Here is a 56,100-nt window from a genome sequence, read left to right on the forward strand (position 1 = left end):
GGCAGGGCGGGCTGGAGCACGCCCCAGCGCTGCGCGGTCGGGACCAGCGCGGGGTCCTCGCCGCCGACCGAGGCGGTGCGCCCCGCCTTGAACAGGTGCAGGACGCCGTTCGGGTCGGTGAAGGCCGCCTCGACGCCGCTCTCGAACTGCGCCGGCACGTCCTGGATGGTGCGCGGGTAGCCCTCGTCGACGCGGACGCCGCCGTTCTCGATGCTGTCGGAGTAGCGCACCACCTGGCCGCCCGAGAACAGGTGGACGGCGCGGTCGCCGGAGTAGGCCGCGTCGATCCGGTCCAGGTTCTCGAAGTCGCTGCGCACCCGGCCCCAGCCGGCCGCGCCGGTGAGCACGTGGATCGTGCCGTCCGGTGCCTGGAACGCGTCGAGCGGTCCGGGCAGGGTCGCGCCGATCCCTTCGCGTTCCCGCCATTCCGCGACGGGACGCGGGTAGCCCTCGTCGACGACCGTGTAGTCGCCGCGGCTGTAGCGGAGGTACTGGTCGCCGCTGAACAGGTAGGTGCGGCCGTCGCGGTCGGCGAACGCGCCGTCGATCCGTGCCGGGTCGGTGAAGTTGTTCCTGACCTTGCCCCAGACCTGGTCCCGCGGCGCCCACCGGGTGCCGCCGGGCAGCCGGGTGAAGGCCTTCGAGGTGCCGTCCGCGGTGTGGCCGACGAGCCACTCGACACCCGACGGCAGGGTGAAGGCGGCGTCGATCCCGGTCAGGCGCGCGTCGGCGAACCTGGCCGACAGTTCGGCGAGCGGGGTCGGAGCGGGCTGGGTGAGGGTGAGCGTGTCGGCCGCGTAGGTCCAGCAGTCCGTGCCGGCGAACAGGTGGACCTTGCCGTCGTGGCTCTCGAGCAGGGCGTCGAACCGCCGGACGCCCGGCGGAAGCGTGAGGTTCTCCGGGAACTTGCCGACCAGGTCCTGGTCGGTGAAGACCGCGGCGACCTCCGTCGGGTCGAGGCCGAGCTTGGCGGCCAGCAGGGCGAACCGCCTGATCCTGCGGTGGGCGAGCCCCAGGCGCGGGTCGGCGGGCGGTCTCTCGGTGTCGAGGACGGGCGCGACCAGGGTGTCGACGGCCTGCTCCGGTCCGCCGGTCACGGCTTCCGCGATGGCGGCGGCCGTGGCCGCCGGCAGGCCGAGGGCGTCGCCGAGCGCGGTGTCGAAGGCCTGCTTCTGCCGTCCGGCGAGGGCGACGAGCGCGTCGACGACCTCGGTCACCGCAGCGGCCAGTTCGACCGCGACGGTGTGCAGCAGGAAGAAGACATCCGTGGCGAAGTCCGCGATCCCGGGCAGCGTGAACCCGTGGACGTTGTCGACGTCGCGGAAGTACGGCAGCCATTCCTCGGTCACCGTGAGGCCGTCGGTCAGGATGCCCGAGTCGACGAGGTAGGCCAGCACGCGGTCGCGTTGCTCGGGATCGAACCCGAGCCCGGACAGCGCGGCCGGGTCCAGCCAGTAGGGCTTCTCGTCCTCCAGGACCACCCGGATCTGGCCGAAGACGATCGCCTCCTCCGCGGTGGTGAACGCGTCGCCGAGGTCCAGCTTGCCGGACGGGTCGGCGAACAGTTCGTCGTCCAGCACCCGGCCGTCGGTGAGGTAGTCACCGTCCAGTGCCCTGACCACCCGGTGGCCGACCACCTCGTCGGCGAGTTCGGCGAAGTCGGCGACGGTGAGGGTGTGCCACTCGGCCTGGCATGCGCGGAGCTGGCCCTGGACGGCGTCCAGGATCGCCCTGCGCCGCGGGTAGAACTCCAGCGCGAGGCCGAAGTCCTTGAGGTCGAGGTCGAGGAGGCACGCCTTGTCGCGGTAGACGCCGTTCTCGTCGAGGTAGCCGTTGAACGTCAGGCTCTCGGTCAGCGCGGCCAGCTGGGGCCCGGACAACCGCAGCTCGGCGAAGATCGCCGGGTCGAGCGCCAGCGGGTCACCGGCGAAACCCGCGAGCCGCTCGTCGATGCGGGCCCGGACCGCCTCGGTGGCGTCCGCCAGGTCCGCGTTGGGCTCGAAGAGCTCCGCGTTGCCGGCGTCGGTGAAGAACCCGGGGTCGGTGAGGTCGCCGCCCTCGTCGAGGTAGCCGTTGTAGCCCAGGTTGTCGTACAGCTCGGCCACCCGGTCCGGCGTGAGGTCGACCAGCGCGGCCAGGTCGGACGGGAAGAACGCCGCGGTGCCGTTGACCACCGCGCCGATCGTCTTGAAGAGCACCTCGCGGTAGGCGCTGAAGTCGGTCTGCAGGAACACCTCCGCACTGTCCTCGACGGCCAGGGTGCCGTCCGCGCTCAGGTGTCCTCTGTGGACGAGGTTGCTGAAGATCTTCGCCTGCAGGCGTTCGCCGAGGCCGAGGCCCAGGAAGTCCTCCGGGACGAGCACGCCGAGGTCGGTCACGCCGTCGTACGCGGCGGTGGCGGCCTTCGCCGGGTCGACCCGCAGCAGCCGGTCGTCGGCAGGGGAGACGACGCCGTCGTCGTAGGCGGTCAGCACGTCGCGCACGACCTTGGTCGCGCGCGCGCCGAACCGGTCGAGCACGAGGTTGGCCGGCTCGAACGCGACCTGGTCGAAGGCCGTCCGGATGCCCTCGGTCACCGCGGTGAGGGAGTCGTCCGAGGTCTCCGGGCGGCCGCCGAGCACCTCGGTCAGCTCCCGGCCGCTGAACCCGGCGGCCTGCGTCCAGGTGACCACCGCGAACAGGGTCTGCGCCAGCCACAGTGTCTCCGCGGGCTCGCCGGCGGCGAGGATCGCGAAGCAGTCCCGGGCGGGCGTGGCGTCGCCGAGCACGTCGAAGGTCGAGTACCGGTGCAGCGACGGGTCGGTGTCCAGGGCGACCAGCACGTCGAACAGCTCGTCGGCGGCGATGCCGAGGGCGGCGGCGAGGCGGCCCGCGCGGTGCAGCAGCCCGATCTCGGGCAGGCCGATGTCGCCCTGGTCGAACGGGCTGGGGTCCTTCGCGGCGTAGTGCTCGCGGTAACGCCGGACCACGGTGACGATGTCGTTCTCGGCGACCTCGATCCAGCCCGCCAGCCGGAACCGGTAGTCCCGGTTGCGATCGGCGAGGATGTCACCCGAGCAGCCCTGTACCTCGTCGTCCTCGATGGGGACGGACAGCCGGCAGATCTCGGTGACGGTCAGGTCGTGCTCGCGGTGCAGCTTCAGGGCGATGGCGAGGGTCCGCAGTGCCGCCGTGTCGATCCGGCCGGCGCAGAAGGTGTCGAGCGCCAGGCCGAGGTCGGTGAGGCTCAGGCCGGTCATCGTGGCCAGCCGGACGAACCGGTGGGCCACGTCGAGCCAGCCGGTGGGCACGGCGTCGCCCCACAGCAGCGTCAGTCCGTCCGTGCTGAGGGTGACGGTTCCGAGCAGCGGGACCAGCTCCCGCAGCTGGGTGCCGGACAGGCCGGTCGCCTCGGCGAACCGCTTGGCCTCGCCCAGGTCGGCGAGCGTCTCGTGGTCGGCCAGACCGAAGAGCTCGGCGAGCTCGGCCTCGGTCGCGGCGGCGGTCGTGACCACGGCGACGTCCTCCGGCGACATCGCCAGGAACTCCCGGGCGACGATGTCCTGGTCGGGGCGGGGGGCGAACAGCCGGTACAGCTCCAGCGGCGTCACGCCCAGGTAGTGCAGGTACCTGTCGAGTTGCTCGGCGCGCAGCGAGAACGGCAGGTTGAACGGGTGCTTGCGGGTGCGGAGCTCCTCGTACGGCGCGTCGCCGGCGAGCCGCTCCAGCACCTTGTTGACGATGTCGAGGTACGGCGTCTCGGTGAACGTGTTGTCGGCGTCCAGCGGCACCTGCTTCAGGTCCGGCCGTCGTTCGAGCAGTGCTGGGCGGTCGAAGTTGCCTTCCAGCAGTGCCAACAGGTCGACGAAGTAGGCCGCCGGCGAGTACACCGACCTGGCGTCGTCGTCGGCACTGAAGTCCAACTCGCCGAAGAGCTGCTCATAACTGGGAGACGAGTCGTCTCTAAGCACGGATCCTCCACTGGAGTAACAGAAAAACCACGCGCCGGTGCCCGAACGGAAGCCGCTCGGCTTCGTTCGCCACGCGCGTTGACGATCGAATTCGGCCCGGTCACGGGCCGAGGTGATTGAGGTTCGCGTCCCAGATGGACGGTGCCTAGCAGATCCAGTTCGCCGAAGAGGGGTTGTAGCTGTGGGACGACTGGTCCTGTCGCACTGGTCCTCCGCGGGACGTCGCAAAGTGGGCTCCCGGAAATGGAGCCCGTACCCCACGAGGCAGATACATGAAAATGTGAAAACTTTGAGTTCGCGGGAATTTACCTGCCGTCACTCTTTCGGCCTATTTACGGGACCGTGCCCACGGTGCATGGGCAGCCGGCCCGACTAGAGGTATTCGCGGGCGGCGTCGACCAGCCAGTCCGCGAGGTACCGGGCGAACGAGTCGCGCACCAGCAGGTGGTACGCGTCGGTCCGCTGCCACAGGATGACCTGCGACCTGGCCAGCACGGTCTGTGCGCAGTGGCCCGCGGCGAACGTCCTGGGGTGCAGGTCGAGTGTGCAGCCCTTCTCGAGGATGTCGCGGGCGTGTGGGCCGGTCACCTCGACCGTCGTCCGGTTCGCCGAGACGTCCACGCCGCCCGGGAGGTCGATCGGGTCACCGTCCACCACGAGCCACTCCGCCGGGCCCAGCCACAGCACGGACCGCTCGCCCCAGGCCAGCACCCGACCCGGTGCCGGGGTGGGGAAGCCCGCGGTGCCCTGCACGTTCACGGCCGTGCGGAACGGGATCTCCCGCAGCCCCGGCGCGAGTGGATGGCCGGCGAGCGGGCTGCGGCGCGGCGGCACGGTGTCCGCTCGCGGGCTCGGTGACGCCGTCGGCCGGCGCGCGGTGTCCACGGGTGGCGCCGTCGGCTCCGCGACCGGACCGTCGCGGCGGGCGCCTTCCTTGTCGTAGAACACCGGCTCGGTGATCGTCGCCTCGACGAGACGGTCGCCGAGCGGGGCGACCACCGTCTCGCCGAGCCGGTCCCGGCCGCCCTTGACCAGGGCGAGGGCGAAACTCCTTGCCAGCGCGGCACTTCGGTAGCTGGACGTGACGTGTCCGAGCATGGGCACCGGTGGGTTCAGTGGCGTGTCCGGTGCGACCAGCTGTGCGCCCTCGGGCAGCACCACCTCCGGATCGGTGGGCAGCAGGCCGACCAGGTGCTTGCGGTCGGGCCGAACGGCGTCCGGGCGGCGCAGGGATCGCCTGCCGACGAAGTCCTTCCGCGTCGACACGAGCCATGACATGCCGAGATCGTGTGGTGTCACCGTGCCGTCGGTGTCCTGCCCGACGATCGGGAAACCCTTCTCCGCACGCAGGACGTGCATGGTCTCCGTGCCGTACGGGGTGATGCCGGGATCGGTGGCCAGCACGGCCTCCCACACCGCCAACCCGTACCAGGACGCGACATTGACCTCGTACGCCAGCTCGCCGGAGAACGAGATCCGCGCGATCCGGGCCGGGATCCCGTTGTGCAGCACGGTGTCGCGGAAGGTCATGAAGCCGAACGCCTCGGCCGAGACGTCCAGCGACGGCGCGAGCCGGGCGATCACCGCGCGCGAGTCGGGGCCCACCACGGCGACCGTCGACCACTGCTCGGTCACCGAGGTGAACCGCACGTCCAGCGAAGGCCATTCGGTCTGCGCCCACTCCTCGAACCAGTCGAGCACCTTCGCCGCGCCGCCGGTCGTCGTGGTGACGTAGTACCGGTCTTCGGCCAGCCGCATGGTCACGCCGTCGTCGAGGACCATCCCGTCCGCGCCGCACATCATCCCGTACCGGCAGGAACCGACCGCCAGCTTCTTGAAGGCGTTGGTGTAAATGCGGTTCAGGAACTCGCCCGCGTCCGCGCCGACCACCTCGATCTTGCCGAGCGTCGACGCGTCCTGCATGCCGACGCCGGTCCGGGCGGCACGGCACTCGCGCAGCACGGCGGCCTCCATGTCCTCGCCAGCGCGTGGGTAGAACCGGGGCCGCCGCCACTGCCCGACATCCTCGAACACCGCGCCCGCCGCGGCGTGCCACGGCTGGATCGGCGTGGTCCGCACCGGATCGTGCAACGCGCCCCGGTTCCGTCCCGCCATCAGGGCGAAGGACACCGGCGCGTACGGCGCGCGGAAGGTCGTCGTGCCGAGCTCGCCCGGCGAGGACAGGCCCAGCGCGGCGGCCATCACCCCGAGCGCCGGCACGTTCGACGTCCGGCCCTGGTCCGCGCCGGTCCCGATCGTGGTGTACCGCTTGACGTGCTCCGGCGACCGCATCCCGGCGCCGGTCGCCAGCAACACGTCCGCCACGGTCGCATCCCGTTGCAGGTCCACGAAACAACGGTCGGGCTCCGGCGGCACCCGCCACACCGGACGCGGCGGAGTGGCCGTCCTGGACTCGACCACCGGGAGTTCCGGCGCCGTGCCGGGGTGGCCGACGAGCGCCGCGGCCTCCACACCGGCCGCGAGGCCCTCCGCCAGGACCTCCGCGAGCCCGTACACTCCGTTCGCCGCCCCGGCGACACGGTTGGCCTGCACGGCGGTGCCGGGTACGAACGCCGCCAGCGTGTCGTCCCACCGCAGGGTCCCGCGCGACTGGCTGAACAGGTGCACCACCGGACTCCACCCGCCGGACACCGCCAGGAGGTCACACGGCAGCCGGCCGTCCTCGGTGGACACACCGGTCACCCGATCCGAGCCCAGAGCGCGCTGTACCAACCGGTCGGCACGCACCTCGATGCCCAGCGACCCGGCCGTGGCCACCAGATCGGCGGGCGGCTCGACCCGGGTGTCGAGCACCACCACCCGCGCACCCACGGCCGCGAGATCGAAGGCCGTCTCGTACGCGCCGTCGTTCGTGCTCTGCACGACGACGTCGCGGCCCGGCAGCACCGCGTACCGGTTGACATACGTCCGCACGGCCGCCGCCGACATGATCCCCGGCAGGTCGTTGTCGGCGAACACCAGCGGCCGTTCGTGCGCCCCGGTCGCCAGTACCACCCGCCGTGCCCGAACGTGCCAGAGCCGGCGCCGCTGGGCCACCAGGACGTAGTTCGCGTCGTAGTAACCGAAAGCGGTCGCCCGCGTCAGCACCCGCACCTCGGGCCGGTCCGCCAGCGCCGCCACCGACGAGGAAACCCAGGGCAGGACAACGGGATCGGCCAGCAGGCCGCCACCGGGCGAGGGCTGGTCGTCCACGAGCATGACCCGTGCCCCACCGGCCGACGCGGCCAGTGCGGCCGCCAGCCCGGCCGGCCCGCCGCCGACCACCAGCACGTCGGTGTGCACGTACTTCTTGTCGTGTAACGTTTTCTTGTCGTGCACCGCGTCGTCGCGGGGCTCCAGCCGGCCGACCCCGCTGAGCAGCGTGGCGGAGAGGCCGTCCACCAGCTCGACCGTGGTCGCGGTCAACGACGGCTCGCCGTCGACCTGCGCCAGCGCGTTGGGCTCGTCGATCCCCGCGGTCACGATCCCGCGTGGCCGCCGCCGGTACTGCGACGGCCCGACCGTGCGCACCCCGTCGGCGAGCATGGCCGAGGCCAGCGTGTCCCCCGCGAACCCGGTCCGCCCGACACCGTCGAGTGTGTACCGCAACGGGCGACCGCGGTCGACGAGACCTCCGGTGGGCAGTCTCATCGGCCCTCCACGAACTCGGACGTGGCCGTGTCCCGCACGGCATCGAACCACCGGCGGCAGCCGTGCGCGTGCACCCACCGCTCGGCGAACGCGCCCTTGGGGTTGTCCCGGAAGAACAGGTACTCCGCCCATTCCTCGTCGGACAGGGCCTCCGGATCCGCTGGGTAGGCGACGCCCGCCTGACCGCCGTAGCGGAACTCGGTCTCCTCGCGCTCACCGCACCATGGGCATCTGATCAGTAGCATGTTCGTCCTCAGTGGGCGACGGCGGCGGCGCCGTGCTCGTCGATCAACGCGCCGGTGGTGAAGCGCTCGAGGGTGAACGCCTCGTTCAACGGGTGTGGCGTCCCGGTCGCGATCGTGTGGGCGAACACCCAGCCGACTCCCGGCGTGGCCTTGAACCCGCCGGTGCCCCACCCGCAGTTGACGAACAGGTTCTCCAGCGGGGTGAGCCCGACGATGGGGGAGGCGTCCGGGGTGACATCCACGATCCCGCCCCACGAGCGGATCAGGTGCGCACCCGCGAAGATCGGGAACAGCTCCAGCGCGGCGGCCATCTGGTCCTCGATGACGTGCACGGAACCGCGCTGCCCGTAGGAGTTGTAGGAGTCGATGCCCGCGCCCATGACCAGCTCGCCCTTGTGCGCCTGGCTGATGTACACGTGCACGTGGTTCGACATCACGACCGTCGGGTGGATGGGCTCCAGCAACTCGGAGACCAGCGCCTGCAGGGGATGGCTCTGCACCGGCAGCCGCAGTCCCACGGTGTCGGCCAGCACGCTGGAGTGCCCGGCCGCGGCCAGCCCCACCCGGCCGGCGCGGATCGGGCCCCGGCTCGTGTCGACGCCGACGACCCGGTCGCCGTCGCGCAGGAAGCCGGTGACCTCGCAGTGCTGGATCAGGTCGATCCCGTACGCGTCGGCCTTCCTGGCGAAGGCCCAGGCCACGTGGTCGTGCTTGGCGATCCCGGCACGGGGCTGCCAGGTGCCGCCGAGCACCGGGTAGCGGGTGTCGGGGGAGACGTCGAGGATCGGGCAGACCTTCGCGACCTCGTCGGGCGTCAGCCACTCCCCGTCGACGCCGTTGAGCTTGTTGGCGTGCACGCGCCGGACGGAGTCGCGGACGTCCTGGAGCGTGTGGGCGAGGTTGAGCACCCCGCGCTGGCTGAACAGGATGTCGTAGTCGAGGTCCTCGGACAGGGTCTCCCAGAGCTGGAGCGCGTGCTCGTAGATGGCGGCGCTCTCGTCCCAGAGGTAGTTGGACCGGATGATGGTGGTGTTGCGCGCCATGTTGCCGCCCGCGAGCCACCCCTTCTCGAGCACGGCGACGTTGGTGATGCCGTGGTTGCGCGCGAGGTAGTAGGCGGTGGCGAGCCCGTGCCCGCCGGCACCGACGACGATCACGTCGTAGGACGGCTTGGGGTCCGGGTTGCGCCAGAGGTGGTCCGGGTGCTGGCTCATCCGCGCAACCTCGTCATGGCCGGGTCGAAGAGCGGTTCCTCGGCGACCGTGGCCGGGATGCGGCGGTCGAAGTATCCGATGTGGACGGTGCGGCCCGGGGTGACGAGCTCGGCGGGCAGCCAGGCGTAGGCGATCCCGGTGCCGACGGTGTAGCCGTAGGCGGCGCTGGTGACGTAGCCGACGGGGTCGTCGCCGTCGTAGACCGGTTCCCTGCCGAGGACGTGGGCGTCGAGCACGAGGCAGGCGAGCTTTCGCTTGCCCTGCCTGGTGGCTTCCTTGCCGAGGAAGTCCGGCTTGGCCTTCCTGACCGCGAAGCCGAGCCCGGCCTCGTCCGGCGAGTGCTCGTAGGTCATGTCGACGCCGAACGCGCGGTAGCCCTTCTCCAGGCGAAGGCTGTTGAAGGCGCCGCGCCCGGCGGCGATCACGCCGTGGTGCCGGCCGGCCGCGAAGAGGGTGTCCCAGAGCTTGAGCCCCATGTCGGCGGTGGTGTACAGCTCCCAGCCGAGCTCGCCGACATAGGACAGCCGAAGCGCGGTGACCGGGACGTTGCCGACGTGGCCCGTGGCGCCGCGGAAGTACCTGAGCCCGGTGAGGTCCAGGTCGGTCAGCGGCTGGACGAGGTCGCGGGCGCGGGGCCCCCACACGCCGACGCAGCAGGTGCCGGCGGTGCTGTCGCGGACCTGGACGGTGCCGTCGTCGGGCAGGTGGCGGGCGAGCCAGTCGAGGTCGAGGGCGCCGTTCACCCCGACCTGGTAGGCATGCCGGCCGAGCCGGGCGACGGTCACGTCCGAGCGGACACCGCCGTCATGGTCGAGGAGCAGGCAGTACGTGACCGAGCCGACGGACTTGTCGACGTCACCGGTGACCATCCGCTGGAGGAACGCGGCCGCCCCCGGTCCGGTCACGTCGAGGCGTTTCAGCGCGGTCATGTCGTAGAGCGCGACGGCCTCGCGGGTGACCTGCGCCTCGGCGGCGATGATGGGTGACCAGTAGCGGGCGGCCCAGTCGTCGGGCCGCGGGATGTCCCGGCCGGCGACGAGACCGGCGTTCGCCTCGTACCACTGTGGCCGCTCCCACCCGTTGGCCTCGAGGAAGAACGCGCCCAGCTCCTGCTGCCGGGGCCGGAAGGGGCTGGTCCTGAGTGGACGCGGATCCGCCATGGGCTGCAGGGGATGCTTGATGTCGTAGACCTCGACGAAGTTCTGGCAGGCACGTTGCCGCACGTACTCGGGCGCGAGCTGGTGGGCCTCGAACCGGTTGACGTCGCACTCGTGGAGGTCGAACGACGAGCAGTACCCGTCCGCGATCCACTCCGCCATCGCCCGCCCGACCCCGGCGGAGTGGGTGACCCAGACGGCCTCGGCCACCCAGAAGCCCTCGACGTCACGCGACGGCCCGAGCAGTGGCATGTCGTCGGTGGTGAAGGAGAACAGCCCGTTGATACCCTCCTCGATCCTGGCGTCGCGGGTGGCGGGGAGGAGGTCGCGGGTCGCCCGCCAGGCCTCGGCGAAGTCGTCCTCGGTGAACGGCCGCACCGACGGCATGACGTCGGCGGCGTCGACGCCGGGGATGTCGTCGACGGACACGGGCATGGGGCGGTGCCCGTAGTAGCCGACGCCGAGGGTGTCGAACCGCTCCCGGTAGTAGAGGTCGGCCTCCTGGTGGCGGAGGATGGGCCGGCGGATCTCGTTCTGTTGTCCCGCAAGGGCTCCGACGCGCCCGGTCCAGGCGAGCTGATGGGCCAGGGGGACGAGGGGCAGCGTCATGCCGACCATCCCCGCGACCCGCGGTCCCCAGATCCCCGCACAGCAGACGACGATGTCGGCGGCCAGCTCGCCGTCGCCGGTGACGACCCCGGCGACCCGGCCGCCGTTCGTGCGGACGGCCAGCACCTCGGTCCGGTCGAGGACGGTCACGCCCCGCGCCCGAGCCCGCTGCACCTGGGCGGCGACGGCGCGCACCGCCTTCGCCACGCCGTCGGTGGGGGTGTGCAGGCCGCCGAGCACCCGGTCCCGGTCGAGCATGGGGAACAGCTCGAGGCAGCGTTCCGGCCCGACGACGGTCGCGTCGATGCCCCAGGAGGTGGCCCAGCCCTGCCGCCGGTGCAGGTCGGCGAGGCGTTGGGGCGTGGTGGCCACCTCGAGCCCGCCGACCTGGAGAAAACAGGGCTGCCCGTCGTGGCCGAGCCCGTTGAGCTTCCCGACGGTGTAGCGGGCCATCTCGGCCATGGCCTTGCTGGGGTTGGTCTGGAACACCAGGCCGGGCGCGTGCGAGGACGACCCGCCGGGCGCCGGCAACGGCCCCTGGTCGACGAGGGTGATGTCGTCCCACCCCCGAGCGGACAGCTCGTCGACGAGCGCGGCTCCCACGACACCCGCCCCGACCACCACGACCCGGGGTCCAGCCATCCCGACCTCCATGATGCACGATTCGCAACAGCATGCGGGTTACGCAACTCAGCGTCGTTCCCGGTCGGGCCGTTGTCAAGAGCGACGAAGGACGCCTTCCGCACCGGGGAAGGCGTCCTTCGTCGCGGGAGGGCCGTCAGGACTTCGGCAGCCAGGCCTTGACCTTGTCCTGGTGGGCGTCGACCCACTTCTTCGCCGCAGCGTCCGGGGACAGCTTGTCCTCGGCGATCGACTTCGCCACCTCGTTCTGGTCGTCGTTCGTCCACTGGAAGTTCTTCACCAGCTGGTAGGCCGGGCCGTTGGCGTCCGCGAACTTCTTGCTGACGATCTTGTCCAGGTCGTAGTCGGGGTAGTCACAGGCGATCTTCTCGGGGTCCGCGTCGCACCCGGCCGTGTACTTCGGCAGGTCCACCTTCACCAGCTTGATCTCCGCGAACAGCCACTGCGGCGAGTAGAAGTACCCGATCACCGGCGTCTTGTTCTTCTCCGCCTGCCGGAACGCCTGGATCAGCGCCGTCTCGCTGCCGCCGTACACGACCTTGAACTTCAGGTTCAGGTTCTTCACCAGTGCCTCGTCGTTGGTCACGAACGACGGGTCGCCGTCGAGCAGTTGCCCCTGGGTGCCGGACTCCGAGGTCCGGAACATGTCGGCGTACTTGTTCAGGTTGTTCCAGTCGGTGATGTCCGGGTACTTCTTGGCCAGCCACGGCGGCACGTACCAGCCGATCTGTCCCTCCACACCGGTGGAGCCGGCCGACACCGCCGTCTTCTCGCCGTCGATGTACTTCTTCTTCAGGTCGTCGTGGCCCCAGTTCTCCACCACCGCGTCGACCGAGCCGGCGCCGAAGCCCTGCCAGGCCAGCTCCTCCTTCAGGTCCTTCTTGGTCACCTCGCAGCCGAGGTCCTTCTCGGCCACGTACGCCAGCACCGCCGCGTTCGCCTCGTAACCCACCCACGGGTTGACGGCGATGTTGAACTGGCCGCAGTCGCCGGAGCCGCCGCCTGACGACGAGTCGCCGATCTTCGCGCCGCCGCAGCCGGCCAGCAACAACGCCGCCAGCACCGAGACCCAGGTCTTCCGCATAACTCCCTCGTTTCTGAAAGATGTCACCGGGAGCGTTGTGCCGCCGCCTTGGTGAGGCGGTCCAACATCACGCCAAGCAGGACGATCGCGACCCCGGCCGCGAGACCCTTCCCGTACAGCTGTCCCTGCGCGAAACCGGCGACGACGTCGTAGCCGAGCGCGCCCGCACCCACGAGCCCACCCACCACGACCATCGACAGCACGTAGATGAGCCCCTGGTTCGTGGCCAGGGTCAACGCATGCCGGGACATCGGCAGCTGCACCTTGGTGATCAGCTGCCACGTGCTCGACCCGGCCGCCGTCGCCGCCTCGACCGTCGTGGCGGACACCGACCGGATCCCGTCGGCCACGACCTTGATCGCCACCGGCGCCGCGAAGACGACCGCGGCCACGATCGCGGTGAACCGGCTCGCGCCGAACAGGGCCAGGAACGGGACCAGGTAGACGAACGCGGGCATCGTCTGGCCTGCGTCGAGCAGCGGCCGCAGCACCCGGTCCACCATCCGGCTGCGGCCCATCCACACGCCCAGCACCACGCCCAGCACCATCACGATCAACGTCGCGACCACGGTGGACGCCAGCGTCGCCATCGCGTCCGACCAGACTCCCGTGCCCCACAGCAGAAGCACGCACCCGGCGGACACGGCCGCCGCCCGGACCGAGCCCACCAGCACCGACACCGCCACGATCAACGCACCCAGCAGCCACCACGGCGACTCGGTCAGCAGTGTCTGCAACGGGTCGATCAGGACCAGCGTGAAGAAGTCCTTGAAGCCGTTGGTGACCGGCGACAGGTTGTTCTGCACCCAGTTCGTCACGTCGGTCGCCGCCTGCGCGATGGCCGGACCGAACGACGCGTCCGGCGGGAACTCCGACGCCCACACGTACGTCGCCGACAGGTAGACGGCGAGGATCGTCAGCACGCCGCCGGCCACCAGCGCGACCCGCCGCGCCACGACGGCACCACGTCGCGGGCGTCGCCTTCGCCCGGCCCGCTGCCCGGCCGTGCTGGTGACGCGGTCCAGCACGATGGCCATCACGACGATCGCGAGGCCCGCGTTGAACGCCGTGCCGACATCCAGTGTCTGCAACGCCTTCACGACCGTCTGGCCCAGCCCGGGCGCGTCGATCAGCGCGGCGATCGTGACCATCGACAGCGCCGCCATGATCGTCTGGTTGATGCCGAGCACGATCGTCCGCTTGGCCGCCGGCAGCAGCACCTTGACCAGCGTCTGTCCCGTCGTCGCGCCGAGGGACTCGCTGGCCTCGACCGTCTCGCGCGGCGCGTCGCGGATGCCGTGCGCGGTGAACCGGATCGCCGGGGGAGCGGCGTAGATGAGCGTCGCGATGGTGGCCGACGCCGGGCCGATGAGGAAGATCAGCGTCAGCGGCGCGAGGTACACGAACGTCGGCATGGTCTGCATGAGGTCCAGCACCGGCGTCAACAACCGGTTGACCCGGTCCGACAGCCCGGCCCAGATCCCCAGCGGTATCGCGAAGACCAGCGCGATGATCACCGCCGCCAGCGTGAGCGCCAGGGTGTCCATGCTCTCCTGCCACAGCCCCTGGAGCCCGAGGAACGCGAACCCGCCGGTGGCCGGCAGCGCGACCTTCCAGGACGCGACCGCGTAGGAGATGTACCCGACCAGTGCCACCACGCCGAGCCAGCCGACCAGCGGCACCGGCCGGCCGAACGACGGCTGCGCGAGCAAACCCTGCAGGAACGTGGTGAACTCGTCGACGACGAGCCGGATCTCGTTGAAGAAGTACAGGAAGACCGGGTTCGAGTTGCGGCTCGCGCCGAGCGCGTCGTTGAAGTCGTTGATGGCGCGGTGCAACGAGGTCAGGTCCGCGGCGCCGAGGGCGAGCGTGTGCGTGCCACGCAGGACCGTCCACAGAGCCAGGAACAGGACCAGCACGGCCAGGAGCAACACGCCACGACCGGGCCTGCGCAGCGAGATCCGGTTGGTGAGTGCGAGCTGCGCCATCACTCACCTGCCACGGTGGCCAGGATTTCCTCGTGATCCACCACGCCGAGCAGCTCGCCGTCCCGGACGACCTTCACCGGCCGGTCGGACTCCAGCACCGTCCGCACGGCCGCGCGCACCACCACGTCCGGCGCCAGCTCCGGGCCGTCCAGCACGTCGTTCGCCGTCGGTGGCCGCATGACCCACTTCAGTGTCAGCACGTCCGCCCTCGGCACGTCGTGCACGAAGTCCGCGACGTAGTCGTCGGCGGGCGCGCCGACCAGCTCCTCACCGGTCCCGCACTGCACCGCCTTGCCGTCCCGCATGATCAGGATCCGGTCGCCCAGCTTCAGCGCCTCGGACAGGTCGTGGGTGATGAACACCATCGTCTTGCCGACCTCGTGGTGCAGCCGGACGACCTCGTTCTGCATGTCCCGGCGGATCAACGGGTCCAGCGCCGAGAACGGCTCGTCGAAGAACAGCACGTCCGGGTCGCCGGCCAGCGCCCGGGCCAGGCCCACCCGCTGCTGCATGCCGCCGGACAGCTGGTCGGGGTAGGACCGCTCGTTCCCGCCGAGGCCGACCAGGTCGATGACCTCCTGTGCCCGCGCCCACCGGGCGGCCCTGCGTGCCCCGCGGACCTCCAGCCCGTACGCCACGTTGTCGATCACCCGCCGGTGCGGCAGCAGGCCGAAGTGCTGGAACACCATGGAGAACTTGTCGCGCCGCAGGGTCCGCAGCCGTCTGCGGTCCGCGGCCAGGATGTCCTCGCCCTCGAACACGACCTCGCCCGCCGTCGGCTCCACGAGCCTGGTCAGGCAGCGCACCAGCGTCGACTTGCCGGAGCCGGACAGTCCCATCACGACGAACACCTCGCCGGGCGCCACCGCGAAGTCGATCCCGCACACGGCGGCCACGCATCCCGTGGCGGCCATCAGGTCCCGGCGCGACAGCGCGGCCAGCGACGGGTCGGCGGGCACTCTCTCGGGCCGGGCGCCGAAGACCTTCCACAGTCCTCGAACGGCGATCACGGGGTCGGCCTGGACTGATGTGGGTGCGGTGAGTTCGGTCGGTGCGGCCACGGTTCACCTGCCTGCCGTGTTGCGTATGGCGCACTATGTGCCTGTTAATGGAACACAATTGCCCCTGACCGGGGGACCGTCAAGGGCGCGGAACGTTTCGGCGTGTTTCAGGACGGTTTCGGCAGCCCGTGCCAGCCGAGCCGGCGGGAGATCTGCCGCGCGGCGTCGACCACCTTCGCGGCGACCTCCGGCACGCGCTCGGCGGGGATGCGGAACGTCGGCCCTGACGCGCTGACCGACCCCGCGACCTCCCCGTCCGGCCCGGCGATCGGCGCGGCGACGGCGGTCAGCCCGATCTCCAGCTCGTCGGCCGCGACCGCGTAGCCGTCCCGGCGCACGGCCTCGACCTCGGCACGCAACCTGCGCGCGTCGGTCAACGTGCGGTCGGTGAACCGGTGCAGTGGCGCGGCGGTCAGCTCCGCGAACCGGTCCGCGGAGACGTGCGCGAGGTGCACCTTGCCGTTGGACGTGGCGTGCAGCGGGATCCGCCGGCCGACCCAGTTGTGCCCCTGCAACGCGGCGGTGCCCGACGCCTGGTCGAGGTACAGGGCGTCGTGTCCGGAAAGGACGGTGATGTTCACCGTCTCGCCCAGCTCGTCGGCGAGCCTGCGGGTCACTGCCCTGCTGCGCTGGACGATGTCGAGGCGCGCGGTGATGGCGCCGGCGAGCTGAAGCACGCCGACGCCCAGCCGGTACTTGCCGCGGTCGGCGTGCTGCTCGGCCAGTTCGTGCCGCTCCAGCGTGCTGACCAGCCGGAACGCCGTGGACTTGTGTACCGCCAGCAGTGCCGCGATCTCCGTGACACCCAGCTCGCCGTGCTTGGCGAGCAGCGCGAGCACCGTGAGCGCCCGGTCGACGGACTGGATCGTGCTCGCACCGTCGGTCATCTCGTGTCCGCGTGCCGGTAGTACGGGGTGCCGGCCGGCGCGAGTGGCGTGTTGCCGAGGATGAGGTCGGCCGCCTTCTCGGCCACCATCATCACCGGCGCGTAGATGTTGCCGTTCGTGACGTACGGCAGCACCGACGCGTCGACGACCCGGAGCCCGTCGACGCCGTGCACCCGCATTGAGGCCGGGTCCACGACGGACAGCTCGTCGACGCCCATCCGTGCCGTGCACGACGGGTGGTACGCGGTCTCGCCGTCGCGGGCCACCCAGTCCAGGATCTCCTCGTCGGTCCGGACGGCCGGCCCCGGTGACAGCTCACCGCCGCTGAACCCGGCGAACGCCGGCTGCGCCAGGATCCGGCGCGCCACGTGGATCGCCTCGACCCACTCGCGTCTGTCCTGTTCCGTGGACAGGTAGTTGAACCTGATCGCCGGATGCCGTCGCGGGTCGCGGGACGCGACCTTCACGCTGCCGCGGGCGTCGGAGTACATCGGTCCGATGTGGACCTGGTATCCGTGCTCGGCGCCCACCGGCGTCCCGTCGTAGCGGACCGCGATGGGCAGGAAGTGGAACATCAGGTTCGGGTACGCGACATCGTCGTTGCCACGCACGAAACCGCCCGCCTCGAAGTGGTTGGTCGCCGCGGGGCCGCTCCTGCGCAGCAGCCACCGCAGGCCGATCCGGGGGCGGTTGTGGAGCTTCAGCGCGGGGTTGAACGAGATCGGCTTCGTGCAGGCGTGTTGGACGTAGACCTCGAGATGGTCCTGGAGGTTCTCGCCGACGCCGCGGAGCGCCGCCACCGGCTCGATGCCGAGTGGACCGAGGTGGTCCGGGTCGCCGATGCCGGAGAGCTGTAGCAGCTGCGGTGTGTTGATGGCGCCGCCGCACAGGATGACCTCGCCGGCGTGGACCCGGTGCGTGCGGCCGGCGCGGCCGTACTCGACGCCGACCGCGCGCCTGCCCTCGAACAGCACGCGGTGCACGAGCGAGAAGCACCTGACGGTCAGGTTCGGCCGCCGCTTGACCGGGTGCAGGTACGCCCGCGCGGCGGACCACCGCCTGCCGTCGCGGATGTTCCGGTCGAACCGGGCGAAGCCCTCCTGCCGGAAGCCGTTGACGTCCGGCGTGAGCGGGTAGCCGGCCTGCTGGACGGCCTCGAAGAACGCGTCGAAGAGCGGGTTCGCCGCCGGCCCGCGTTCCAGGTGCAGCGGGCCGTGGTCGCCGCGCCACTCGTCACCGCCGGCGCGGCAGTTCTCCATGCGCCTGAAGTACGGCAGGCAGTGCGCGTAGTCCCATGTGGACATTCCGGGGTCGGTGGCCCAGCGCTCGTAGTCCATCGGGTTGCCGCGCTGGAAGATCATGCCGTTGATCGAGCTGGACCCGCCGAGCACCTTGCCGCGTCCCTGCGTGATCCGCCGGCCGTGCATGAACGGCTCCGGCTCCGAGACGTACTTCCAGTCGTAGAAGCGGTTGCCGATGACCATGGTCAGCGCGGCTGGCATGTGGATGAACAGGTCCCAGCGCCAGTCCGGCCGGCCGGCCTCCAGGACCAGGACCTTCGTCGCGGGATCGGCGGACAGCCGGTTGGCGAGCGCGCAGCCGGCCGAGCCGCCACCGACGATGATGTAGTCGTAGCGCTGGTCCATCGTTGCATAATGCGGCTAGAGTGCCGGATAGTGCAACACCAGCGGCCATCCGTCGGGAGGAGGGGCATGCGCGAGATCATCAACCCGTTCAACCAGGCGGTCATCGCGAAGCTCGCCGACGCCACCCCCGCCGAGGCGCGGGCCGCCGTGCGTGCCGCGCGGGTCGCGTTCGACTCCGGCGAGTGGCCACAGTGGACTCCCGAGGAACGTGCCGCGTTGCTCACCCGGGTGGCCGACCTGCTGGTGCACGACAGGTCCGACCTCGCCCGCTGGGAGACGGTCGACACCGGCAAGACCCTGGCGGAGAGCGAGATCGACGTCGACGACGTGGTCTCGGTGTTCCGGTACTACGCCGGCCTGGCGGTGCGGGACCACACCCGCGCGGTCGACGCCGGTCCGGGCGTGGTCAGCAGGGTCGTGTACGAGCCGGTCGGGGTGTGCGTGCTGATCACGCCGTGGAACTACCCGCTGCTGCAGGCGTCGTGGAAGATCGCCCCGGCACTGGCGGCCGGCAACACGGTCGTGGTCAAGCCGAGCGAGGTCACACCGCTGACCACGGTCAGGCTGGTGGAGCTGATCGAGCGGGCGGGCGTGCCGGCCGGAGTGGTGAACCTGGTCCTGGGCGCGGGGCCGGAGGTGGGCCCGGTGCTGACGAGTGCCCCGGAGGTCGACCTGGTGTCGTTCACGGGCGGCCTGGCGACGGGCAGGGCGATCATGCGGTCGGCGGCCGACACGGTGAAGAAGATCGCGTTGGAGCTGGGCGGCAAGAACCCGAACATCGTGTTCCCGGACGCGGACTTCGAGGCCGCCGTGGATCACGCGCTGACCGGCGTGTTCCTGCACGCCGGCCAGGTGTGCTCGGCCGGTACGAGACTGATCGTGCACGCCGACCTGCACGACGAGTTCGTGGCGGAGCTGGTGCGGCGGGCGGAGAAGATCCGTCTGGGCAACGGCCTGGCTCCGGACAGCCGAAGCGGGCCCCTGGTGTCCGCGGAACACCGCGCGAAGGTGGAGCGGCACGTGGCGGCCGGGATCGCCGAGGGCGCGACGCTGCTGACCGGCGGCCGGCGCCCCGACGCGCCGGAACTCCGGGCCGGGTTCTTCTACCTGCCGACGATCTTCGACGACTGCCGGCGCGACATGAGCATCGTGCGGGAGGAGACGTTCGGCCCCATCCTGACGGTCGAGACCTTCACGACCGAGGACGAGGCCGTGGAGCTGGGGAACGACACCGAGTACGGGTTGGCAGGCGCGGTGTGGACCGGTGACCGGGCGCGGGCGCGGCGGGTCGCGAGCCGGCTGCGGCACGGGACGGTGTGGATCAACGACTTCGGCCCGTACCTGCCGCAGGCCGAGTGGGGTGGCTTCAAGCACTCGGGCACCGGCCGGGAGCTGGGCCCGACGGGCCTCGCCGAGTACCAGGAGGCGAAGCACATCTACGAGAACACCGCACCGCGCCCGGAGAACTGGTTCGCCACGGAGGACGACCCGTCAGGGCCGGAGAGCTAGACAGGCCGGCCGCCGGTAGTGGGTCCGGCGGCGTTGCGGGAAAGCCCGAACACCGCGGTCAGTCCCCGAAGTAGCCGATCCGGCTCGAGATCTCCTCCGCGCCCGCGCGGAGCTTCTTCGTCACCGACTCGAACGAGTCGGCCGTCAGGCGGTACGCCGGGCCCGACACGCTCACCGCCGCCACCACCGTGCCCTCGGCACCGCGGATCGGCGCCGCCACGGCGTTGAGGCCGATCTCCAGCTCCTCGTTCGTGGCGGCCCAGCCGCGCTCACGGGTCCGCTTCAGCTCGGCCAACAGCTTCGAGCGGCTCGTGATCGTGTTGGGGGTGAACCGCTCCAAAGTGTCCAGTGCGTCCTCCAGGATCTTGCCTTCCGCCCACGCCAGGAGGACCTTGCCGCTGGACGTGGCGTGCAGTGGCGTGCGCTGCCCGATCCAGTTGCGGGTGGTCACGGCCGCGGAACCATACGACTGGGTGATGTTCGTCGCCGCGCCGGTGTCCAGAATGGCCACGTTCACCGTCTCGTCCAGCTCCTCCGCCAGGCGCTCGCACACCGGCTGCCCCTCGCGCGAGAGGTCGAGGGACGCGGTGGTCGCGCCGGCCAGGCGGATGATGCCGAAGCCGAGCCGGTACTTCCCCCGGTCGCTGACCTGCTCGACGAGCTGACGGTTCTCCAGCGCGCCGACCAGCCGGAACGCGGTCGACTTGTGCACGTCGAGCTCGGCGGCGATCTCGGTCACACCGGCCTCGCCGCGGCGGGCGAGCAGGTCGAGAATCGCCAGCGCACGGTCGACAGACTGCACCTGTACGGCCGGCTGTTCGTTGCTCATGCCGCAACTTTACCCAGCCGTCACGTTTTCCCCTGGTAGGCCTCTTGACGCGTCCCCGGGCAAGCCTCACAGTTGTTGCGCATAGCAGTGGCTGTTGTGGATCACGCAACGGAGGGTAGATGATCCCGGTATGCGCGGTTGGCGACCTGCCGGACGGTGAGGCCGTAAGAGTCGAGGCCGAGGTCCCGATAGCCGTATTCAACGTCGAGGGCGCCTTCTACGCCATCGACGACACCTGCACCCACCAGGACGCGTCGCTGGCGGACGGCTGGCTGGAGGGCCGCACGGTCGAGTGCCCGCTGCACGCCAGCTGCTTCGACCTGCGAACCGGCGAACCGGCCGGCCCACCCGCGAAGAAACCGGTCCGCACCCACAAGGTCGTGGTCGAGGACGGCCAGGTGTACGTCTGCGTGTCAGCGGCAGTGGCCTGATGCGCTCGGTGACGATCGTCGGCGCGTCACTCGCCGGCCTCTCCGCCGCACGCGCACTACGCGCCGAGTCCTTCGACGGCCGGATCACCGTCGTCGGCGACGAACGGCACGAGCCCTACGACCGGCCGCCCCTGTCGAAGGAGTTCCTGGCCGGAAAGGCAGGCCTGGCCGACATCGCACTGTCCACCGAGGATGACGCCGGGCTGGACCTGGACTGGCGCCTCGGGACCACCGCCGCGCGCCTCGACCCCGCCCGCCGCGCGGTGGTGCTGGACAGCGGCGAGGAGCTGGTCTCGGACGGCGTCGTGCTCGCGACGGGTGCGCGGGCACGAACCCCGCGGGGTTCCGCGCTGGTGGACGTGCACACCCTCCGCTCCCTGGACGACGCGGTGGCGCTGCGGGCCGACCTCCTCGCGGGCGGTCCCGTGGTGGTGATCGGCGCGGGCTTCATCGGCGCGGAGGTGGCGTCGACGGCCCGGGCGCTCGGTCTCGACGTGACGGTGGTGGAGATCCTGCCGACGCCCCTGGCGGGTCCACTGGGCGAGGAGATGGGCGGGCACGTCGCCGCCCTCCACCAGGACAACGGCACGACGCTCGTCACCGGGGTGGGCGTGGTCGGGTTCGTCGGTGGCTCCCGGACCGAGGCCGTGCGGCTGGCCGACGGCCGCGAGCTGTCCGCCGCGACGGTCGTCTGTGGCATCGGCGCCACCCCGAACATCGAGTGGCTCGCCGGCTCCGGCATCGAGACCGGCGCGGGTGTGCGCACCGATGCCCGGTGTGCCACCAGCATTCCCGGCGTCGTCGCCGTCGGGGACTGCGCGTCGGCGCACAACCCGTTCGCCGGTGAGGCGTTGCGGCTCGAACACTGGACCAACGCGCTCCAGCAACCCGCCGTCGCCGCCGCCACCCTCCTCGGCCGCCGGGCCGACCTCCGCCCCGCGCCTCCGTACTTCTGGTCGGACCAGTACGGCGTCCGGCTGCAGTTCGCCGGACACCGCCGGCCCGGGGACACCGTCGAGGTCGTCGACGGCGACCCGGACTCCCGCTCCTTCTGCGCCGTCTACCGGCGGGCCGGCCGGCCGGTCGCCGTCCTCGCCCTTGACCGGCCCAAGCTCTTCGGCCGCCTGCGCCGTCAACTGGTCGCGCCAGAACCGGAGGTGGTCCGATGACGATCAGCCTGCCGCCCAGCCTCCTCGCCACCCTCCCCGGCGACCACTACACCGACCCCGCGATCTTCGCGCTGGAACAGGAAAGGATCTTCGAACGGCACTGGTTCGCCGCCGCCCGTGCCGGCGAGATCGACACGCCGGGCAGGTTCAGGACCGTCCAGGTCGGACGGGAGAGCGTCCTGTTGGTCCGGGGCCGGGACGGCCGGCTGCGGGCGTTCTTCAACGTCTGCCGCCACCGTGGCGCGAAGCTGTGTGTCGACGAGACGGGTGAGGTCAAGCGCTCGCTCCAGTGCCCGTACCACGCCTGGACCTACGGGCTGGACGGCAGGCTGGTCGCCGCGCCGAACCTCACCAGGATGCCCGACATCGACCGCGTCGAGTACGGCCTCGTCGGCGTCCACCTCCGCGAATGGCTCGGCTACGCCTGGGTGTGCCTCGCCGACGACCCACCGTCCTTCGAGGACACCGTGGTCGGCGCGGCCACCGAGCGCCTCGGCGACGCGGCGCTGATCGACCGCTGGGAGGTCGACGACTTGGCCGTCGGCCGGCGGATCGTCTACGACGTGGCCGCGAACTGGAAGCTGATCGTCGAGAACTTCATGGAGTGCTACCACTGCGCGACGATCCACCCCGAGCTGACCGAGGTGCTGCCGGAGTTCGCCGACGGCTACGCGGCGCAGTACTACGTCGGCCACGGCGCCGAGTTCGCCACCGAGGCGCGGGGCTTCACGGTCGACGGCGGCGAGGGCTTCGGCAAGCTGGCGCGGCTCACCGAGGACCAGGACCGCCGCTACTACGCGGTGACCGTCAACCCGCAGGTGTTCATCAACCTGGTGCCGGACCACGTGATCCTCCACCGCATGTACCCGGTGGCCGCGGACCGCACGATCGTCGAGTGCGACTGGTTGTACAGCAAGGAGGTCGTGGCGACGGGCCGGGACGTGTCCCGGTCGGTGGAGCTGTTCCACCGCGTCAACCAGCAGGACTTCGACGCCTGCGAGCGGTGCCAGCCGGCGATGTCGTCCCGCGTGTACGCCAGGGGCGGCGTGCTGGTGCCGACCGAGCACCACATCGCCGCGTTCCACGAGTGGGTGACCACCCGCCTGGCCCGACAGCCCGGGTGAGAGACTGCGGGCATGGATGCCCGTCCCACACCGCCCCTGATCGCCGACGAGCGGGAGATGCTGCGCGGCTTCCTGGAGTTCCACCGCGCGACCCTGGCGATGAAGTGCGCGGAACTGTCCGATGAGGACCTGCGCAGGAGGTCGATGCCGCCGTCGACGCTGTCGCTGCTCGGCCTGGTCCGGCACATGGCCGAGGTCGAGCGGACGTGGTTCCGGAAGATCATCAACGGCGAGGACATCCCCCTGGTGTGGTCGGCCGACGGCGACTACCAGGTCGCGTACGACCCGGCGGACGGCACCCGGGCCGAGGCGTTCGCCGCCTGGGAGACCGAGGTGGCACACGCCCGCCGCATCGAACGCGAGGCCGAGTCCCTGGACGTGACCGCCTACAACCCCCGCTGGGACGAGCACGTGTCGCTCAGGCTGGTGATGATGCACATGATGCACGAGTACGCCCGCCACAACGGTCACGCCGACTTCCTCCGCGAGGGCATCGACGGCGTGACCGGCGCCTGACCCTCGCGAAGAAAGGAACCACCCCTCAGACCGGGTGGGTCTCCAGCCATTCCCGGACGCGGTTGTCCTGGCTGACGATGGCCCGCTGTTCCGCGGAGAGCATGACGTAGAAGTAGGCCTGGAAGTCGATCTCCTTGTCGTAGTGGTCGAGCAGCTGGATCGTCGCCGCCATCAGGTCGTCGGGGTCGGCGCCCAGGACGGCGTCGTGCGGGCGGTTGCCCAGCGCGGCGTCCACCACCGCGCGCATCCCGCTGACCTCCTCCTCGGTCATCCCGCCTTCCTCGTCGGACGGTCGGGGCAGAGCCAGTGACGTGCAGGCGATCCAGTACAGGTCTCCGGTGAGCCGGGCGAGAATCCCGTTGCACGAATGGGCCTGCTGGTCCCGCGGGTCCCGCGGGCACTGCCCGGCCGCGCCGGTGCAGAGCAGGTCGTCGTCCTGCACGTCACCGATCACTCCCGGGACGTGGATGGTGTGCTCCTGCGTGCCCTGCGCCGCGGCCAGCCACCTGCCGAGCCCGTCGGCGTCGTTGCCGAACTTTCCGATACCGAGGTTGTAGGTGACGTTCTCGGACGTCAACGCCGGCCACGGCGCCTCGAGCGAGTCCCAGTTGATCAGAAGATCCTTGGTCACCACGAGGCCCTGTCCGGCGTCGGCGAAGAACTGCATGGTCGTTCCCGGCGGCACCGCGACCGTATCCATTCCGTCCTGAAAGGAGTATCCTTCCGGGGTCAGGCTGCCGTGTCCGAGAATGATGTGTCCCATTGATCCTCCCAAAGAAGTCCGAGACTTTCTTCGGAGGGTAGGACGCTTCGTCGGGCGGTCGGGAGCACGAAGGGGCAGCCGTCGGCGCAGGAATTCCCGCCTGATTCCGGTGGGATTGTTCGTTCCGCTTCAGGACCTCGATTGCCGCGATATCAGGACGATTGTTCTGCCGGGCCCATCCGTAGGGGGACGGCGTGCTGTTGGGTCCGGCCCCGCGGCGACGCCGGGGTTTGGGGGGCCTGTTCGAGGCGCCGCCGCGGAACCGGAGATCGTGATGACCGCATGCGCCCACGCGGAAGAATGCCGGTGGGCCGCGATCTGTCGTGCTCGTCGTCGTGGCACTCGCGGCACGCGAGTGCCTGGTCGCCGGCGGCGCCGACCGGTTGAGCGCCGCCGACGACCAGCACGACCCCGTCGTCGGCGAGCGGCAGCGCCGTTTGGGCAGTCCGCGCGTCAGTCATGACGGCGGCGGGGCGCCACTCGCTCCGGCCGGGGTCCGACCGCTCCACCGACCGCGGTGCGGTCGTGCCTCCAGCGGAGCGGTGAGCGCTGCCACCGGCGACGGGGACAGACCCGTCGGGCGGTAGCGCGGCACCGCGGCCCCAGCCCGCGGCGCCACGCTGAATGGTGCGGCCGTGCCTGGGCGGCACGGCGACGCGACCGGCACCCGGTCTCACCTGCGGGGTGCGGGTGACCGAGGCGCCGGCGGGGAGGGCAAGATCAGCCGCGCGGGTGTCACCGGTAATGTCGTCCACCCGAAGTAGGCGAGCAAGCCACGGCGACGAGAGACCGGGCATCAGGTGGATGCCGGTTGCCGCGTTGCTGGCCCACTTCAGCCGGACGATCGCCATGGGCCGCCTCTCGAGTCTGGAACGGTGACACACACACCGTTCCACCGGTGGTTTGCGATCCGTCCACAATTCGTCGACAGTTTCGGTATCTACGCACGATCTAGGTGTTCCTCTATGGGCATGGACGCACTGGTCCAGGTGCTCGGCCCGCTGGAAGTGCGGGTGGGCGAGGACGTGCTTGACCTGGGGGGAACCAGGATCCGCACCCTGCTCGCGATGTTGATCGCGAACGCGGGGCGGGTGACCACGATCGGCACGCTCGTCGGCGCGCTGTGGGGGGATGACGAGCCGCCGGGCGCGCACCGGTCGGTGCGGACGTACGTGTCGCGGCTGCGCCAGTCGCTGACGCCGGCCGGGGACTCGCTGGCCGTGGTCACCCACCCGGCCGGTTACGTGCTGCGCCCGGCACCCGGCGTGGTGGACTCCGCCCGCTTCGAGGAGCTGGTCGCGGCCGGTCGCCAGGCGTTGCCCGCCGAGCCCGTGCTCGCCGTCGAGCACCTGACGCGTGCGCTGTCGCTGTGGCACGGCGACGCCTACGGCGAGTTCGGCGACATCACCAGCCTGCGTGCGGAGGCCGGGCGGCTGCAGGGCATGCGACTGTCCGCGGTGGCCGACCGGATCGACGCGCAGCTGGCCGCCGGCGCGGGTGCCGAGCTGGTTGCCGAGCTGACCGGGCTCACCGAGCAGCATCCGGGGCACGACCGCCTGTGGGGACAGCTGATGCGAGCCCTCTACCGGGCCGGCCGGCAGGCCGACGCGCTGGAGGTGTTCGTCCGGGCACGCACGGTGCTGGTCGAGCGGTTCGGCCTGGACCCGTCGCCGACGCTGGTCGAGATCCACCGGCAGGTGCTGGAGAACGACGACCGGCTCGCCGCCGTGCCCTCGGGCCCACCCGCCCGGCCGCCGGCCCGCAACGACCTGCCCGGTGACATCGCGGACTTCGCGGGCCGCAGGGCGGAGCTGGCCCGGTTGCTGGCCGCGGGCGTGCCGGGGTCGGCGACGCTGGTGATCGAGGCACTGGACGGGATGGCCGGCGTCGGCAAGACCACCCTGGCCGTGCATGCCGCCCACCGCCTCGCCGAGCGCTACCCCGACGGGCAGCTGTTCGTCGACCTGCACGGCCACGCGTCGAACCAGCCGCCGCTCGCGCCCCTGACGGCGCTGGACATGCTGCTGCGGGCGGCGGGCGTGCCGAGCGAGGAGATCCCGAACGACGTGGACGCGCGTGCCGCGCGGTGGCGGGCGGAGCTGGCCGCGCGGTCCCTGCTCGTGGTGCTGGACAACGCCGCCGACGCCAGGCAGGTGCGCCCCCTGCTGCCGGGGACCGGGCGGAGCCTCGCGCTGATCACCAGCCGGCGCAGGCTGGTCGACCTCGAGACCGCGCACATCATGTCGCTGGACGTGCTGCCGGAGGCCGACGCGCTCGAGCTGTTCATCGGGATCGTCGGGGCGGAGCGCGTGACGACCGAGGCCGACGCCGTGCGGGAGGTCGTAGGGCTGTGCGGCAACCTGCCGCTGGCCATCCGGATCGCGGCGGCGCGGCTGCGGTCGCGGCCGGCGTGGACCGTGCGGCACCTGGCGGACCGGCTGCGCCAGGCTGGTTCGCCGCTCGCGGAGCTGTCGGCCGGCGACCGCAGCGTGGCGGCCGCGTTCGCGTTGTCGTACGAGAACCTGGATGCCGCGCAGCGGCGGATGTTTCGGTTACTAGGCATCCACGCGGGCCCCGACATCGACGTGAGCGCGGCCGCCGCGCTGGCCGCGGTCAACCGGGGCGACGCCGCGTGGTCGCTGGACGTCCTGGTCGACGACCACCTGGTGCAGGAGCCGGCCGCCGGCCGGTACCGCCTGCACGACCTGGTGCGTCAGCACGCGCACGCCGTGGCACTGGCCGACGAGCCGGCCGAGGACCGCCGCGCCGCGCTGCGCCGGTCCGTGGACTTCTACCTGCACACGGCGTACCGCGCGAGTGGCCAGCTCGACCAGCAGTTCCCGCCGATCGACATCGGCGTGCCGGCCAGCCACTGCGAGCCGGAGGACCTGCCCGACGACACGGCGGCCATGGAGTGGTTCGACGTCAACCAGCGGTGCGTGCTGGCGGCGCTGGCGGCCGCGGAGGGGGCCGGGTGGGACACGGCGGTGTGGCAGCTGGCGTGGACGCTGGACAACTTCACCTACCGGCGGGGCTCGGTGCACGACAGCATCGCGGCGTGGACGGCCGGTCTGGCGGCGGCGCAACGGCTGGGGAACGTGGCGGTTCAGTCGCGGGCGCACCGCAGGCTGGGGTTGGTGTACACCCCGCTGGGGGAACAGGAGGTGTGGCTGTACCACCTGGGGCAGTCGCTCACCCTGGCGGAGAAGATCGGCGACGTCCTCGGACAGGCCGGGGTGCACTTCATCCTCGCGTACGCGTGGAAGCAGCAGGAGGACTACCGCAAGGCGCTGCCGCACGTCATCAGCGCACGTGACCTGTACCGCGAGGCGGGCGGCGCGATGTGGGAGATCCGGGCGCTGAGCATGCAGGGCGCGTGCCACCTCAGCCTCGGTGACCACGAGCAGGCACGGGAGTGCGCCGAGTGCGCGCTGGAGCTGTGCCGGGAGCACGACGACGAGTACGGACAGGCGGACAGCCTGGAGACGCTCGGCGCCCTCGTCGTCCACAGTGGACGGTCCGAGGAGGCGCTCGCGCACTACGGGGCGGCGCTGGCGCTGTGGCACGGCCTGGACAACACGTTCCGCGAGGCCGGCACGCTGACCGCCATCGGCGACATCCACGCCAAGGACGCCGACCCCGACCGGGCCCGGCGGGCGTGGCGCCGCGCGATCGCCCTGTACCGGGCCCAGAACCTCCGCCAGGCGGCGGCCAAGGTGGAGGCTCGCCTCGCCGACCAGGACTGAGCCCTACGCGGTCCGTCGAGAGGACGCGGCCGCGGGCCGGAGTCGTCCGCCGTGCCGAACGGCACGCCCGCCCAGCCTGGTGTGCCAGGATGGTGCCAGGGGGTAAGGCTTTGGTTCATCTGCATCCGACCGCCGTCGTGTCGAGCGACGCGGTCATCGCCGACGACGTCGTGATCGGGCCGTACGCCGTGGTGCACCCGCATGTCCGCCTGGCGCGGGGGGTTCGGGTCGACGCGCACGCGGTGCTCGGCGGCGATCCGCAGGACCTGTCCTTCGCGGGCGGCGTGACCTGGCTGGAGGTCGGGCCGGACACGGTGATCCGCGAGGCGGTGATCGTGCATCGGGCGACGGTCCCGGACACCCCGACGCGCATCGGCGCGGCGTGCCTGATCATGGGCCAGGTGCACGTCGGCCATGACGCGCAGGTGGGGGACCGGGTCGTGGTGGCGCAGCACACGGTGCTCGCCGGGCACGTCTCCGTCGGACCCGACGCGGTGATCGGCGGGATGTCCGCGGTGCACCAGCATGTGCGGATCGGTCGCCGGGCCATGGTCGGCGGCTTCGCGAAGGTGACGCGGGACGTGCTGCCGTTCTGCGCGGTCGACGGCAACCCGGCCACGCACCGCGCGCTGAACGCGGTGGGGCTGCGGCGGGCCGGGGTGTCGGCCGAGGACCGCCGGGTGCTTCGGCAGGCGTACAACCGCCTGCGCGACGGGCGGCCCGTGGACGATCGCGCGGGGCTCGCCGGCCAGCTCGCCGAGTTCCTCGGCATGCCGTCCCGGCGAGGGATCAGCGCGTTCAACCGGGTTCGGGAGTCGGCCTGATGTGGACTCTGGGTGAGTTGGCGCCCCTGCTGGGCGCCTCGGCCGTCTCGGCGCCGGACTTCGTGGTGGCACGGCCGGTGCCGTACGACTCCGACGATCCACAGGGTCTCGCCTACTGCGCCGGGCCGAGGTACGCGCGGGTGGCGGCGCGGCATGCGGTGGGCGCGTTGATCCTGCCGCCCGGCCTGACGGTCGAGCGGCCGTGTCTGTACGCGGAGGACCCCGGGGCGGCGTTCACCCGGTTCCTGGCGCTGTGCCGGCGTCCGCTTCCCCTGCCGGCCGGGACACATCCGACCGCGGTGGTCGATCCCGCGGCCGTGGTGGCGCCGGGCGCTTCGGTCGGGCCGTACGCCGTGGTGGAGCGCGGCGCGCACATCGGCGCCGGGGCGCGGGTCTTCCCGTTCTGCTACGTCGGCGAGGACTGTGTCGTCGGGCCGGACACCGTGTTGTACCCGCATGTCGTGCTCTACCAGGACGTGCACGTCGGGGCGCGGTGCGTGGTGCACGCGCACGCGGTGCTCGGCGCGGACGGTTTCGGGTTCGCGTGGGACGGGACGCGGCAGGTCAAGATCGAGCAGGTCGGCGGGGTGCGCATCGGCGACGACGTGGAGATCGGCGCGGGTTCGGCCGTCGACCGGGCGACCAGCGGCACCACCACGGTCGCGAGCGGGGTCAAGGTGGACAACCTCGTCCAGATCGGGCACAACGCGCGAATCGGGCCGCACTCGGTGATCTGCGGCCAGGCCGGGATCGCCGGGAGCGCGGTCGTCGGCCGGCGGGTCACCATGGCCGGGCAGAGCGGTGTCGCCGATCACGTGTCCGTGGGTGACGAGGTGACCATGGCGGTGCGGGCCCTCGCGAGCCGGGACATCGCCGAACCCGTTGTGCACTACGGGTTTCCGGCCCGACCGGACGGCTTGCGGATCTCGGCCGCACTGGCCGAGCTGCCCCGGCTGCGTGATCGCCTCCAGCGGCTGGAACGGCTGCTGGCGGAATGATCCGTCGCCGGACCGTGCTGGCACCGGTGATGTTCACCGGGTTCGGGCTCCACTCCGGACGACCCGTCACGGTGCGGATCCATCCCGCCGACAGCGGGATCGCGTTTCGCTGCGACGGTTCGCGCGTGCCCGCGGGGCCCGCCGCGGTCACCGCCACCCGCTGGCACACGACGCTGGGTCACATCGCCACCGTCGAGCACCTGATGAGCGCGTTCGCCGGCGCGGGCGTGACGGATGCCGAGGTCGAGCTGTCCTACCCGGAACTGCCGGCGCTCGACGGCAGTTCCGCCGAGTACGTCCTGCCGACGCAACCACTCGACGAGGCCGAGGTGCCGGTGCCGCGGGACGAGGTCGTGGTCGAGGAGGCGGGGGGCTCGATCAGGGTCGTCGCCGGGAGCGGGGTGTGGAGCTACACCTTCCGGCACGGCGACGGCACACAGACGTTCACCTGCCGACTGCCTCGCGACTATCCGGCTCAGGTCGCTCCGGCGCGGACGTTCGCCTTCGCCGGCCAGGTACCGGACCTGGTCGCGCAGGGGCTGGGGCGGGGCCTCGACAGGTCGTCGGTCCTGCTGCTGGACCGGGACGGTTACGCGAGCACACCGCGGTTCCCGGACGAGCCGGCCAGGCACAAGCTGCTCGACCTCGTCGGCGACCTGTACCTGACCGGCATCCCGCCCGGCCTGCTCGACGTCACGGCGTCCTTCAGCGGCCACACGGCGAACGTCCGCATGGCCACCCGACTGGCGGTCACCCGACCGACGACGTGAGCCCGCGGCGGTGTTGTTCACGAACGGGTGAAGTCCCAGGGTCGACCAGCGCTCACCGCTGTCGGCCGGCGCTGGTGTGTAGGGGCGGACGCACCGGGTACAGCCACTCGAACCATTCATTTAAGAAGGAGTCGCAGTGGCGCCCACGAAGCCCACCAAACCCGGCAAGCTGGTCAAGGCAGCGCTCGAGAAGGCGGTGGAGAAGGTCGTCGAGCTGACGAACCCGCCCATCCCCGGCGCGCCGAGCAGCGAACCGCCCCGGTTGGACGAACCGACCGAGCCGCGGGGTCCGCTGTCGCCGAAGTCGGACCAGGCGGGACCGGAGACCGTGACCCCGACCGGGGTGCGGACCGGCGCACCGGCGCAGGCGGTGGGGCAGCAGGGCGAGTACCTGACCACCGCGCAGGGCACGCGACTCTACGACACCGACCACTCGCTCAAGGCGGGGGAGCGCGGGCCGACGCTGCTGCAGGACCACCACCTGCGCGAGAAGGTCATGCACTTCGACCACGAGCGGATTCCCGAGCGGGTCGTCCACGCCCGCGGCGCCGGTGCGCACGGCGTGTTCGTCGGCCACGGGTCGGCGGGGAAGGTCTGCAAGGCCCCGTTCCTGGGCAACGGCGTGCAGACGCCGGTGTTCGTGCGGTTCTCGACGGTCGTCGGGTCGCGCGGGTCGGCCGACACGGCCCGCGACACCCGCGGTTTCGCGACGAAGTTCTACACCCAGGAAGGCACGTTCGACCTGGTGGGCAACAACATCCCGGTCTTCTTCATCCAGGACGGGATCAAGTTCCCCGACATCATCCACGCGGCCAAGCCGCACCCGGGCCGGGAGATCCCGCAGGCACAGAGCGCACACGACAGTTTCTGGGACTTCGTGTCGACCCACACCGAGGCGACGCACCACGTGATGTGGCAGATGTCCGACCGAGCCATCCCCCGGTCGTACCGGACGATGCAGGGGTTCGGGGTGCACACGTTCCGCCTGGTCAACGCGGAGGGGGAGACCTCGCTCGCGAAGTTCCACTGGCGGCCGAAGCTCGGCACGCACTCGCTGGTCTGGGAGGAGGCGCAGCTGCTCGCCGGCGTCGACCCCGACTACCACCGCCGCGACCTCGCCGACGCCATCGAGTCCGGGGCGTTCCCGCAGTGGGAGCTGGGGATCCAGGTCTTCCCCGACACGCCGCGGCAGACGTTCGAGGGCATCGACCTGCTGGACCCGACGAAGATGGTGCCGGAGGAGCTCGCGCCGGTGCAGCCGATCGGGACGCTCACGCTCAACCGCAACCCCACGAACTACTTCGCGGAGACCGAGCAGTCCGCGTTCCACGTCGGACACCTGGTGCCGGGGATCGACGTGACCGATGACCCGCTGCTCCAGTCGAGGCTGTTCTCGTACCTGGACACGCAGCTGACCCGGCTGGGCGGGCCGAACTTCGGGCAGATCCCGATCAACCGCCCGCACGCGCCGGTGAACGACATGCTGCGGGACGGCTTCCACCAGCAAGCTGTACACGGGGGCGCGGCCCCGTACCACCCGAACACCCTCGACGGCGGCAACCCGTTCGAGGCGACCATCGAGACCGGGGCGTACGCCGAGGTGGCACAGCCGCTGCCGAGGGCCGGGAAGGTACGGCAGTCGCCGGCGTCGTTCGCGGACCACTACTCACAGGCGCGGCTGTTCTGGCAGAGCCTGTCGCCGGTCGAGCGGGAGCACGTGGTGCTGGGGTTCACGTTCGAGCTGGGGAAGTGCTACGAGCAGGCCGTGAAGGAGCGGGAGCTGCTGGTACTGGCCAACGTGGACCCGGTGCTGTGCGAGCGGGTGGCCGAGGGGCTGGGGCTGCCGGCGCCGGCGGCGACCAGCCGGCCGAAGCGGGTGACGCCGAGTCCCGCGCTGTCACAGATTGGCGAGACCTGGCCGGTGGACGGTCGGATCATCGGGATCGTCGTGGACGACAAGAGCCTGGCGGGCGTGCGGACGGTCCGCGAGGCGGTGCTGGCCGACGGGATGGTGCCGCTGCTGATCGCGCCGACGGGCGGCCCGCTCGAGGACGGCCTCGTCGCGCAGCGGACGTTCCTGACGGCCCGGTCGGTCGAGTTCGACGCGTTGCTGCTGGCGACGAGCCCGTCGCCGGGCACGGACGCGATGCCGGCGCGGGACGCGAAGGCCGGTGTGCCGAACGGGGCCGTCGACCCGCGGGTGGTGCTGATGATCCAGGAGTGCTTCCGGCACGCGAAGGTGATCGGCGGCTGGGGCGGCGCGCGGGCGGCGCTGGATGCGGCCGGCTGCGCCACGGGCCCGGGGATCGTGCTGGCCGACGAGCCGACGGAGGTGCTCGGCAAGGTGACGAAGCTGCTGGGCGCCCACCGGGTGTGGGAGCGGTTCAGCGCGTGACCGGGCAGGCCGCGCCACTCACGGAGGAGGAGATCGACCTGCTCCGGTCGATGTTCGACCTGGCCCGCGCCGGTGACACCGAGCGGCTGGTGACGGCCGTCGACGCCGGGATCCCCGTCAACCTCACCAACGAGGTCGGCGACTCGCTGCTCGTCCTGGCGGCCTACCACGACCACCCGGACACGGTGCGCATGCTGCTCGACCGGGGCGCGGACACCGCGAGGATCAACGACCGCGGCCAGACAGCGCTCGGCGCGGCGGTGTTCCGCCGGGCCGAGCGCAGTGTCGGGTACCTGCTGGCCGCCGGTGCCGACCCCGCGCTCGGGCCGCGTTCGGCGTTGGACATCGCCCGCTTCTTCGACCTCCCGGAGATGCTGGCCCTGCTGGAGGCGCCGCGCGGCTGAGCGTTTACTCCCGGTGCCGCCGCGCTACCGCCGCGGCGGCACCGGGATCCGCGAGACGTCCTCGGCCACCACGACCTCGCCGTCGAAGAGGCGGGCCGCCTCCTCGTGGAAGGGTCGCGGGTCCGGGTAGCGGCCCGAGAAGTGGGTCAGCACCAGCCGGCGCACGCCGCACTCCCGGGCCACCCGCGCCGCCTGCCCGGCGGTCAGGTGGGCGTACTCGGCGGCGAGACCCGCGTCCGCGTCGAGGAACGTCGACTCGATCACCAGCAGGTCGGCGCCCTCGGCCAGGGCGTACACGCCGTCGCACAGCCGGGTGTCCATGACGAACGCGAACCGCTGCCCGGGCCGCGGCACGCTCACGTCGGCCAGCCGCACGTCCCGCCCGCGGTGCCGGAGCACGCCTTCCCGTTGCAGCACACCGACATCCGGGCCGTTGATGCCCAGCTCACCCAGCGCGTCGGGCAGCATCCGCCTGCCGTCCGGCTCGACCAGCCGGTACCCGAACGTCTCGACGCGGTGGTCCAGCCGCCGTGCCTCCAGCGTGCCGAACGAGCCCGTGGCCACCACGCCCTCCCGCTCGACCGGCTCCTCCCGCAGCTCCGCCACCTCGTGGAACGACGTCGCGTACCGCAGCCGCCGGAAGTACTCCGCCCCGGACGCCGGGTAGTGCGCGCACACCTCGTGTGCCACCCGGTCCAGCGACAGCCGCTGCACGATGCCCGGCACGCCGAGGCAGTGGTCGCCGTGGAAGTGGGTGACGCAGATCCGGTGCACGTCGGTCGCGCTCACACCCGCGAGCAGCATCTGGCGCTGCGTGCCCTCGCCGGGGTCGAAGAGGAACCCGGTGCCGTCCCAGCGGAGCAGGTAGCCGTTGTGGTTGCGTTGCCGCGTCGGTGCCTGGCTGGCGGTTCCCAGCACGACCAGCTCACGTGTCGACACCCCGCGGAGTCTAGAAGCCCATTCGATCCATACCCCTCCGCCGGATGGCCGGGGTTGACTTCTGGGGTGTCGGGGTACGTGACTGGTAGACGACACATGTGCGGCCGAAGAGTCGACTCCAGGAGCAGGTCATGGAACATCCGGACGAGCGGTACATGCTCACAGGCGAGGAACGCTCCCAGTTTCGCGAGATCTGGAAGGAGCTCGCCGACGGGGAACCGGGCAGATCCGACATCGGCGACAGCGTTCCCGTTCCCCCGGGGTGGTCGGTCGTCCTGATGCTCTGCGTGGTGCTCGTCTTCGTCGGGCTGGCGGTGAACAGCGTGCTCCTGGTGATGGCGGCCGCGGGCGGCTGTGTGGCCTCCTGGGTCGCTCGCCGCCGATAATAGTTCAGCCTTTTCTGAGTTCAGACTTCGCTGTACTGTTCGGCAGGTGTTGACCGTCGCCACTCATGCCGAGGTACTGGCCAGGTTCGGGCATGCCCTGTCCGACCCCACCCGCAGCCGGATCCTGCTGGCGCTGCGCGAAGGACCCGCCTACCCGGCGGAGCTCGCGGACGCGCTGGGCGTGTCCCGCACCAAGCTGTCCAACCACCTGGCCTGCCTGCGGGGCTGCGGCCTCGTGGTGGCCCTGCCGGAGGGCCGGCGGACCCGGTACGAGCTGGCGGAGCCGAAGCTCGCGCACGCGCTCGCCGACCTGCTCGGCGTGGTGCTCACCGTGGACCCCCAGGCGTGCCCGAGCGCCGAGGCCGAGGGGTGCTGCTGATGTCCGCGCCGGCGCCGGAGCGGCGCACGCTGCTGGCCCGCCGCGTGCGATGGCTGGTCGCGGCCACCATCACCTACAACGTGGTGGAAGCCGTCGTGGCGATCGCGGCCGGCACGACCGCGTCGTCGACGGCGCTGGTCGGGTTCGGGCTGGACTCGGTGATCGAGGTGTCCTCGGCGGCGGCCGTCGCGTGGCAGTTCTCCGCCCGCGGCCACGCCGCCCGCGAGGCTCGGGAGCGGACGGCCCTGCGGGTCATCGCGGTGTCGTTCTTCGCCCTGGCCGCGTACGTGACGGTGGAGTCGGTGCGGGCGCTGGCCGGCGGCGCGGCGGCCGGGCACTCGACGGTGGGGGTCGTGCTGGCGGCGGTCAGCCTCGCCGTGATGCCCGGCCTGTCCTACGCGCAGCGGCGTGCCGGCCGTGAGCTGGGCTCGGCCAGCGCGGTGGCGGACTCGAAGCAGACGCTGCTGTGCACCTACCTCTCCGCCGTGCTCCTGGTGGGGTTGGGACTCAACGGTCTCTTCGGGTGGTCGTGGGCGGACCCGCTGGCCGCACTGGTGATCGCCGCGGTCGCGGTCAGGGAGGGCCGGCAGGCATGGCGCGGCGAGGCGTGCTGTGCCCCGGTCGAGTCCGCCGGGTGTGCGTGCTGCACTCCGTGACCGGTCAGTGCGCCGGCTCCGGGGCGGGCGCGGACCCGCCCAGGTGGGCCGGCAGCCAGAACGCGCCGGGCTCCGGTGTCTCGGGGTAGTCGCGCTGTGCCGCGTCGAGCAGCGCGGACATCCGCGCGCGCAGGTCGGCGGTGGTGACCTCCGGGTCGTCCTGCGGGGACGGCTGGAACGGTTCGCCGACCCGGATCAGGATCGGCACGTGGCGCTGGGTGAGGTTCTTCGGGTGCCCCTTGGTCCACAGCCGCTGGCTGCCCCAGACCGTCACCGGGATGATCGGCACCCCGGCCTCCGCGGCCATCCGCACCGCCCCCGTCTTGATCGACTTCACGGTGAACGACTGGCTGATCGTCGCCTCGGGGAAGACGCCGACGACCTCGCCGGCCGTCAGCGCCGTCACCGCCTCCCGATAGGAGCCCTGACCCGCGGCACGGTCGACCGGGATGTGCCGCATGCCGCGCATCAGGGGCCCCGCGACGCGGTTGGCGAAGATCTGGTGCTTGGCCATGAACCGCGTCCTGCGCTTGGCCGGCAGGCCCGCCAGGCCGCAGAAGATGAAGTCCAGGTAGCTGACGTGCGTGCAGGCGAGCACCGCCCCGCCGGTGGCCGGTATGCGTTCGGCGCCCTTGATGTCCAGCTTCAGGTCGAGGACCCGGAAGAGGGTCTTGCAGGCGAGGATCACCGGCGGGTAGACGAGTTCCACAGAGCCTCACTTCACGCACACTGTCCGTTATGGGTTGACCCCATCATCCCTGCTGCGTGGCGTTCGTGCTGGTAGCAGGCCTGTGACGTAACCGATCACACAGTGACCGGAGCACGCGGACGCACCGTCACCGGCGCGCCTACCGTGCGGCGCGTCTGGACAGGAACACGGTGCCGGCGTTGAACAGCAGGACCAGTGCGAGCACGCCGACGACGAGCCAGAAGCCCAGCTCGACGTGCAGTGCCTGGGCCACGAGGGAGTCCGGGTCCAGGCGCTCCCGGGGCGAGTCGGCGGCGATCTGCCGGGCCTGGGGGAGGAGGGCGGACCGCAGGTTGGACCGTGCGACGACCAGGGTGACGACGGCCGCGGCGAGCGTGGCGGCGGCGAGGGCCGCGCTGCCGTACATCCGGGCCCTGACCCGCGGCAGCAGGCCGGCGACCAGGCCCGCGGCGGCCAGCACGACGATGATGACCGCGAGTACCTCGACGCCGGCGTCCGGCACGTCGTTCGGGTTGGGTGGGCCGAGCAGGTCGTCGACCTCGGGGGTGGACACCCAGTCCGGCTTGGCGCCGGTGACCAGGTGCGTGCCGGTGTAGTCGAGCCCCGACCTGCCCACGTCCGGCACGTCACAGGAGACGGACAGGAACGGCAGCAGGAAGAACAACACCAGCGTCAGCCCGAACCCGGCCGGACTGGCCACCCGCGACAACAACGCCTTCAACGACCACCCCTCACGACGCCGCCAACCTACCGGACGGGCCCGCGCCCCAGGTGCTCGTCCGTCGCGAGCCGCACGCACACGGCCAGGCCGTTCATCGCGTCGGCCAGTTCGGGTAGTGGGGGATAGGTCGGCGCGATCCGGATCACCGCGTCCTCGGGGTCCCTGCCGTACGGGAAGGGCGCGCCGGCCGGGGTGAGGGCGATGCCGGCCTGTGCGGCCAGCTCCACGACCCGCGTGGCGCAGCCCGGGGTGACCCGCAGGGACACGAAGTAGCCGCCTTCCGGCGTGGTCCATGTCGCCACGCCCGTGAGCTGTTCGGTGAGCACGCGTTCCACCAGCTCGAACTTCGGCGCCAGCAGCTCCCGGTGCCGTGCCATGTGTGACAGCACGCCGTCGGGGCTGCGCAGGAAACGGGTGTGCCGCAGGTGGTTGATCTTGTCGGGGCCGATCGTGCGTTTGCTCAGGTGCCCGGTGAACCAGTCGAGGTTGGCGTCCGACGCGCCGAAGAAGCCCACGCCCGCCCCGGCGAACGTGATCTTCGACGTCGAGCCGAAGACCAGTGCGCGGTCCGGGTTGCCGGCCGACTCGCATGCCGGCAGGAGGTCCTCGACCTCACGCGGTTCGGTGGTGAGGTGGTGGACCGCGTACGCGTTGTCCCAGAAGACACGGAAGTCCGGGGCCGCGGTGGGCATCGCGGCCAGCCGTCGCACGACGGCCGGCGAGTAGGTCTCGCCCGTCGGGTTGCTGTACTTCGGCACGCACCAGACGCCCTTGACGCGGGCGTCCTCCGCGACCAGCCGCTCGACCTCCGCCATGTCGGGGCCGTCGCCGGTCAGCGCGACCGGGATCATCTCGATGCCCAGCTTCGCGCAGATCGCGAAGTGCCGGTCGTAGCCGGGAACGGGACACAGGAACGCCGCGTCGCGCCACGGGTGGTCACCACCCGGCACGCCGAACAGCACGGCGTGCACCAGGTAGTCGTGCATCAGCTCCAGGCTGGCGTTGCCGGCGGCGAGCAGCCGGTCGGCCGCCACGCCCAGCAGCGGGGCGAAGATCGCCCGCAGCTCGGGAAGGCCACGCAGGCCGCCGTAGTTGCGCACGTCCGAGGCGTCGGCGGCGCGGAAGTCAGCCGGCCCGGGCAGTGCCAGCAGCGGGTTGGCCAGGTCCAGCTGCTCGGCCGACGGCTTGCCGCGGGTCAGGTCCAGTCGCAGGCCACGCGCCCGCAGCTCCTCGTAGGCGTTCACGCCGCCCATCGTGCCCGAGGCCCGCCGGCACCCGCGAGCAGGTTGCCGAGAAACCCGGACTACGCCGCGCCCAGCGCCACGAACGACCACGCGGTCGCGACGTCCACGGGGTCGGCCGACGTCTTGTCCCTGGCGACGGCCAGCGACTCGGCCATCGTCATGCTGCCGGTGCTCAACGCCGTGTGCATGGCGCACATCACCGACACGGTCGCCACGTCGTTGACCGGCACGACCGTGGCCGCGATGCCGGCGGTGCCGAGGGGGAGCAGGGCCGCCGTCAGGCCGAGAAGCTCGTCCGCGCCAACGGGTTGCACCGCGCCGGAGTCGCACGACGGCAGGACGATCCGGTACGGCGTCCGGCGCAGCTGCTGGAAGTCGTAGACGGTCAGCGGTCCGTCCGCGAGCCGGATCGACGAGAACATCGGACTGTCCGCCCGGAACCGCCCGTGCGCCGCGAGATGGACGAGCGCGCTGCCGTCGATCGCGGACAGCACCGCCGCGGCGGTCGCCGCGTCGTGCTCGATCACCCGCGCGGCCGGGTAGGCCGCGGCGAGGTGGGGGATCTCCCCGCCGCCACTGGACAGCCCAGGCCCGCGCACCAGGACGACCTCGTCCTCCGCGGGGCGCGGCGCGCGCCGCGCGTTCACCCACGCCGTGGCCGACGGCGCGACCGTGTGCACGCGGTGGCGCAGGCCGGGCAGCAACGACCACGGCACGGCGCTGAACCGTCCCGGCGGGACGATCACCACCGGCCCGTCGCCGAGCAGCCCGGTCGCGGCCCCGAGAAGCTCGTCCTCCAGTTGCCGCCCAACGACTTCCAGCCGGGCGAGCAGCCGCGTCGCGGCGGCCGGCGGCGGCCCGTAGGCGAGTCGCCGCAGCAGCCAGCACGCCGTCTCCAGATGCCGCGCGGCGACGGAAACCCTGCCGGCGACCGTCCTGCGGACCCGCCCGCCGCCGCAGACCAGCACGTGCAGGTCACCGTCGATCGCCACGATCGCGGCCAGGCGGTCGGTGCCCAGCTCGTCCAGCAGCGGGCCGACGATGCCGGGCGCCCTGGCCACCGGGTCGCCGAGCGTGCCCGGCTGGCGGCGCAGCCGGTCCCGGATCCGCCGCTCCAACCGCTGCGACCGACCGGCCAGGGAGCCGACCGGCGTGCCGTTGACCAGTGCCTCGTCGAGCCGGCTCGTCGTCGCGCGGAGCGTGGCGAGGTCGTGGCGCACATCGTCGTCGGCCGGCGGGCGCACGGCCGGGACGGCGCAGACCGTCGCACGCCAACGCTCGCTCCACATCAGCAGCGGGCGCGGGCGGGCCCGGCGCAGGCACGTCCGCAGTGCCAGCTCGGCCAGCTCGGCGCCGTGGTCGGTCGCGCGGGCCCGCAGCTCCGACGCGCCGAGGGTGAGCCGGTGACCGTCGAGCACGTCGAGACCGTGCCGGCAGGCCGAGAGCACGAGCCGGGTGTCGTCGGCCTCCTCCGCCAGCTTCGCCTGGGCGAGCCAGCCCTCCGCCCTGGTGATCGCGGACCCGCCGCGCCGCGCGGCGGCCGCCGCCCTCAGGTGCTCCCGCGCCTGCCGGCGCCGGTTCACGGCGAGCGCGACACGGCCGGCCAGCAGGTGCGCCTGGATCTGGTCCGGCGCGTGCAACGCGGCCAGCCCGCGGGCGGCCTCGCGGGCAGGGGCGAGCTGTCCCATCCCGTCGGGCTCGGTCGCGAACCGCGCCTGCAGCGCGAGCAGGCGGGCGTGCTGGCGCCACCACGGCCGGCGCTGCGCCGTGAACAGCCGGACCGCCTCGTTCGCCCTTTCCTGTGCCACAAGGGTTTTCTTGGCCGCGAGCGCCGCGCGGCCGGCGACGAGCAGCAGCTCCGCCTTGCGGGTGGTCTGGCCGTTGCGGCTGGTCACCTCGGCGATGGCCGCGTCGGCCTCGGCCAGCGCCTCGTTCGGCAGCCCCGCGGCCAGCAGCACCGCGCACAGGTCCGCGACCAGCTCTGGCATGGGGGTGTCCAGCCGGCGGAACCGGCGGTCCGCCTCCTCCAGGTTGGTCAGCGCGGTGGGCAGGTCGCCGGAGCGGAACGCGGTCAGCCCGAGGTTCTGCAGCGCGATGGCCGAGTCGTGCTCCTGATCGGTCCGGGCGAACAGCCGCTCGGCCTCGGTGAAGTCCGCGGTCGCCCGCTCGACCGCGCCGAGGGCGAGGTGCACGTGCCCACGCAGGGAGATCGCCCGGCCGACCCAGACGGTGTCCTTGGCGCGCCGCAACACCAGGATGGTCGCCCGCACGTCGGCCAGCGCGTCCTGGTGCCGGCCCAGCACCCACAGCGCGCCCGCGCGGCGGAAACGCACCCGCGCCCCGTGCGTCCCCGTCGACGAGGCCACCGCGCGGTCGAGCGCGGCCAGCCCCGCCCGCGTCCGTCCGACATGCACCAGTGCGATGCCGAACGTGGCGAGCACGTCGGCCTCGCGCTCGGCCGACCCGGACCTGCGGGCCAGTGCGAGCGCCTGCCGTAACTCCGCGATCGCCGACGTGAGATCGCCGAAATCCCGCTGCACGATGCCGATGGCCTGGTGTGCGACGGAGGCGTCGAACGCGGTCGGTGAGCCGGCCAGCACGGCACGTGCCATGCGGAGGGCCTTTTTCGGGGCCGCGAACACCAGCTGGAGCAGATCACTCACGAGGGCACATATTACGGATCGACAACATTCCGGATGCATGGTCGGCGGCTGCGTATTCCGCGCCCGGCACGATGCATCAGCAGAGATGTCATCTGTCATTTCACTGGGGGGAGGCAGAGTGCCAAGGCCTGAGCAGAGCAGGAGCGCAGACGGTCGTCCGGGGGGAGTCCAGGCGATCAGCCGTGCGCAGTTCGCGGCCATCACGAAAGCCGCGGAAAGAGAGAACGTCCAGTTCGAGTCGGAGCCCTCGGACGGGGCTCCGACCCACGTCTGGCACAAGGGTCACATCCTGGCCGGCGCCGACGTCGCCGACTACGACATCGCGGAGCTGACCACCCACGGGGCCGAGATCGTTCGGCACCTCGACGGGAGCGAGCAGCGGCCGGGGCGAGCGAAGCTGTTGCGGCTGCACGAGAACGAGACGCGGAGTGCGTGGCAGGTCGCCGCGTACCTCAACAACCTGCGTGGTCTCGAGGGCAAGTTCTCGGTGAACAACCTCGTGCACGTGGCGCACACGGACGGGGTCAACTTCTGCCCGGCGGACGAGCCGTTCCCGGTCCGGCCCTATCCCGAGACCATCCCGTACCCACCGCCGCAGTCCGGTGACGGGGGCGCCGGCGTGCGCGTCGCGGTCATCGACTCGGGGCTGTCGCCGGGCTGGGACGTGGACCACCCGTGGCTGACCGACGGTCCGGCCGAGGTGTCCGGCGACGCCGAGGTCGGCACGTACCGCCCGGACGGGCGGATCGAGGCGCACGCCGGGCACGGCACGTTCATCGCGGGTGTCGTCCGGTGCGTGGCGCCGGCGGCCACGGTGCACGTGTCCAACACGATGCGCTGGGCCGGTTCGATGCTCGAGTCCGAGGTCGCCAAGGCGGTCATCGAGGTGCTGGACACGAAACCGGCGCCGGACATCATCAACCTGTCCGCGGGCTGCGTGCCGATGCACACCCACGACGGCAAGGGCGCCCCGGTGTCCCTGCCGATGCTCGACGTGATGAACCGGCTGACCCGGCCCGACTGCCACACGCTGCTGGTGACGGCCGCCGGCAACGACGGCAGTGGGCCGGACGACGTGTGGTTCTTCCCGGCCGAGTACGCCGGCTACCCGGAGTTCCGCGACGTCGTGGTCGCGGTCGGGGCGCTGCGGCAGGACCGCGAGGGGCGGGCGTGCTTCTCCAACTACGGTGGCTGGGTCACGGTCTACGAGGACGGCGAGAAGCTGGTGAACGCGTTCCCGCCGGGCCCCTTCCAGTACCAGGAGCCACTGGGCGGGACCGACTGCGTCTACCACTCCCCGTCGCTGTACGACGGATGCAGCTGTGTCACCGCGCCGCAGAAGGGCACCGTCGTCCGGTCCCGGGGGATGGCGGAGTGGAGCGGGACGTCGTTCGCGACGCCGGTCGTCGTCGGCCGGATCGCCGAGCGGATGTCGCGTGGGCGCCAGTTCCTGGGGCGGCCGAGGGCGGCGATGCGGGACCTGCGGCGCGACCTCATCGAGATCGAGGACTCGGGGGACGGCGTCCGGCTGCCGATATTTCCTAAACGAGTACCCACTGGGTGATCACGGCGACGCCACCGGGTGCGGCCAGGCGGAACCTGGCCGCACCCCGTGGCACCTCCGCGGTGAACATCCCGTCGGTGTCGATCGGCAACCGCCGGCGTTCCTCGCCGAGATCCAGCTCGGCGGTGCCGGACAGCCCCTCGACGAGACCGCGAACCGTCACCAGGTCGTCCTGGTACTCGAGCTGGACCTCCAGGGACACCTCGCCACGCTGGAAGGACAGCAGGCGCACCTGTTCCTGGTCCCCGCGTACCTGGGCGAACTCCTCCGCCGTGTCCAGCAGCAGCTCGGCCAGCTGCTCGTCGAGGCGCCTGGTCTCCAGCGCTCTGCTGGCGTCGTGGACGACGTTGGGTGGTACCGGGTCGAGTCGTGCGTAGAGTCGGCGCAGGGTGGACATCATTTCCTCGTCATTCATCTCTCGGCACCCCCTTCCTTGCCGGTGAGCAGCTCACGAAGCCGTCGAAGGCACCGCTGGCGGGTCGGGCCGAGGCTGCCGACCGGCATGTCCAGCGCGAGGGCGGCGTCCTTGTAGGAGGGGGGTGGCGTTGCCATCAACACCCGGAGCACGCGGAAACACGTCTCGCCGAGCTCGGCGACCTTGCGCCACAGCGCGGCGTCCCGCTCGTCGGTCAGCAGGGCGTGGTCCACAGGTGGCGCGGGGTCCGGCATGTCGTCCAACACTTCGACGTGGCGGGTCAGCTGTTGCCGGTTCGCCCGGCGGATCAGCTGCATGCACTCGCGGCGGACGGTGACCACCAGCCAGGCCGGCAGCGCATCGGGCTCCTCGATGCGGTTGAGATTCTCCACCAGCCGTAACCAGGTGATCTGCACGACGTCGGAGGCGTCGCGGGCGTCGAGCCGGAAGCTTCGCGCTATCGACCACAGCAGGGTGCTGAACTCGTTCACGATCGCGTCCCAGGCAGCCTGGTCGCCTCCGCCCGCCGCGGCGAGCAACGACCGAAACTCCACGCCGACCTCCGTTGCCACATATCTTCACAGATGCCCGTAGCCGCGATCCTGATTCATCGTGGCCGTTTGGTTACTCAGAGCACAACCCGCGCCGCCCGGCGGTGCGGACCGTGACCGGTTCGCACCGCGCGCTCAGGACCGGCGGCGGGGCTTCCCCCGGCCGGCGCCCCGGGACGCACCGGTGCGCTGCCGCGTCGACACCTTCGCCGCCTTCGGGACCTTCGGCGTCTTCTCACGCGTCACCGGCTCCTGCGGCCGACCCCGTGTGCTGTTCGCCGTCCGCCCCCGCACGATCCCGATGAACTGCTCCATCAGGTCGGTGGTCTCCTCCGCCGGCCACGCCAGCGCGACCTGCGACTCCGGCGCGTCCGCGAACGGCAGGTACGTCAGGTCCCGCCGGTGGTGCAGGCGCGCCAGCGACTGGGGGACGACGAGCAGCCCCACACCCGCCGCGACCAGCTCGACGGCGTCCTTCGTCGTGGCGGGCCGGTCGAGCGCAGGCCGTCCTGGCGGCCCCGCCCAGTCGAGAACGTCGTCGAGCGGGTGCAGCAGGGTCTCGCCGGCCACGTCCTCGGCGTGGACCGTGTCGCCGAAGGCGTGCTCCTTCGGCACCACGATCACCGTGGTCTCGATGTACAGCGGAATCGCGTGCAGCTCGTCCCGGTCGACCGGTAACCGCAGCAGCGCCGCGTCGACCTCCCGCTCCCGCACCAGGCCCGCGGCGTCGGCCGCGGGCGTCTGGGTGAGCACGAGCGGCACGGCGGGTACCCGCTCCGCCCAGATCCGTACCCACTTGGCCGGCATCACCCCGGGCACGTGCGCGAGCTGGAACGAGTCCGTCACGCGGGCAGGTTACCGGCCGTGAGCGACCCCCGTTACCCTCGGCCCATGACGCCGCGCAAGACCCAGACGATGAAGCCCGCGACCGCGGCGAAGAAGCTGGGCGTGTACCTCGAGGCCACCCCGGCGGAGTTCCAGGAGGGCGTGGTCTCGCGCGACGAGCTGAACGCCCTGCAGGCCGACCCGCCCGAGTGGCTGCGCGACCTGCGGCGCAACGGTCCGCACCCGCGCTCGGTGGTCGCCGCCAAGCTGCGGGTGTCCATCAGCGGTCTCGCGCGGGCCGGCATCACCGAGGCGTTGACGACCGACCAGGTGGAGGCGCTGAAGGCCGAGAACCCGGACTGGCTGCGGCGCGAACGCGCGCTCCAGACCGAGGTCCGCGGCGAGGTCGACCGCGTCAGGAAGTCCGGCTAACCCAGCTCGGCCAGCATCTTGGCGAACCCGTCCCCCCGGAAGTCCTGGCCGATGACCGCGTCGTCGGTGCGCGGGGTGACGGGCGCCAGGACGGCGCCGTCGCCGGCCCACCAGTAGACCTCCGGGCTGAGCGGCCGCGGGCTGCCCGCGTGGTACTCGGTGGCGACCCGGGCCATCTCGTCCAGTGCGTACCGGGTGCCGGCGCCGTCGCGCGGCACGTGGAAGACCAGCATCTCGTCGTTGGGGACCGCGACCAGCACGCCGTGCGGCAGGTCGGTCTCGCCGGTGACGGCCTCGACGACCCAGGGCAGCACCAGCGCCGTCGAGGCGGTGTACGCCGAGCCGGCGATGACGAAGACACCCTCGTGGGTGGCACACTCCTCGGGCAGCTGGCCGCGGAGGTTGTGCAGGCCGGCGTCGAGCAGGCGGTCGTAGCCGTGCTGCTCGACCTGCTCGTCGTTGAGGATGGCGATGTGGTCCGGGAAGTCGACGGCGAGCATGACGAGCAGGCCCGGTGCGACCTCGCGGGCGTAGGTCCACCCGTCCGCCAGGTTCGGGTCCGCGGGTCGCAGCTTCGCGTGGACGCGGTCGAGGAACTCCTCGGCAGGACCGTCGATGCCGGGGGTGTCGCCGGTCAGGGCGGCCAGTATCCGCCCGAGGCAGTCGTCGACCAGGCCGGCCCACTGGTCCATGGGCGCCCCGGCGACGGCGTCCTCGACGGGGGCGAGCCCGAACACGAGGTCCTCCGGTTCACCGACCTCGACCCGGTCCTCGTGGACCGTCACCCGCATGCCGGTGAACACCGGGCTGCGCCGGACGAGGTTGCGCAGCCGGTCGTGCTGGGCGGTCGTCAGGTTGTACACCGGCGGCAATCTACAAGATCGCCGGCGACCGTTCAGGCGTTTCGCCGTACGTGACCAAGACCACTCCCCGCGGCGCGGGCCGCCCATTTCAGGCTGTTTGGCTTTGTTGGGTCGTTTTTGTTGAATGCCGCTTTTATGCACCGATATTGCGCCATCTGCTGTCTTGTGGATCCGGTTGTATATGGCGAATAGTCACGCCGTCGCAATGGGGATCAGCCCATTGCGTCGGGGCGGATTTACCGAAATGTACCAATGCCGTGGAATTCGGAGTGCACACACATGCGGCGTTCCTTCCGATCCTCCTGTGTCATCGCCGCGGCGGTGACCACCGTGCTGGCGTTGACGACCGGGCCGACGGCCACCGCCGCGCCGGTCGCGACCGACGGCACGGGACCACAGTCGGTCATCGTGTTGCTCAAGGACCAGTTGTCGAGCGTGCCGGCGACCAGGGGAGACTCGAGCAAACGCAAGAGCCAGGCGACGAGCGCGCAGGACACCGTGCTCGGCCGGCTGGCGGGCGCGAAACCGGCCAGGGTCAAGCACTACACGCTCGGCAACGCGTTCGCCGCCACCGTCACCGCCGACCAGGCCGCCGCGCTGGCGCAGGACCCGGCCGTCGCCTCGGTGCTGCCCGACCGTGAGGTCACGCTGCCCGACCCGGCCGCCGCGGAGCCGCCTGCCGCGGGCGGGGGAACCGCCAGCAGGTCGACGCCCGGCGCGACCGCGGCCGGCCAGATCTGCCCGGCCGACCCCAGCCATCCGCTGCTCGAACCCGAGGCGCTGACCTCGATCCACGCGGCGAGCACGGACGGGTCCAGGAGCGCGGCGGACCTCGCCGACGGGCACGGCGTGACGGTCGCCTTCCTCGCCGACAACATGGACCCGAACTACGCCGACTTCATCCGGCCCGACGGCTCGCACGTGTTCACCGACTTCAAGGACTTCTCCGGTGACGGTCCGAACACGACGGACAGTGGCGCGGAGGCGTTCGGCGACGCGTCCTCGATCGCCGCGCAGGGTGTCGTGGTGCACGACCTGTCCCAGTTCGTGAACCAGGCCCATCCGCTGCCGCCCGGCTGCAACATCGTGGTGAAGGGCGTCGCGCCCGGCGCCAGCCTGGTCGGCCTCAACGTCTTCGGCTCGACCTCGACGAACTCCGCCGTGCTGCAGGCGATCGACTACGCCGTGACCGTCGACCACGTCGACGTGATCAACGAGTCGCTCGGCCTGAACCAGTACCCCGACCGCAGTTCCCGGGAGATGTTCCAGGCGTTCAACGACGCGGCCGTGCGGGCGGGTGTCACCGTCGTCTGCTCCAGCGGTGACGCGGGCATCACCTCGACCATCGGCAGCCCGTCGACCGACCCGCTGGTGATCTCCACGGGCGCGACCACGGACAACCGGCTCTACGCGCAGACCACCTACGCCGCCTTCCCGTTCTCCAACGGCAAGTGGGTCAGCGACAACATCTCCGCCCTGTCCTCGTCCGGCATCACGATGGGCGGCCGGACGATCGACCTCGTGGCGCCCGGCGAGGGCAACTGGGCGGACTGCTCGCCCGCCTACGACGAGTGCCGCAACTTCCGCTCGCCGCCGCAACCGACCGACCTCGAGTCGTTCGGCGGCACCAGCGAGTCCGCCCCGCTGACCGCGGCCACCGCCGCGCTGGTCATCCAGGCGTACCGGGGCGGCCACCACGGCCACTCGCCGTCCCCGGCGCAGATCAAGCAGATCATCACCAGCACCACCCGCGACCTCGGCCTGCCGGCCGACGAGCAGGGGACCGGGCTGCTCGACGCCCGCGCAGCCGTCGAGGCCGCGCTGACCGCCCCGGGTGCCACCGGCGCGCCGGCCGGTGTCGGGTCGAACATCGTGCTCTCGACCGACCAGGTCACCCTCGAAGGCGCGCCGGGCAGCACGAGGTCCAGCTCGGTGCGGGTGACGAACACGGGCAACCACGCGGTGACCGTCCAAACGGGAGCCCGCACGTTCGCCCCGCAGTCGGCGCAGCGCCAGACCGTGCCGTTCGACGCCAAGACGCTGCCGACGTTCAGCTACTACAACGGCCAGACGTGGGCGGTGAAGAAGGTCGCCTTCACCGTGCCGGGCGGCGCCGACCGGCTGTTCGCCAGGATGGCCTGGCAGGGCGACCCGGCGGTCGTCCGGCTGACGCTGCTGGCGCCGGACGGCACGTTCGTCGCCAACAGCCGCCCGCAGGGTGGCGCCGCGACGGCCAACTACGCCAACGTGGACGTCCGCTCGCCGAAGGCGGGCACGTGGACGGCGGTCCTGTACTCGCCGGCCGGCACCGGGTACAGCGGGCCGGTCATCCTGGACACCAGCACGCAGAAGATCGCGCCGTACGGCCACGTCTCGCCGTCGTCGGTGCGCCTCGCGGCGGGTGAGTCCAGGAAGGTCGACTTCAGCCTGCGGACCCCGGACAGTGGCGGCGACGCCGACTACTCGGTCACGTTCGCGACCTCCGAGGGGCAGCGGACCACGCTGTCCGCGGTGATGCGCAGCCTGGTCCCGGCTCCGGGCCGCTTCAGCGGCACCATCACCGGCGGCAACGCCCGCGCGGTGTCGCCCGCGCAGACGTTCAGCTACGAGTTCGACGTGCCGAGGGGCAAGAAGGACCTGGACGTCGGGCTGACGCTGACCGACCCGGGCACGGTGGTGGACGTCGTGCTGGTCGACCCGAACGGTGAGCTGGCCGACGTGAACAGCAACGTGTGGCTCGCCACGCCGACCACGCTCAACCAGGGCGCCGCGGTGCAGACCTACGACGCGAACCCGCTGCCCGGCCGCTGGCACCTGGTGCTGGTCGTGCAGAACCCGGTGACCGGTCAGGAGATCGAGCAGCCGTTCCGCGGGACGGTCGGGTTCGACCAGCTGGCCGTGCACGCGAACGGGCTGCCGTCGGGCGACCGGCTGGCCGCCGGCAGGGCCGTGACCGTGCCGGTGACCGTGCGCAACACGGGTGTCGAGCCGATCGCGGTCGGCGTCGACCCGCGGACCAACCGCCAGCAGACGCTGACGCCGGTCCCGGTGTCCGGCGGCAACTCGGTGGACCTGCCGGAGGACGCGAGCACCGCGCCGGTGTACCTGACGCCGCCGGACACCAGCCGGCTCACGCTCGCCGCGACCTCGTCGGTGCCGGCGCAGGTCGAGCTCCAGGGCTCCGCCGCAGGGTTCGACCTGTTCGGTGACCTCAAGGCCGCGCAGAACGGCGCGACGACGTCGGTCGCGACCGTCGGTGAGCGGGTCGGCTACGTCAGCAAGGGCGTCTGGTTCGGCTCGCTGGAGGAGATCGGGCCGTTCGGCGACGAGGGCGCCCAGCCGGGGCACGCGACGTACACGGCGTCGATGCGCACCACCGGTTTCGACTCGTCGGTGACGTCGTCGACCGGTGACCCGTTCGACCTCGCCGTCGACCCGACCGGGACGGGCGGCACGCCGACGATCATCCAGCCGGGTGCGACCGCCACCATCCAGGTGACGTTCACGCCCAGCGGGCACTCGGGAGACTCGGTCGCGGGACACCTGAACCTGGTGACCGTGCCGATCCTGCCGACCGGTGCGACCGGGTTGCCGTTCTACGGCACCGGTGAGGTGATCTCGGTGCTGCCGTACAGCTACCGGATCAGGTAGGCCGGACAACGACGTGGCCCGGGGCTCCTCGCGGAGTCCCGGGCCACGGCGCGTCGCCTACTGCTCGGAGAGGTAGCGCTCGAACTCGGCGGCCAGCTCGTCCGCGGTCGGGACGGGGTCGCCCTCCTGGATCAGGAGGTTCTGCGAGGTGCTGGTGAACGTGTCGTACTGGCGCTCCAGCGCCTCCACCACCTCGGTCACCTCCTCGGACTCGGCCACCTGGCGGGTGATCTCCGCGTCGGTGCGCTGCGCGGCGGCGTGCAGGGCCGAGGCCTCGATCGACAGGCCCGTGGACTTCGTGATGGCGTCCACCAGGCCGACCGTCGCCGTCGGGTACGTGCTCTGCGCCAGGTAGTGCGGGACGAACGCGGCGAAGCCCACCGCGTCGTGGCCCGCCTGGCCCAGGCGCAGCTCCAGCAGCGCGGACAGGTTGCCGGGGACCTGCAGGCGGTTGAACGGGGACTTCTCGGTGACCAGCTGCGGCCGCGTCGCGTGGGAGATCACGGCGAGGGGGCGCGTGTGGGGGACACCCATGGGGATGCCGTGGAAGCTGACGGTCAGGCGCACGCCCCAGCGTTCGACCAGCGACCGCACGGCGGCGGTCACGGCCTCCCAGCGGCGGTCCGGTTCCGGGCCGGTGAGCAGGAGGAACGGGGTGCCGATGGCGTCGTGCAGCAGGTGCACCACCAGCTCCGGGGCGTCGAAGGACTCCCACTGGTCGGTGGCGAAGGTCATCGCGGGACGGCGTGCCCGGTAGTCGATCAGGTCGTCGACGTCGAACCGCGCGACCACCCGGTGCTCGTTGTTCTCGAGCAGGTGGTCGACCAGCGTCGAACCCGCGGAGCCGGCGTCCACGAAGCCGCTGAAGTGCTGTAACAGCACTGATCCGCTGAGGTCCGGGACGTCGGAGTCGACCTCGAACAGCTCCTCCGGGTCCATTGCCACCTTGTGCCTCCTGAGTCAATCAGTCTTTCGAGTAGTCAACGCCCGAAGACGCCGGGTGATTCCCGACGCGGCGGGTGACCGCATGACTCCGTTGATCATCGGTCAACGGCGACCACCACGTCGTCGGCGGGTGTCACCGCTTCGTCGGTGCCGGCGCGCCGGCCGCGGGTGAATCCCCAACCGACGAGCACCGCGGCCACGACGGTGAGCGTGAGGCCCGCGATGGTGACCGCGTCCCCGAACTCCGCGGTCTGCCGCGTGCTCCAGTCCGAGGTGGCGATGTTACCGGTGAACAGCGCCGCGAGGATGGTGCCGGTGACGGCGATGCCGACGCCGGAGGTGACCTCGGTGGCGGTGTCGGTGAGCGCGGCGCCGATCGTGGTCCGGTTCTTCGGCAGCCCGCGGAGCACGTTCACCCCGGCGACGACGCCGACCACGCGCATCCCGGCGGCCACGAGCACGAGGGCGATCGCGACCCACACGTAGCCGAGACCGCTCAGCAGACCGTAGACGGCGAGCCCGGCCACGACCGCCGCGGCGCTGAGCCACGCGGCCCGGTCGAGACCGACCCGCCGCACGAACGGACCGATGAACGCGCCCCCCGCGACGAGCACGACGACCTGCGGCAGCATCCCGATGGCGGCGAGACCCGGCGTCCATCCCCAGTCGAGCTGGAGCTGGAGGGTCACCAGGTAACCGAGGCCGGCGGTCGCCAGCCCGGCCGCGGCCTTGTACGCCAGGCCGCTGGACACCAGCGGGTGTGCGACGAGGGCGAGGTCGAGCAGCGGGTAACGCGCCGAACGCTCGCGGTGGACGAAGAGAACCGCCGCGACGACGGCCCCCACGGTGGCCGCCCACGGGACCCACGACTCGGCGCCCTCGTGCACGAACAGCGTCGGCGCGACGAGCGCGAGCACGATCGTCGCCGTGCCCAGCACCGCACCCGCGATGTCCGCCGGATCGCGGTGCAGCTCACCCGGGTCGTCCGCGGCGACGCCGAACCGCACGCCGATGATCGCCAGCACGGCGACCGGCACGTTCACGAGCAGCAGGACCTGCCACGGCGCGATCGCGAGCACGAAGCCGCCGGCCGTCGGGCCGATGGCGAGCCCGACCAGCCCCACGGTCGAGATGAGGGTCGTCGCGCGGACGCGGAGGCCGTCGTCCGCGAACAGCCGGAAGGCCAGCGCCATCGAGCCCGGTGTCGTCATCGCGGCCGCGACCCCCATCGCCACCCGGACGGCGATGAGCTGCTCCGCGGTGTGGACGAAGGCGGTCGCCAGGCTCGCCACACCGAGCAGGACCAGCCCGACGAGCATGACCCGCCGCCGGCCAAAGCGGTCGGAGAGCGCGCCGAACGCGAGCATCAGGCCGCCGAACACGACCGCGTAGGCACCCGTCACCCACTGCAGCGCGGTCGTCGAGGCGTGCAGTTCGTGGCCGATCGTGGGGAGCGCGACGTTGAGGATGGAGTTGTCCAGCATCTCGAAGAGGAACACCGCGGACAGTCCCGCCAGGGCCACCCATGCCTCCCGCAGAGATCGGGGCGAGGCCGGAGAGGTAGCTGAGGACAATGGCGCTGGCTGTACGGTGGACATGCCATTAGGTTAACTGACTAAGTTTAGTCACACAAGTTAGTGAGGTCGGATGCCCAGGACCGGAGAACGAGGTGGGCCGCGGACGCGGGCGAGGATCTCGGCGGCCGCGACCAGGCTGTTCCTCGAACACGGGTTCGACACGGTCACGGTCGCCGAGGTCGCCCGGGAGGCCGGGGTCTCGAGCGTGACGGTCTTCAACCACTTCCCGCGCAAGGAGGACCTCCTCCTGGATCGCTCGGTCGACGCCGTCGAGCTGCTGCGGTCGGCGGTGCGCGACCGCGCCCCGGGCGTCGACGTGCTGGCGTCCCTGCGTGAGACGACCCTCGGTCTCGTGGACGCCCGGCACCCGCTCTCCGGCCTCGCCGACGGATCGGTCCCGTTCTTCCGGACCGTCGCGGCGTCGCCCGCCCTCCTCTCCCGCGCGCGGGAGGTCGCCGCCGACCTGCAGGGCACCCTGGCCGCGGAGCTCGAACGGGACCCGACCTTCGCGGGCGACGCGACCTTGCTCGCCGCCTTCTTCGTCGCCGGCTACACCAGCGTGCTGGTGGAGACCGCGCGTCGCCTCATCGCCGGCGAGCCGCCGGCCACGGTGGCGGCCGACCACTCCGCGCGCGTGGAGCGGCTGTTCGACGCCCTCCGCGCCGGAGTCCTGCCCCGACCGTGAGGAGGCGCCGGCCGCGCACCCTCAGAGGCCGGTCTCACCCGGCGGCCGATCGGGCGAAGTCCGCGAACCACCGGTCGACCGCCCGGCCCGACGTCAACCGGACCACGCCCACGCCGCGTCGCCGCAGGTCCGCCAGCCGGGGCGGCAGCTCGGCGCGCTGCCGGGGATGGGACTGCACCGCCCACAACAGCAACGACTCGCGCCCGAACAGGCCCGACCAGCGCTCCTGGTTGACACCCCACAGCATCGTGCGCGACCGGATCCGCCGGGTCGTCCGGCGCACGAGTCGCGGCAGCAGGACCCACAGCGGCAGGTCGAGCCACACGACGAGATCGGCCAGCGGCCACAGGACGTCGCCGACCCGGCTGGCGTAGTTGCCGTCCACCACCCAGCCCGGCAGCTCGGCCACCGCCGCGACCCGCGCCGCGAACTCCTCCCGTGGCCGCGGGGTCCAGTTCGGACCGTGCTGGAACGCGTCCAGCTCGACGTGTTCGACCCCGAGCAGCTCGGCCAGCCTGCCGGACAGGGTCGACTTGCCGGCGCCGGTGGTGCCGAGCACGACCACCCGCCGAGGTCTGGACTCCATGTCGCGTGCCACGTGAATAGCATCGGGGATCATGCGAACGATTTCCGAGTCACAGCTCGCCGCCGTGCTGTCCCGGGTGGCCGGCACCCCGCGGGTGGTGGTCAGCGGTAACTTCGCGACGCCGGCCGGCGCGCTGGCGGTGCTGGACAAGTCGCTGGCCGAGTACCGGCTGTTCACGCTCAACGCCCAACCCGGCCTGCCCGACCGGGACGGGGTGATCCTGGAGACCCCGTTCGTCGGCGCGGGTACGCGGGGCCGCGCCAGGCTGCGGTACTTCCCGTCCCGCCTGTCGCTGGTGCCGCACCTGCTGAGCCACACCCTGCCGCCGGACATCGTGCTCCTGCACACCTCCACCCCGGTGGACGGTACGGTGTCGCTCGGGACCGAGGTCAACATCCTGCCCGCGGCGGTCGAGGCGGTGCGGGCCCGGGGTGGCCTGGTCATCGCCCAGCTCAACCCGCGCATGCCCTACACCTACGGCGACGCGGTGCTGCCCTGCGACGAGATCGACCACGCGATCGAGGTCGACGAGCCGCTGTCGACGCCGGCGCCGCGTGCCGTCAGCGAGGTGTCGCGGCAGATCGGCGACCGCGTGGCGGCGCTGGTCCCCGAGGCCGCCACCCTGCAGCTCGGCATCGGCGCGGTGCCGGACGCGGTCCTCGCCGCGTTGACCGGCCGGCGTGGCCTGTCGGTCTGGTCGGAGATGTTCAGCGACGGGGTGCTCGGCCTGGCGCGAGCCGGCGCGCTGGACCCGGACGCCCCGGTGACGGCGTCGTTCGTGTTCGGGACCGAGGAGCTGTACCGGTGGGTGGACCGCAACCCGATGGTGCGGTTGCTGCGCACGGAGAAGACCAACGACCCGGGGCTGATCGCGCGGCAGCGGTCGCTGGTGTCGATCAACGGCGCGCTGCAGGTGGACCTGTACGCCCAGGCCAACGCGAGCCGCGTGCACGGGGTGATCTACTCCGGCTTCGGCGGGCAGACGGACTTCGTGGTCGGCGCCCTGCACTCACCCGGCGGCCGGGCGATCATCGCGTTGCCGTCGTGGCACGCCAAGGCGGACGTGTCGACCGTCGTGCCACGGCTGGACGGGCCCGTCACGTCGTTCCAGCACAGCTACATCGTCAGCGAGCGGGGCACGGCCACGATCTGGGGCCGGGACGTCACCGAACAGGCCCAGCAGATCCTCGACCGGGTGGCCCATCCCGACGCGCGGGACGAGCTGCGCGAGGCCGGGCGCAGGCTCGGGTTCCCGCTCGCGTAGCGCTGGACCGGCACATGGTGATCCCGCAGGCTCACGGCCGGCGGAGTGCCGCGCGGACGGCCTCCAGCGCCTCGGCGTCGTCGATGCCGAGTGACCTGGTCGTGGCCGCGTAGTCGGTGGCGGCCTGGCGCAGTGCGACCCGGCTGCGGTCACCCAGCGCGCTCACGAACGTGCCCGCTCGCCCGCGGGTCTCGACCAGCCCCGCCTCCTCCAGCTCGCGGTACGCCCGTGCCACGGTGTTCGCCGCCAGTCCGAGCTCCGCGGCCAGTGCCCGGACCGTCGGCAGCCTGGTGCCCACAGCGAGTGTCCGGTCGCTGATCTGCCGTGCCAGTTGGGTACGCACCTGGTCGAACGGGGGCTGACCGGACTGCGGGTCGATGGTGATCAGGGTCAACGCAACGCGACCGTGAGCAGGACGACCGCGTCGGTCAGCGCGGTCAGGCCGTGGCGCTGGGACGGGGTCCTGGTGAGCTGGCCGCTCTCCAGCTCCCACTCGGTGCTGCGGGTGTGCAGCCGCACCCGGCCACTCAGCGCGTGGATCGTCGCGCCCGCGGGAGCGTCGTGCTCGCCGAGCTCCGCGCCCTCCACCAGCGCGATCAGCGTCGCCCGCAGCGCGGCGCCGGTCGCGAGCGTCTTCGCCGCCCGCCGGGACTGGTGCCGGTGGGCCTCCTCCAGCAGCTCACCTGCCAGCTGCTCGATCCGGACCACGGACGGCTGTTCGGACATCCCGCTCGCTCCCATCCCCGGCGGTGCGCCGGTCACGGTAGTCAAGCACAAGATCCCCCTCGTCCGCTGGACTCGGTTCGTACGGTGCCGTCACACCGAGGAAGCGGTCGATCTCGTCGAGGAACACCGGCCACGCCGGTTCGTCCGCGGTCAGGATGTGGTTGCTGCTGTTCAGGAACCGCAGCTCGCTGTGCGGGATGAGCGCGGCCAGCTCCTGTGCCTGCGTCGCGGGCACCCGCAGGTCGCCGCGGGAGTGCAGGATCAGTGTCGGGCACCGCACCCTCGGCGCCAGCTCGGACACGTCGATCTGCGCGAAGACGTCCAGGAACCGCACCACGTTCGCGGTCGACGTGGTCGCGCGCTGGAGGTCGTTGAACGCGTCCCACAGCGCCCGGGTGCCGTCGGGCAGGAACTGGCTCGCGAACACCTGCCGGAACGTCGGGTCGTCGTGCCGCCAGCCGATGCGGCCCAGCTGCAGGTCCAGCGTCGCCTCCTCCAGCTCCTCGGCCGTGCCGGCCCTGGCGAGGCGGCCGCGGCAGTAGGCACCCGCGAGCACCAGGTGCGTGACCCGCTCCGGATGCCGCACCGCGTAGGCGATCGCGACGGCGCCGCCCTGTGACACGCCGAGCAGCGGGAAGCGGTCGAGGCCGGCGGCGTCCACCACCAGCTCCAGGTCGTTGACCCACGCGTCGAAGCCGAAGTCCGCG

General features: G+C 71.7%; 47 protein-coding genes and 1 pseudogene. 20 read left to right on the forward strand and 28 right to left on the reverse strand.

Features of this window, described 5'->3' with window-relative positions:
* The 11 genes and pseudogenes from VET29_RS37245 to betA all read right to left on the reverse strand — a co-directional run.
* A partial coding sequence (locus tag VET29_RS37245; protein WP_324929745.1) for a hemopexin repeat-containing protein occupies positions 1-3,950 on the reverse strand: 3,950 nt, incomplete at its 3' end.
* Positions 3,951-4,322: 372 nt separating this feature from the next.
* Complete coding sequence (locus VET29_RS37250) at positions 4,323-4,835, reverse strand: sarcosine oxidase subunit gamma (protein ID WP_324929853.1); 513 nt, start codon at positions 4,833-4,835, stop codon at positions 4,323-4,325.
* 27 nt (positions 4,836-4,862) lie between these two features.
* A pseudogene (locus tag VET29_RS37255) lies at positions 4,863-7,601 on the reverse strand (2Fe-2S iron-sulfur cluster-binding protein); the annotation flags it as partial.
* Entirely contained in the window at positions 7,598-7,846 is a 249-nt protein-coding gene (locus VET29_RS37260; protein WP_324929747.1) for a sarcosine oxidase subunit delta, read from the reverse strand. The pseudogene VET29_RS37255 and the gene VET29_RS37260, both read right to left, overlap by 4 nt.
* A gap of 8 nt (positions 7,847-7,854) precedes the next feature.
* Positions 7,855-9,060, reverse strand: coding sequence for a sarcosine oxidase subunit beta family protein (locus VET29_RS37265; protein ID WP_324929749.1), 1,206 nt, complete (start codon positions 9,058-9,060; stop codon positions 7,855-7,857).
* Positions 9,057-11,468 carry an FAD-dependent oxidoreductase gene (locus VET29_RS37270; RefSeq protein WP_324929751.1) on the reverse strand — a complete coding sequence of 804 codons (2,412 nt, stop codon included), beginning with the start codon at positions 11,466-11,468 and terminating at the stop codon, positions 9,057-9,059. Before VET29_RS37270 ends, VET29_RS37265 begins: the two co-directional genes overlap by 4 nt.
* Positions 11,469-11,604: 136 nt before the next feature.
* On the reverse strand, positions 11,605-12,552 hold the full coding sequence (locus tag VET29_RS37275; RefSeq protein WP_324929753.1) for an ABC transporter substrate-binding protein: 948 nt from the start codon (positions 12,550-12,552) through the stop codon (positions 11,605-11,607).
* A 23-nt stretch (positions 12,553-12,575) separates the two neighbouring features.
* Positions 12,576-14,540 (reverse strand): ABC transporter permease subunit, encoded by a 1,965-nt coding sequence (locus tag VET29_RS37280; RefSeq protein WP_324929755.1) that lies wholly within the window; start codon positions 14,538-14,540, stop codon positions 12,576-12,578.
* Positions 14,540-15,601: a betaine/proline/choline family ABC transporter ATP-binding protein gene (locus tag VET29_RS37285; RefSeq protein ID WP_324929757.1), complete on the reverse strand. Its 1,062-nt coding sequence runs from the start codon at positions 15,599-15,601 to the stop codon at positions 14,540-14,542. The genes VET29_RS37280 and VET29_RS37285 overlap by 1 nt, the downstream gene beginning before the upstream one ends.
* Before the next feature lie 107 nt (positions 15,602-15,708).
* Complete coding sequence (locus VET29_RS37290) at positions 15,709-16,488, reverse strand: IclR family transcriptional regulator (RefSeq protein ID WP_324929759.1); 780 nt, start codon at positions 16,486-16,488, stop codon at positions 15,709-15,711.
* Positions 16,485-18,134 carry a choline dehydrogenase gene (gene betA / locus VET29_RS37295; protein ID WP_324929761.1) on the reverse strand — a complete coding sequence of 550 codons (1,650 nt, stop codon included), beginning with the start codon at positions 18,132-18,134 and terminating at the stop codon, positions 16,485-16,487. The genes VET29_RS37290 and betA overlap by 4 nt, the downstream gene beginning before the upstream one ends.
* A gap of 66 nt (positions 18,135-18,200) precedes the next feature.
* Here betA and VET29_RS37300 point away from each other — a divergent pair, with 66 nt between their 5' ends.
* Positions 18,201-19,643, forward strand: a complete 1,443-nt coding sequence (locus tag VET29_RS37300; protein WP_324929763.1) for an aldehyde dehydrogenase family protein — start codon at positions 18,201-18,203, stop codon at positions 19,641-19,643.
* 58 nt (positions 19,644-19,701) lie between these two features.
* Here the strand turns inward: VET29_RS37300 and VET29_RS37305 are convergent, their stop codons facing one another.
* A complete protein-coding gene (locus VET29_RS37305) occupies positions 19,702-20,472 on the reverse strand; it encodes an IclR family transcriptional regulator (RefSeq protein WP_324929765.1) in 771 nt (256 codons plus the stop codon).
* 119 nt (positions 20,473-20,591) lie between these two features.
* Between VET29_RS37305 and VET29_RS37310 the strand changes: the two genes are divergently transcribed.
* The 4 genes from VET29_RS37310 to VET29_RS37325 are packed head-to-tail and all read left to right on the forward strand — an operon-like array spanning position 20,592 to position 23,712.
* Positions 20,592-20,903 (forward strand): bifunctional 3-phenylpropionate/cinnamic acid dioxygenase ferredoxin subunit, encoded by a 312-nt coding sequence (locus tag VET29_RS37310; RefSeq protein WP_324929767.1) that lies wholly within the window; start codon positions 20,592-20,594, stop codon positions 20,901-20,903.
* Complete coding sequence (locus VET29_RS37315) at positions 20,903-22,072, forward strand: NAD(P)/FAD-dependent oxidoreductase (RefSeq protein WP_324929769.1); 1,170 nt, start codon at positions 20,903-20,905, stop codon at positions 22,070-22,072. The genes VET29_RS37310 and VET29_RS37315 overlap by 1 nt, the downstream gene beginning before the upstream one ends.
* Complete coding sequence (locus tag VET29_RS37320; protein ID WP_324929771.1) at positions 22,069-23,196, forward strand: aromatic ring-hydroxylating dioxygenase subunit alpha; 1,128 nt, start codon at positions 22,069-22,071, stop codon at positions 23,194-23,196. Before VET29_RS37315 ends, VET29_RS37320 begins: the two co-directional genes overlap by 4 nt.
* Positions 23,197-23,208: 12 nt before the next feature.
* Positions 23,209-23,712, forward strand: coding sequence for a DinB family protein (locus VET29_RS37325; RefSeq protein ID WP_324929773.1), 504 nt, complete (start codon positions 23,209-23,211; stop codon positions 23,710-23,712).
* A gap of 25 nt (positions 23,713-23,737) precedes the next feature.
* Here the strand turns inward: VET29_RS37325 and VET29_RS37330 are convergent, their stop codons facing one another.
* Positions 23,738-24,475, reverse strand: a complete 738-nt coding sequence (locus VET29_RS37330; protein WP_324929775.1) for a hypothetical protein — start codon at positions 24,473-24,475, stop codon at positions 23,738-23,740.
* A 635-nt stretch (positions 24,476-25,110) separates the two neighbouring features.
* Here VET29_RS37330 and VET29_RS37335 point away from each other — a divergent pair.
* From VET29_RS37335 to VET29_RS37365, 7 genes are all read left to right on the forward strand, one after another.
* A complete protein-coding gene (locus tag VET29_RS37335; protein ID WP_324929777.1) occupies positions 25,111-25,239 on the forward strand; it encodes a hypothetical protein in 129 nt (42 codons plus the stop codon).
* 207 nt (positions 25,240-25,446) lie between these two features.
* Complete coding sequence (locus VET29_RS37340) at positions 25,447-28,221, forward strand: AfsR/SARP family transcriptional regulator (RefSeq protein WP_324929779.1); 2,775 nt, start codon at positions 25,447-25,449, stop codon at positions 28,219-28,221.
* A gap of 110 nt (positions 28,222-28,331) precedes the next feature.
* Entirely contained in the window at positions 28,332-29,045 is a 714-nt protein-coding gene (locus tag VET29_RS37345; RefSeq protein WP_324929781.1) for a hypothetical protein, read from the forward strand.
* A complete protein-coding gene (gene lpxD / locus VET29_RS37350) occupies positions 29,045-30,043 on the forward strand; it encodes a UDP-3-O-(3-hydroxymyristoyl)glucosamine N-acyltransferase (RefSeq protein WP_324929784.1) in 999 nt (332 codons plus the stop codon). The genes VET29_RS37345 and lpxD overlap by 1 nt, the downstream gene beginning before the upstream one ends.
* Positions 30,040-30,813 carry a UDP-3-O-acyl-N-acetylglucosamine deacetylase gene (locus VET29_RS37355; protein WP_324929787.1) on the forward strand — a complete coding sequence of 258 codons (774 nt, stop codon included), beginning with the start codon at positions 30,040-30,042 and terminating at the stop codon, positions 30,811-30,813. Before lpxD ends, VET29_RS37355 begins: the two co-directional genes overlap by 4 nt.
* A 136-nt stretch (positions 30,814-30,949) precedes the next feature.
* Entirely contained in the window at positions 30,950-33,208 is a 2,259-nt protein-coding gene (locus VET29_RS37360; RefSeq protein ID WP_324929790.1) for a catalase, read from the forward strand.
* Positions 33,205-33,612, forward strand: coding sequence for an ankyrin repeat domain-containing protein (locus tag VET29_RS37365; protein ID WP_324929793.1), 408 nt, complete (start codon positions 33,205-33,207; stop codon positions 33,610-33,612). Before VET29_RS37360 ends, VET29_RS37365 begins: the two co-directional genes overlap by 4 nt.
* 24 nt (positions 33,613-33,636) lie before the next feature.
* Here VET29_RS37365 and VET29_RS37370 read toward each other — a convergent pair whose 3' ends face one another.
* The gene (locus VET29_RS37370; RefSeq protein WP_324929796.1) at positions 33,637-34,551 is read right to left on the reverse strand and encodes a ribonuclease Z; all 915 of its coding nucleotides are present in this window, start codon (positions 34,549-34,551) and stop codon (positions 33,637-33,639) included.
* 131 nt (positions 34,552-34,682) lie between these two features.
* Between VET29_RS37370 and VET29_RS37375 the strand changes: the two genes are divergently transcribed.
* From VET29_RS37375 to VET29_RS37385, 3 genes are read left to right on the forward strand one after another with little or no spacing between them, the layout of a single operon-like run.
* Entirely contained in the window at positions 34,683-34,937 is a 255-nt protein-coding gene (locus VET29_RS37375; RefSeq protein ID WP_324929799.1) for a hypothetical protein, read from the forward strand.
* 46 nt (positions 34,938-34,983) lie between these two features.
* Positions 34,984-35,316 carry a metalloregulator ArsR/SmtB family transcription factor gene (locus VET29_RS37380; protein ID WP_324929802.1) on the forward strand — a complete coding sequence of 111 codons (333 nt, stop codon included), beginning with the start codon at positions 34,984-34,986 and terminating at the stop codon, positions 35,314-35,316.
* Positions 35,316-35,972 (forward strand): cation transporter, encoded by a 657-nt coding sequence (locus tag VET29_RS37385; RefSeq protein ID WP_324929856.1) that lies wholly within the window; start codon positions 35,316-35,318, stop codon positions 35,970-35,972. Before VET29_RS37380 ends, VET29_RS37385 begins: the two co-directional genes overlap by 1 nt.
* Positions 35,973-35,976: 4 nt before the next feature.
* On the opposite strand, the gene VET29_RS37390 is transcribed toward VET29_RS37385, so the two are convergent.
* The 4 genes from VET29_RS37390 to VET29_RS37405 form a co-directional block, all read right to left on the reverse strand.
* On the reverse strand, positions 35,977-36,681 hold the full coding sequence (locus VET29_RS37390; RefSeq protein WP_324929804.1) for a lysophospholipid acyltransferase family protein: 705 nt from the start codon (positions 36,679-36,681) through the stop codon (positions 35,977-35,979).
* A gap of 139 nt (positions 36,682-36,820) precedes the next feature.
* Positions 36,821-37,402 (reverse strand): hypothetical protein, encoded by a 582-nt coding sequence (locus VET29_RS37395; protein WP_324929807.1) that lies wholly within the window; start codon positions 37,400-37,402, stop codon positions 36,821-36,823.
* 26 nt (positions 37,403-37,428) lie between these two features.
* On the reverse strand, positions 37,429-38,646 hold the full coding sequence (locus VET29_RS37400; RefSeq protein ID WP_324929810.1) for an aminotransferase class I/II-fold pyridoxal phosphate-dependent enzyme: 1,218 nt from the start codon (positions 38,644-38,646) through the stop codon (positions 37,429-37,431).
* Between the two features lie 59 nt (positions 38,647-38,705).
* Complete coding sequence (locus VET29_RS37405; RefSeq protein ID WP_324929813.1) at positions 38,706-41,309, reverse strand: CHAT domain-containing protein; 2,604 nt, start codon at positions 41,307-41,309, stop codon at positions 38,706-38,708.
* Between the two features lie 118 nt (positions 41,310-41,427).
* Between VET29_RS37405 and VET29_RS37410 the strand changes: the two genes are divergently transcribed.
* A complete protein-coding gene (locus VET29_RS37410) occupies positions 41,428-42,873 on the forward strand; it encodes a S8/S53 family peptidase (RefSeq protein ID WP_324929816.1) in 1,446 nt (481 codons plus the stop codon).
* Here VET29_RS37410 and VET29_RS37415 read toward each other — a convergent pair.
* From VET29_RS37415 to VET29_RS37425, 3 genes are all read right to left on the reverse strand, one after another.
* On the reverse strand, positions 42,851-43,288 hold the full coding sequence (locus tag VET29_RS37415) for a hypothetical protein (protein ID WP_324929819.1): 438 nt from the start codon (positions 43,286-43,288) through the stop codon (positions 42,851-42,853). The genes VET29_RS37410 and VET29_RS37415 overlap by 23 nt on opposite strands.
* Positions 43,285-43,842: a sigma-70 family RNA polymerase sigma factor gene (locus VET29_RS37420; RefSeq protein WP_324929822.1), complete on the reverse strand. Its 558-nt coding sequence runs from the start codon at positions 43,840-43,842 to the stop codon at positions 43,285-43,287. The genes VET29_RS37415 and VET29_RS37420 overlap by 4 nt, the downstream gene beginning before the upstream one ends.
* A 132-nt stretch (positions 43,843-43,974) precedes the next feature.
* The gene (locus tag VET29_RS37425; RefSeq protein WP_324929859.1) at positions 43,975-44,646 is read right to left on the reverse strand and encodes a LysR family transcriptional regulator substrate-binding protein; all 672 of its coding nucleotides are present in this window, start codon (positions 44,644-44,646) and stop codon (positions 43,975-43,977) included.
* Between the two features lie 84 nt (positions 44,647-44,730).
* Here VET29_RS37425 and VET29_RS37430 point away from each other — a divergent pair, with 84 nt between their 5' ends.
* Positions 44,731-45,096 carry a DUF5997 family protein gene (locus VET29_RS37430; RefSeq protein WP_324929825.1) on the forward strand — a complete coding sequence of 122 codons (366 nt, stop codon included), beginning with the start codon at positions 44,731-44,733 and terminating at the stop codon, positions 45,094-45,096.
* Here VET29_RS37430 and VET29_RS37435 read toward each other — a convergent pair.
* On the reverse strand, positions 45,093-45,959 hold the full coding sequence (locus VET29_RS37435; RefSeq protein WP_324929828.1) for a hypothetical protein: 867 nt from the start codon (positions 45,957-45,959) through the stop codon (positions 45,093-45,095). The two genes, VET29_RS37430 and VET29_RS37435, sit on opposite strands and share 4 nt — an antisense overlap.
* A gap of 321 nt (positions 45,960-46,280) precedes the next feature.
* Between VET29_RS37435 and VET29_RS37440 the strand changes: the two genes are divergently transcribed.
* Positions 46,281-49,610 (forward strand): S8 family serine peptidase, encoded by a 3,330-nt coding sequence (locus tag VET29_RS37440; RefSeq protein WP_324929831.1) that lies wholly within the window; start codon positions 46,281-46,283, stop codon positions 49,608-49,610.
* Between the two features lie 57 nt (positions 49,611-49,667).
* On the opposite strand, the gene VET29_RS37445 is transcribed toward VET29_RS37440, so the two are convergent.
* Complete coding sequence (locus VET29_RS37445; RefSeq protein ID WP_324929834.1) at positions 49,668-50,555, reverse strand: PAC2 family protein; 888 nt, start codon at positions 50,553-50,555, stop codon at positions 49,668-49,670.
* A 95-nt stretch (positions 50,556-50,650) separates the two neighbouring features.
* A complete protein-coding gene (locus VET29_RS37450; RefSeq protein ID WP_414636710.1) occupies positions 50,651-52,153 on the reverse strand; it encodes an MFS transporter in 1,503 nt (500 codons plus the stop codon).
* A 49-nt stretch (positions 52,154-52,202) separates the two neighbouring features.
* Between VET29_RS37450 and VET29_RS37455 the strand changes: the two genes are divergently transcribed.
* Entirely contained in the window at positions 52,203-52,817 is a 615-nt protein-coding gene (locus tag VET29_RS37455) for a TetR/AcrR family transcriptional regulator (RefSeq protein WP_324929839.1), read from the forward strand.
* A gap of 34 nt (positions 52,818-52,851) precedes the next feature.
* Here the strand turns inward: VET29_RS37455 and VET29_RS37460 are convergent, their stop codons facing one another.
* A complete protein-coding gene (locus VET29_RS37460; RefSeq protein WP_324929841.1) occupies positions 52,852-53,415 on the reverse strand; it encodes a hypothetical protein in 564 nt (187 codons plus the stop codon).
* Positions 53,416-53,434: 19 nt separating this feature from the next.
* Between VET29_RS37460 and VET29_RS37465 the strand changes: the two genes are divergently transcribed.
* Positions 53,435-54,667 (forward strand): acetyl-CoA hydrolase/transferase family protein, encoded by a 1,233-nt coding sequence (locus tag VET29_RS37465; RefSeq protein ID WP_324929844.1) that lies wholly within the window; start codon positions 53,435-53,437, stop codon positions 54,665-54,667.
* 31 nt (positions 54,668-54,698) lie between these two features.
* On the opposite strand, the gene VET29_RS37470 is transcribed toward VET29_RS37465, so the two are convergent.
* The 3 genes from VET29_RS37470 to VET29_RS37480 all read right to left on the reverse strand — a co-directional run.
* The gene (locus tag VET29_RS37470; protein ID WP_324929862.1) at positions 54,699-55,055 is read right to left on the reverse strand and encodes a GntR family transcriptional regulator; all 357 of its coding nucleotides are present in this window, start codon (positions 55,053-55,055) and stop codon (positions 54,699-54,701) included.
* Between the two features lie 2 nt (positions 55,056-55,057).
* Complete coding sequence (locus VET29_RS37475) at positions 55,058-55,393, reverse strand: hypothetical protein (RefSeq protein ID WP_324929847.1); 336 nt, start codon at positions 55,391-55,393, stop codon at positions 55,058-55,060.
* A partial coding sequence (locus VET29_RS37480; protein WP_324929850.1) for an alpha/beta hydrolase occupies positions 55,347-56,100 on the reverse strand: 754 nt, incomplete at its 5' end. The genes VET29_RS37475 and VET29_RS37480, both read right to left, overlap by 47 nt.

Source organism: Actinophytocola sp. (assembly GCF_035634895.1).
In the GTDB taxonomy this organism is placed as follows: Bacteria; Actinomycetota; Actinomycetes; order Mycobacteriales; family Pseudonocardiaceae; genus Actinophytocola.

Bases quoted from the DNA above. Each gene is read 5' to 3' on its own strand.
- VET29_RS37275 (WP_324929753.1), bottom strand. From the start codon at position 12,552: ATGCGGAAGACCTGGGTCTCGGTGCTGGCGGCGTTGTTGCTGGCCGGC.
- VET29_RS37475 (WP_324929847.1), bottom strand. From the start codon at position 55,393: ATGTCCGAACAGCCGTCCGTGGTCCGGATCGAGCAGCTGGCAGGTGAG.
- VET29_RS37415 (WP_324929819.1), bottom strand. From the start codon at position 43,288: ATGAATGACGAGGAAATGATGTCCACCCTGCGCCGACTCTACGCACGA.
- VET29_RS37290 (WP_324929759.1), bottom strand. From the start codon at position 16,488: ATGACCGACGGTGCGAGCACGATCCAGTCCGTCGACCGGGCGCTCACG.
- VET29_RS37465 (WP_324929844.1), top strand. From the start codon at position 53,435: ATGCGAACGATTTCCGAGTCACAGCTCGCCGCCGTGCTGTCCCGGGTG.
- VET29_RS37355 (WP_324929787.1), top strand. From the start codon at position 30,040: ATGATCCGTCGCCGGACCGTGCTGGCACCGGTGATGTTCACCGGGTTC.
- VET29_RS37315 (WP_324929769.1), top strand. From the start codon at position 20,903: ATGCGCTCGGTGACGATCGTCGGCGCGTCACTCGCCGGCCTCTCCGCC.
- VET29_RS37280 (WP_324929755.1), bottom strand. From the start codon at position 14,540: ATGGCGCAGCTCGCACTCACCAACCGGATCTCGCTGCGCAGGCCCGGT.
- VET29_RS37265 (WP_324929749.1), bottom strand. From the start codon at position 9,060: ATGAGCCAGCACCCGGACCACCTCTGGCGCAACCCGGACCCCAAGCCG.
- betA (WP_324929761.1), bottom strand. From the start codon at position 18,134: ATGGACCAGCGCTACGACTACATCATCGTCGGTGGCGGCTCGGCCGGC.
- VET29_RS37310 (WP_324929767.1), top strand. From the start codon at position 20,592: ATGATCCCGGTATGCGCGGTTGGCGACCTGCCGGACGGTGAGGCCGTA.
- VET29_RS37455 (WP_324929839.1), top strand. From the start codon at position 52,203: ATGCCCAGGACCGGAGAACGAGGTGGGCCGCGGACGCGGGCGAGGATC.
- VET29_RS37330 (WP_324929775.1), bottom strand. From the start codon at position 24,475: ATGGGACACATCATTCTCGGACACGGCAGCCTGACCCCGGAAGGATAC.
- VET29_RS37450 (WP_414636710.1), bottom strand. From the start codon at position 52,153: ATGTCCACCGTACAGCCAGCGCCATTGTCCTCAGCTACCTCTCCGGCC.
- VET29_RS37300 (WP_324929763.1), top strand. From the start codon at position 18,201: ATGCGCGAGATCATCAACCCGTTCAACCAGGCGGTCATCGCGAAGCTC.
- VET29_RS37305 (WP_324929765.1), bottom strand. From the start codon at position 20,472: ATGAGCAACGAACAGCCGGCCGTACAGGTGCAGTCTGTCGACCGTGCG.
- VET29_RS37320 (WP_324929771.1), top strand. From the start codon at position 22,069: ATGACGATCAGCCTGCCGCCCAGCCTCCTCGCCACCCTCCCCGGCGAC.
- VET29_RS37430 (WP_324929825.1), top strand. From the start codon at position 44,731: ATGACGCCGCGCAAGACCCAGACGATGAAGCCCGCGACCGCGGCGAAG.
- VET29_RS37385 (WP_324929856.1), top strand. From the start codon at position 35,316: ATGTCCGCGCCGGCGCCGGAGCGGCGCACGCTGCTGGCCCGCCGCGTG.
- VET29_RS37340 (WP_324929779.1), top strand. From the start codon at position 25,447: ATGGACGCACTGGTCCAGGTGCTCGGCCCGCTGGAAGTGCGGGTGGGC.
- VET29_RS37375 (WP_324929799.1), top strand. From the start codon at position 34,683: ATGGAACATCCGGACGAGCGGTACATGCTCACAGGCGAGGAACGCTCC.
- VET29_RS37270 (WP_324929751.1), bottom strand. From the start codon at position 11,468: ATGGCTGGACCCCGGGTCGTGGTGGTCGGGGCGGGTGTCGTGGGAGCC.
- VET29_RS37260 (WP_324929747.1), bottom strand. From the start codon at position 7,846: ATGCTACTGATCAGATGCCCATGGTGCGGTGAGCGCGAGGAGACCGAG.
- VET29_RS37325 (WP_324929773.1), top strand. From the start codon at position 23,209: ATGGATGCCCGTCCCACACCGCCCCTGATCGCCGACGAGCGGGAGATG.
- lpxD (WP_324929784.1), top strand. From the start codon at position 29,045: ATGTGGACTCTGGGTGAGTTGGCGCCCCTGCTGGGCGCCTCGGCCGTC.
- VET29_RS37425 (WP_324929859.1), bottom strand. From the start codon at position 44,646: ATGCCGGCCAAGTGGGTACGGATCTGGGCGGAGCGGGTACCCGCCGTG.